Consider the following 57,260-nt stretch of genomic DNA (forward strand, 5'->3'; position numbering starts at 1 on the left):
TCTTGTCGTTCGCCTGAACGCACTAGGGATCAATATTGGGAAAGAAGTCAGCGTTATGCGGTTGGCTTGGTTGGGCGGCCCGATGTTGCTTCGGGTCAATCAGGTAACACAGGTTGCGATCCGACGTTCTGAAGCACGTTGCGTTGTTGTGGAGGAGATCAAAGGCGATGAACCCTCGACTTGAGGCAGGTGCCCAGAGTACCCCACGAATTGCACTTATCGGCCAGCCGAACACCGGCAAGTCCATGCTATTTAATCGCATCACCAATGCCCGTGCCTCCGTTGGCAACTGGCCGGGGATCACCGTTAATGTGATGCGCGCCCGTGTTCCATTGGCAGGGCGAAACGTGGAATATGTCGACCTGCCAGGCATTTACAATCTGGAAGGCGGATCGGAAGATGAAGCGGTTGTGAATCGGTTCTTGACGAAATTTCCGATTGATCTGGTTATCATCGTCATCAACGCAGCGCAGATTGAACGACAGATCCTGATGCCTTTGCAGGTGAAGGCACTAGGGCTACCCGCTGTTGTCATGCTCAACATGTGTGATGAAGCTCATAAACTCGGTATCACGTTTGATCTTGAGCAGTTGCAGGATTCTCTCAAGATGCCGGTGGCTTTGATCAGCGCCAAATACGGCACCGGCTTTGACAACGCCATGAAACAAGTCTCGGACAGTTTGAGTTCAGACTTTGCCAGTAAGCCGGTTCTGGCGGACTATGACTCGCTGTTCAAAACACTGATGACCGAGGAAACGCTCGATGATGCTCTGAAAGGCTGCGTAACCCTTCCAAAAATCTGGCCAAAAACACTGACAGAAAAGCTGGATCAGCTGTTCTTGCATCCACTGCTGGGCCTGCCCATGTTCTTCCTCAGCATGCTGGTTATCTTCTCCGTGATCTGGGAGATCGGTCTTCCCTCTCAGGATCTTGTGAGCCGAGGTGCTGATTGGATACAAACCGTACTACTGGAGCCGGGATTGGCCTGGGCGCCCGTCTGGCTCAATAGCTTCCTGATCAATGGCATAGGCTTGGCCTTTCAACAGTCGCATCATTTGTGCCGCTTCTTGTGCTCTTCTTCTTTTGCATGGCCGCGGTTGAAGACAGTGGTTATCTGGCGCGTGCTGCCTTTTTGATGGATGCTCTGATGCGCCGCGTCGGGCTGGATGGGCGTGCCTTCGTGATGCAAATGATGGGGTTCGGTTGCAATGTACCCGCATTAATGGGCACACGGGTCATGCGTACCCGCTCCTTGCGCCTTCTGGCTATGCTTGTTATTCCATTTTCGCTCTGCTCTGCGCGCCTTGCTGTGTTTGTGTTTATCATCAGCGCCACCTTTCCCAGTTCCAAGGGAGCGCTGGTGTTATTCTCCTTTTATGTGATCAGCTTCCTCGCCGCTTTTTCAACGGCTGCCATCTTCAGCTTTTCCAAGCAGTTCAAGAGTCAGGAACCTTTCTTGTTGGAGATACCCCCTTATCGGATCCCAACAGTCAAACAGGTCTTACTCAGAGGCTGGGGGGAGGTGCGCGAGTTCATCAGAAGAGCTTCGCGCTTCATTATCATCGGTTGCATTCTGGTTTGGTTGTTGACGAACCTGCCAGTTGGCGCGGAGGGATTGAGCACCTATGGCGGTCAACTGGGTGTTTTGCTTCAGCCGATCATGGAGCCAATCGGCATCAATCCGTATCTCACACTGGCACTGATCTTCGGTTTCATCGCCAAAGAGATCGTCATCGGGTCATTGTCCACGATCTACGCTTTATCTGCCAGCGGTGTTTCTCAAGCTATTTCGATGAGTGTCACACCGCTGGAAGCTTACAGTTTCTGCCTGTTTTGCCTGCTTTACACACCGTGTCTAACAACCATTGCGACAGTGCACTCCGAAGGCAAGTCCTGGCAGTTCACCAGTTTCTCGCTGATCTTGTCACTAAGCTATGCTTGGCTGGTGTCATTCCTGTTTTATCAAGGCGCAAAACTCTTTGGATTTTAGGAAGACTTATTCCTCTTCCCAAAACCCCGCGATATAGCAGTTGTCGGCTTTGAAGCCGACTTCATTGCGGAAATGTTTGCGCGCTTTCTTCGCAGTTTTCTTTTCAGCAGCAAACCAGAGAAAGGCCTCCTGAACCTCAGGGATTTCTACCTGCTTTGCGGCTTCAAGCAATCCGTCATGACCATCAGCATCCCGATAGATCCATTCAAGGTTCATTGTCTCAGGCAAAGGGATTGGCGCTTCCATACCCTTTTTTGAAACACTGATGATCACCGCGCCTTTTGCGTCTGCGGGAGAGCTTTCCAGAATGCGTGAAATGGCTGGAATGGCTGTTTCATCGCCAGCGAGCAACAAATAGTCAGCTTCAGGAAGCCATCCGCCACCAGGACCAAGCAAACCAACTTTGTCCCCTTCGTTGACACGAGCAGCCCACTCCGCTGTCGGTCCGCCCTCATGCAGGAAGACGTCAAAGTCGATGCTCTGTGCTGACCTGTCGAATTGACGGACTGTATAGACAGGACGCATCAGTTCATGATCGCCCTCAGGCCAGACTGTGCGACCTTTATCATCCCAATAAGGCCAGCGGGCCTCAAAACCCAGGTTTTTCGAGAACAACAGACGGAAGTGCAACCCACCTTCAAAGAAGCGCTCAATGCCCTTCGCTACAACGGTTACCCGTATGAAGTTGAAGCTGAAAGCCGCTGTTCTGACAACCTGAACTTCAAGAAAATTGGGTGGGTGAACGCCTGCTGTAAAATCCCCGCTCCAAACCATCTGAGGTGGAATGTTTATATCAATGTGACCGATCAGATGCTCAATACTCTCTTTCACCAAATGCAGTGCATCTTGGGATGATGCAGAGATCACGAGCTTTGCCTGCCTATCCACTTTCAGAAACTCAACCAGCCCGACAGGAGAACTTACACGGTAGTGCTCGCTGGTGACCTCCTCTAGTGTCAGATTATGAAGCTTTGCTTCAGCTCCAAACAGTTCAATAGCCTTGGCAAACTCGATACCCGGAATGAGGCTTTCAATCTTATGATGTTCTGTTGCTGTGGTTGTCATCAAAGTGCTCTTCTAAATTATTGAAGTCGTTAGTGGCATCAAGCTGGAACAACCAGCGGGGTTCCCTTCACCGGATCAGGCATCACATAGCACTCCAGACCAAAGGTTGATTTCATGATGTCTTGTGTAATGACCTTGTCAGCACTGCCCTGCGCTTCGATTTGCCCGTTCTTCATCACCACAAGATGATGAGCATAGCGTGCTGCGAGGTTGATATCGTGCAACACAGCGACGATCGTCATTTGCTGTTCTTCATTGCATCGCTTCAACAACTCAAGCAGTTCAATCTGGTGTGCAAGGTCAAGAAAAGTCGTTGGTTCATCCAGCAGCAACAGATCAGTCTCCTGTGCCAGTGCCATTGCAATCCAGACACGTTGCCGCTGACCGCCAGACAGCGAACTGAAAGCTTTGTCACGCAGCTCAGTAATTTTTGTCATGTCCATCGCATTTTGAATGGCCACTTCATCCTGCCGCGACCATTGCCGCCAGACGGACTGGTGAGGCGTACGACCGCGGCTTACAAGATCACCAACCGTGATACCTTCGGGTGCAACAGGCATCTGGGGCAAAATACCGAGGCGCTTGGCCACCCCGCGTGTAGGCTGCTTGTGGATGGATTTACCATCCAGCAACACAGTACCCGCACTCGGCTTTTCTAATCGAGCCAATGACCGCAGGAGTGTCGATTTTCCGCAGGCATTTGGGCCAATCACAACCGAAATCTGCCCTTTCGGGATTGCCAGATTAAAGTCCTTAAGGACAACATGCGATCCAAACGAAAGCCCTAGATCCTTGACTTCCAGCGGCGTGTTTTCTTGAGGCTCAAGCATTAGATGAGGTTCCGTTTTGCCTGCCGGGCAAGCAACCAAATAAGATAGGGAGCACCGATAAGAGCTGTAAAAACACCCGTCGGCATTTGAAAAGCTGCAACCAATGTGCGTGCAGCGGTGTCAGATAACAACGTGACGATAATACCAATCCCAGCTGCAAGGATAAGCGCTGACGATGGAGTTCTGGAAAGCTGGCGAGCTATGGGGCCAGAGACAAAGGCCACAAAAGGGATTGGGCCAGCAACCGCAACAGCTGTTGCTGTCATGACCACAGCAACAGCAACCAGAAACAACCGCAGGCCATTCACTTTGAGGCCCAAGCCCGCTGCTAGGTCCTCATCGAAGGCGAGCCTGTCCAAAAAGTACTGCAGCACAACACCCAGTGCGCCCAGAACAACAAATGCGATGGCAACCGGTGCTATGTCTTCGCGTTGCACCTGCCCAAGACTACCGACGAGCCATTTTGCCATATCAGAAGCGCGCTGAATATCAAGCTGAGACATGAGAAAATCAGCACAGGCCAGCAGAGTGAACCCAATACCAATGCCAACCATGATCAACCGGAACAGATCCAGCCCGCGGTGCCAGGACAGTGCGACCACAAGAAGCGCCGTCAACACTCCACCAGCCACCGCCCCCCAAAACACATAGGCAGCAGATCCAAACAGGAAGATCGTCAACAATGCACCAAACGCAGCGCCTGCGTTGAACCCAAGCACATCCGGCGATGCCAGCGGATTACGCATAAGTGCCTGAAAGATTGCGCCGGACATGCCCATAAGACCGCCCACAAACACTCCAACGAGAATACGCGGCATCCGCACATCCAGAAGGATGAGCTGGTCCACACCGCCTTCTCCGCTGAAGAACAGCGGAACGATACGGTTTACTGAGATTGGATAAGCTCCAAGCCAATGCGCAGCAAACAGTGCAATTAAGCTGAGTACCAGCAAGACTGCACCCACCACAGCACTGCGCTTACGCATGAGCAATGCACCGCCGGGTAACGGGACGACGAGATGATGACCGAGTAACTTCATGGAGACATCATCCTTGTTTTTCTGAGGAGATAGACGAAGAACGGACCACCTACTAATGCCACTGTGACGCCAATTTGCAGCTCACGACCTTCAAGCACTATTCGGCCAAGAATGTCTCCGGACAGCACAAACAACGCACCCAGCAGAGCTGAGAACAGCAACAACCAAGCGCTGTCCGCTCCACTGAAGCGTCGCGCCACATGCGGCACAACAAGCCCCACAAATGCAACAGGTCCTGCCAAAGCGACAGATCCACCTGAGAGACAGACCACAGCAAACAAACTCAACGCCTTCACAAGACCCATTTTAGTGCCAAGTGATTTCGCTAAATCCTCCCCAAGCGAAAGTGCATTCAACCAGCGCCCGAGGAGAACGCAGGCGAGAAAGCCAGCTGCAAAGAACGGCCAAAGTTGGAACAAGATCTCCGGCTTGACGCCTTGTAATGAGCCAACCACCCAGAAGCGATAGGTTTCCAGCGTTTGCTGACTGACCAGCAGTACACCACGCACCAATGCCAAAAGGAATGAGCTGACAGCCGCACCCGCCAAAGCCATGCGCAAGGGGCTGGCACCGCCCTGCCCCAGATTGGCAAGCCCATACACCGTAATGCTCACCACAAACGCACCCACCATTGCTGGCCAGATGAACATCCCGGCAGCAGAAATACCTGCTCCCCAAATGGAAAGCACAACGGCCATAGAGGCACCCGCATTCACTCCAAACAATCCCGGATCAGCCAACGGATTGCGCGTCACGATCTGCATGATGGCACCAGCCATTGCCAGAGACGCGCCGATCAACAGCGCCCCAATGAGCCGCGGCACACGCATTTCCATAATCACGATATGATCCGGATTGCTTAGATCGGTTGCCAATAAAGCATCACTGATTGCTGAGAGCGGAACTGCACGCACACCTGCACCAAGCGAAGCGACAGATAACACAGCCAGGATCAGCAAAAACAGGAGCGACCAACCACCACGAGATCTACCGGAAACAACAGAACCATCAGCAGTTCCAACACGTTGAGCAGCTTCAACAAACATCACCGCCCCTCCATTTGCTGTGCACGGGTGATGCCTGCCTCAACCGACGTCGCAACAGGTGTTGCCGGGTCACCATCAATCGCCGCCGCGATCAACGGTTCCAGCTGATCCAACGCAAAGTTCAGGCTCAGCGGTGAAGAATGCGAGAGCGCAGCAGCAATCATCGGCGTCGCCACCACCTCGCGCCCTTCTTTGTAAGCCCTCATGGTTGGGCGTAAGCGCAAGGTGTTGATTTGAGTGGCTCCTGAGCCAAAGTCGAGCCAGATCAGCACATCCGTATCAATCGGATCCAAATCCTCTGGCGAGACACGAACATAAAAAAGATCGCTGCGAACAAGCGCCTCAACTTTTTCGGAGACAACAAACCCAAGATCGCTCAGGAAACGTCCACGCAAATCTGACGAAGGATAGGCCCCAATATCACCGGGCCACACAACCACAGCAGACTTGTCGAGCCATGCCGGATTGCGTTTCTTAATGGCCGCAAAACGCGCTTCCAGATCCAGCACCACCTGCTCACCTTTTTCAGGCTGTCCAACAGCTTTCGCGATTGTACGCGTCATCTGCTGCCACGGCGTGCCGTAATGCCCGAAACGTTCTTCAGGCACGAGAACGGGCGCAATCTGCGAAAGTATCTTGTACTGAGAACGGGTCATTCCAGACCACAAACCCAAGATCAGATCAGGTTTCAGAGCAGCGATCTGCTCCACATTGATCTCACCCCACATGACTGTCGGCTTAGCATCCCCCAGAGCGGGCTGCGCCCAAGGCCAAACACCGCTCGGATAATTGCCATACCAACGCCGAAGCGCTACCGGCTTCACTCCCAACGCCAAAAGGAAGTCATGCCCAATGAAACTGACAGAAACGATCCGCTTGGGCTCTGCTGTGACTGTCGTTGTCCCATACTGATGCTCAAAAACCACCGGAAACTCAGCAGCTCTCGTCTGCTGAACGCCCAGCAGGCTTACAGCAAGACACAGTAAACCGCTGTACAACAACAGCTCTATCTTCTTGATGCATGCGTGGATGGTTTGCATGTCACTCTCACAAAACCAGCCACGGACCGTAAAGCCCGTGGCATTAACGTATTTACTGATTGAGAAACTCTAGAAAGTACTGGTCAACTGCAACCGCAGCTCACGTCCCTTGCCATAAGTGCAGTTATGGGAGTCCACATCTATACCTGCAGGCAACGGAAAACTGGAAAGTACAGCCTTACCGCAGTGGCTAATGTAAGATTTGTCCGCCAGGTTTTTGCCTGTCAAAGATACTTTGAAATTCTTGTATTGATAATTTACGGACGCATCAAACAAGCTCACAGGATCCAACTCAATCGAATTTCTTACATCACCGTAACGCTCACCTAGGTAGCGCATTCCTGCTGCAATACTGAGACCATCAAGCCTACTGCTTTCATTGAAATCATACTTCAACCAAAATGAACCGGAGTGCTCAGGAATACGTTCAAGCTGATTTCCAACCAAATTTGACTTATCAGATTTGGTAATCTCAGAATTCAAGTAGGAGTAACTCGCCAAAGCGGAGAAGCCATCGAACAGCTCAACAGACGCTTCTGCTTCCAATCCCTTGACCACAACTTCGCCCACTTGAGTATTACCAAGCAAGTATTCTGGATCTGCGATCACAGCATTGTCTTTTGTAATTTGGAATGCAGCTAATGTGAACAAGCCATTGAAATCGCTTGGCGAGTATTTCAAGCCTACTTCAACTTGCCTCGCTGTTTCAGGCTCAAACACCGTCTTGGTTACGTTATCAACCCCAGACGGCGGCGCATCAAACGACGTTCCGTAGCTTGCATAAGGAGTGAGGCCAAAATCACTCACGTATGATAGACCAACACGCCCAGTAAATGCTCTGTCATAAGTCTTTTCATGAGTTCGAACAGCCCCAGGCTGAGCTTGAAGGCTCTGGGTGTCCATTTCGAGCCAGTCATGACGCAAATTCACATCGAGCCGGAAGTTATCATAGATTTTTGAGTTGGCGGCAGCGTAGAGGCCTGTTTGTGTAACCGACTGGTTCTGGTATCCGGTGTAATGACCAACAAGATAGGCGCTTGAAGGAGGTAAAAGGCTAGGCAAAAGATTTGTCTTCTTGCCAGTAAAGAGATTTTTCTCGCCTGTGTACCCGCTTCCTAAATCCGCATCAGAATTGCCCTTGTAAAAATCAAGACCAAAGAGGAATTGAGTGTCCACCGCGCCAAAGTTGGCATCATAGAGAACCGATGTATCGACGGAACCCTGCCAACCTTCTTCTTCCACCTCATTAGCAATTAACACAACGGTGTCTACGCCCGGCGTACCATCAAGATTCAAAGCCCCACCATTATAGGCTCCGTCATAACTGATCTTGTTGTAGGCTAAACGTGCTTTTTGAAGAACCTTCAAATTATCAGCAAAAGCATGCTCAAACTCATAACCAACATAATGCTGGTCACGGTTCAGCCCTTTGCGATCCGGATCACCCGCAAATGTGTCGTAGTCGAAACTACCCTGACTGTTTGAGAGCAGAGTTCCATGTTGCGGTAGAATCTGCCAGCTCTCACCCTGAAAATCTTTCTGGTATTGAGCCAGCAATGTAAGTTTTGTGTTGTCGCCAAGCTTCGCAGTTATAGATGGAGCAAAATAGAGCCGGTCATCATTCACATGATCCACTTGGGTATCTGACAAACGGCCAACTCCAACCAACCGATAGCTAATTGGAGAATCTTCTGAGAGGGAACCTGTTACGTCTGCAGCAAGTTGTTTCCGGTTGTTGTTTCCGTAGGTCGCTTGCAAAATCGCAGAAAAATCTTCTTGCGGCCGTTTTGTGACAGTGTTGATCAAGCCACCAGGCTGGTTCGCACCAAACAAATCGGAGGAAGGGCCACGTAACACTTCAACGCGCTCAACTCCAAATGGCTCAATGTTCCAGCCACCCCAAGCAAAAATTCGCAAAGGCAGCCCATCACGGTAGTTAAGCCCGCCAACAGCACTTTCGAACCCACGAATTGCGTAGTTATCGTAGCGCAGATCAAATCCGTAAATTGCAGGTACAACACCCGCGCTATAGGAGATCGCATCCACAATAGATTCTGCGCCCTGATCTTCCATCTGCTGAGAGGAAACCACCGAAACAGAACGTGGCGTTTCCTCGATCGGCAAACCAATACGGCCTGCACTCGCTGTCTCAGTTGGGACATAACCCAGGGTCGGTGCCAACGCGTCTTCGGCAACGGAAGAGCCGTATACAACAACCTCATCCAGATCCTGATTGGGAGGTCCCGCCTCTTGCGCATTCGCAATTCCAGCCAACAGCAGCAAGCTAATGGAGGAGCCAGACAGAAGCGCAGACTTGTAGTGGATGCCCATGTTTCAAACACCTATCCCACTGATAATCGCTCCAAAGATGTCTGGCTTCTGGCTTGACGGTTAATTTGGATGGAGCGCAATCATTTGATTTTTCAAAATTTTTAGAAATTGCGACAGCTTCCAGCCTAACGATCAAAAAGTTGAGCAATAACTCGATTTTCAATCTAGTAGATAACATGACTATATAAGTCAAGATATTTAGTGAGTATATCTGCTAATTCTTTTTTAAAGGGCTTGCCTCCGGAAATCTTGTTGGGCAGAACACAGGGAAGCGAGATTTACAAAGGACAGCCAGACCATGCCATCCATGAACGCGCAATCACTCGCTTTGCGAAAGAAAGCCAAACAACAGCGCTCACGTGAAAAGATCGAACTGATCCTGCAGACAACATTGGATATGCTGAGCGAAGGCCAGATTGATCGGATCAACACCAATGAGATTGCCCGCCGCGCTGGTGTCAGTGTGGGCTCGCTCTACAATTTCTTCCCCAACAAGCAATCCATTCTTTATGAGTTGTTTCGCCGTTGGCTGGAAAACGCTCTCACCGGGCTTGATGAACTGGATACCCGCTACTATGGCAGCGAGCCGATCCGGGATTACATCGACGACATGTTCGAGCAAATGGCAATCAATGCCCAAGCCAACACTGCAGGGCATTGGCAGCTGCGCCGCTCCATGAACTCATCCAAAGAGCTGTCAGAGCTTGAAGAAGCGCACATGGACCAAATTCTGGCCCGCTTCATCCGTATTCAGGAAAAGTTTGGCCGCCAGCTACCAACCAATCCTCAGCGTCTCGCCTATCTCCAAAACCTCATCAGCGTCTCCTGCCTCAACATCGTCGCCCTCACAGCAGACGAACAAGAACGCAAAACCGTAATGCACTGGTGCAAAAACCTGCTCTATCTTGTGTTTGATGTTGAGAGGTTGGAGCAATGATAGTCTCTATCATGCTGAAGGCTGGCGACTTTTTTGCACATAAGGCACCATGCATCTCCTATTAAGGAGAGATAATTAGCCCCTGCAAATAAGCATCACCAAACAATGGATATATCCTACCTACCTCAGTTCTCACCATCCAGATCTATCGGATCGCTGTCAAACGATAGGCCTGGGACAAGCGCTACAGAACCGTCCTTTTCTTCCTTTCCTGCCAGTGACAGATACAGGGTTCCCATCGAACCCACTTCCATGATCGCGAAGAGATAGGGATCGTCCAAGGTTCCCGTTCCGGTTGGGTGGTCCAGGTGACCAGTTACGAGGCCAACCAGTGCGGCTCCCCATGCTTTTAGAGTTTTGCGGTCTCCGGCAACTTTTTGAACCCAGTTTTCAATGGTTTCAGGCACGTCTCCACCATTCGTGATCAGCGAGAGCCAGTCAATGGCAGGCACTTCACCCAGATCGCCGACATGGCCTCCAAAACCGATAGCTGGAAAAAGAAACGGGTTCCATTTGCTGAATTTCTCAGCGACGTTTTCGGCCTTGTCAGTACCACCTGTCTTCAAGGCATTGAGCGCATCTTTCAGGCATCCATTGAGATCTTTGCTGACAGTCTTTAGCTGCTTACGCAATTGAGCAACTGGGTCTTTCAGCCAGTCTTTATTGAGTTTGTATTTTACAGGATCTTTTCCCTCAGGAAGAAGCAACCCAACCAGAAGTCCAAATTCCAGAGTTGCAGCATCCAGCTCATCCGCTCCTATTGTTTTTTTCATACCAAACTCCTCACGATAACTGCATTAAAACACTTGTGAGGAATGACGAGAGCCTGACGACCACGTGAATATCTGGACCTTTAAAACTCAGCAGATGGTTAAAGAATGAGAAACCCATCCACATGAAGGTGCCCTTCATCAGCAAGTTCAACACTGATGAAGCTATTAAAGTTCTCATAGAAGTGTCTGGCGAGGCTTAGGGAGCGGCTTACCTCAATCCCAATGGGCAACGCATACCACCTCTTTTTGTGGCTAGATCATAATTACATATCGCCATAGGCACGATCGCATGCTCCCCCAGAACGAGGAGACCTGTAATGAGCTTGGAAAACCCAAACGCTGGTGAAGATGTAAATGCTCTTGAAGGGATTATGAGCACCTATCACTCAGAAATCGCAGACAACACCATTTTGCTGGCAGAACTGGCCAAACTTAAAGATTTTCTGGAACACAGCGGCCAGCACTCCTTAAAAGAGCGCTTACAGGTCTTCGATCATATTATCGAAGAACTTCAAGAAAACTCAGGTGATCATCTTCGCATGACGGAAGAAAGCCCTCAACTGGATCACAACGAGATGGAAGCCAACCGTCATTTGGATGAGCAGGAAACCTTAAGGGACGCGCTGAACAGGTTCGGTTCCCGCTACCTGAACTGACTTCGAGCGCAAAACACTCAAAAGCATCACCAACTATGAAGTGCTGCGTACGCCCCAGCACGTAGCACAGCAGTTTTAATTTGACCGTCCCTTCCCTTCGTATCATGCCTGAAAGCAGGACGGAGGCTGTCATGCATGTGCTGCGAAATCTGATTTTAGAAAATGAAAACACACTGATAGACCGCATATTCTTTTATGCCAAAAGTCAGGGTTACACGCAGTACACAGCCACACTGCGGGAGGCATGGCGAATATCAGTTGAAGGCCTCTCGAAATCCATCGTCAAAGCGATGGAGTGTTATGACACACCGCCTGAAATTGGTGTCAGCTCCGATTTCTCCAATCATCCCTTTGCTGCATTTGGCGTAAAGCAAGCCAAGAGCCACCGATCCAGAGGTGTAACACTGGGCTATTTCCTCGGTCTGACAAAGTACTACCGCAGCGCTTATCTGGACCTGCTGGAAACACAAGGGTTTTCAGAGACAGATAGTGCCAGATATCGCGCCTACTTACTGCGCTATTTCGATTTCATGGAACTTGGGTTTTCAACGGAATGGAGTGGTGTTGCAGAAGATAAAAAACTGCATGAGGCTTATGAAGAAAACCGACGTATCACCAATGAGAAGAACAAGTACCTCACCATCCTGGAGAGCTTGAGCGACCCAATCGTGTTGATGGACGAGGACGGCAAGGTCAATGATCTCAATTATGCAGCACAAGCTGTTTTCTGCGGGTTGCAGAACACCAACATCAAATACGTCAACGCCGCGACACGAGAACTGCTGACAAACCAGCTACAGGCGTACTTGCCGCAAAAGCTGGAAAGCTGCTTTACAGACATCACGCTGGACACCGCAATTGGTTCGCGCGTTTTTGATATTCGCGCCCAACATATTGTCGACTTTAGCCGCAAGTTTCCAGGCATGATCCTTATTCTCAATGATGTCACCGATCATAAAAAAGCCAAGGAAGAAGCCGAAGCGGCCAACAGCGCCAAGTCCACGTTCCTCGCTTCCATGAGTCACGAAATCAGAACGCCGCTGAACGGTGTGCTTGGATTAGCAGATCTCCTTAAAGATACAGACCTGAAACCAGAGCAGCACCGTTATCTGGACGGCATCATCTCTTCCAGCGAAATGCTGCGCTCGATCCTCAACGATGTGCTGGATTACTCTAAGGTGGAAGCAGGTTCACTGGAACTGGAGACCGTCGATTTTAAAATCCGACAAGTCATCAAGCAAGTCATCGATTTGACACAACAAGACGCGGAGACCAAAGGCCTACGGCTTCACATAGATGTACATCCGCAGGTTCCAGAGATACTGCGAGCTGATCCCACCAAGATCAGGCAGATCCTTTTGAATTTCGTTAGCAATGCCATCAAGTTTACCAATACAGGGTCCATCACCATCAGTGTACATATTCCTGAAAGCAAGATCCGTCAGGCAAGATGTCTTCAGATCATGGTGACGGATACTGGAGTGGGTCTGCCCACCGGAGATCACGGCTATCTGTTTGAACCATTTGTACAGCAAAACGCCGCGATCAGTCGCTTATTCGGAGGAACTGGTCTCGGTCTTGCAATCTCAAAACGGCTGGTCAACGCGATGGGCGGCGAAATCGGTTGCCGCTCTAACCAAACTCAGGGCGCAAGCTTCCACTTCACCATTCCGTTCTACGAAACGGATCAAACTGTCAGCGTCATTGAAGATAAGCAGGAGACCTGGAAGCCGAAAAAACTGAAAATCTTGTTGGTTGAAGACAATAAGGTCAATCAGTTAGTGACTGAAGGCTTTCTCGAAAAGGCAGGCCATAGATGTTGCACAGTTGGCAGCGGGGAAGATGCATTGGCCCAGTTGAACAAGCACCACTTCGATCTGGTGCTCATGGACAATCGTATGCCCGGCCTAAGTGGCACAGATACCATCGCCCGCATCCGAGCTTCTCACTATCATCACATCTCAAGCATTCCTGTTATTGTACAAAGCGCCTGCATCTTCCTGGCTGATATCGAGAAGAGCTTCACTGCTGGTGCCGATGGGTTCCTTGGCAAGCCGTATTCCCAAGAGGACCTTGAGGATGCCATCGCCTCCGGCCTCTCTGACAGAGCCATGTTTGCACGTAAATCCCGACAGACATTGCAGGAACAACCCACAGAACTCATTGATACAACAGTGTTACGTGGTCATTTCGAGATGTTGGGAGAAGTCCGCGTTAAACGCATTGTCGATGCATATATAAAAACGTCGCGTTTCATCATTCCAGAGCTGCGAAACCACATCGCAACCCAAAACTTTTCCAAGATCAGAGACAAGGCGCACAGTATGAAAGGCGCTTCACATAATGTGGGCCTCATTCATACCGCTGATCTCGCAGAGCAGTTGGAACACGCAGCTCAAAACGAGGAGAAACACAAAACTATGGAGATCTTCAGCGCTCTGGAGGTGACCTATACAGCCTCAAAGCACAAGTTGAACGAAACCTGGCTCAGTTGCCTGACGAAAACGTCGACAAGCCCATAAGCGCCTTCAGTACGCGCCAGTAAACACGTAGCCCACACCATGCACGGTCATGATCAAAGATGGATCTTTGGGGTTAAGCTCGATCTTACGACGCAACCGGCCAATCAGCACGTCAACAGTACGATCACTTGGATCCCATTCCCGATGGTTCAGGTGATCCAGCAGATTATCACGAGTGAGCACACGGCCCTTGTTCTCAACCAGCGCAGAGAGCAACTCAAATTCGCCGCGTGTCAGTCGAACATCTTCTCCTTTAGGAGACTGAAGCCCGCGCTTGTCCAAGTCCAGAACCCAGCCTGAGAAACTCAACACGCGCTCATCAACAGCGGCAGGCACCCGCCCTGCCCTCACCCGGCGCAGCAAATTTTTGGAACGAGCCAACAACTCACGCGGGTTGAACGGCTTAATCACATAATCGTCCGCTTCCATTTCAAGCGCAACAATCCGGTCCACATCATCCGTTCGGCCTGTTACCATGATGATTCCGACGTCCGACTTCTTTCGCACATCCTTCAAAAGCGTCAGGCCATCATCATCTGGCAGACGAATATCAAGCATAATCAGGTCTACATCTCCGCCAGCAAATACCGAACGCATTTGCGCACCGTCTTCTGCTTCAGAAACACGGTATCCTTCAGTTTCAAAGTATCCAGAAAGTGCCACGCGGCTGGTCAGGTCATCATCAACGACCAGTATATGTGCCTTGTTTGTCATATGCTTGTTGTCGGCTTGTGTGTTTACATCATGTTTACACCATTCTACACCCCGTTCATATTTCCTCCAAACGCTATTTACAACCTTAGTCTAATTCTCTGAGCATTGAACGGACCGACTTGTCCGAGAGTGCAAAAGAGATAGAAGATGAATATCTGGCGACTCCTGCGGACGAAAACCGCAATATTTCCAATAAGCTTATTACTGTTCGGCACATTTGCAGGTGGCGTCGTGTTCTGGGGCGGTTTCCATACCGCAATGGACTACACAAACACTCTGGAGTTCTGCATCTCGTGTCATGAAATGCGCAGCACCGTCTACGAGGAGTACAAGAAATCTCCGCACTTCTCGAATGCATCCGGTGTTCAGGCAGTCTGTTCAGATTGCCACGTGCCCAAAGAAACTTACCCAAAGATCATTCGCAAGATCGAAGCTGCCAAAGAGGTCTACTCCAAACTCACTGGTAAGATCGATACCAAGGAGAAGTTTGAAGCCCATCGCCTGACCATGGCTAAAAGTGTCTGGGCAGAGATGGAAGCCAACGACTCCCAGCAATGCCGCAACTGTCACAAGCAAAGCTCCATGGACTTTGCAAAGCAGCACCCCAAAGCCTCTGAAACCATGCAGAAGGGCTTCAAGGACGGCGAAACCTGCATCTCCTGCCACAAAGGCATCGCTCACAAACTACCAGACATGTCTCAGGGCTACAAAGCTATGTATGACGAGCTCAAGGCCCTGTCAGTAAGCGAAGGCGCAACAGCAGAGCATCTTTACGCCATCACAAGCAAACCCTTCTTCGTTGATCAATCCAAGGCGAAAAGCAACGGCAAAAGCGACGGTCGCATTCTGGGCGGAACCGACGTCACCATTCTGGAGCGCCGAGGCGAATTGCTCAAAGTCCGCATTGCCGGTTGGCAGCAAGATCAGGTGGACCGGGTGATCTATGCCCTCAGAGGTCAGCGTATTTTCTCCGCCACAGTTGGCAAGAAGGTAACTGACAAAATCGAACGCTTGAAAACCGAAGTTGATCCGGACACTGAGCTCACATGGCATCAAGTACAAATCGATACATGGGTCTCAAAGGAAAACCTGATTTCAGATGGAGAACAGCTCTGGAGCTACACCAAAGAAATGTATGGCGCGGCCTGCTCAACATGCCATGGCCTGCGCGATCCTGAGCACTTCCTCGCCAACCAATGGATCGGCTCTCTGAAAGCCATGAAGCGCTTCATTTCGCTGGACAAAGAGCAATACCGCATCTTGCAGAAATACCTGCAGCTCAACGCAAAAGACACAGGTGGGAGTAAAGCTCATGGGTAAACACGACACCATCATCCTGTCCAACAACGATAGGTCTCTGGTCTACCGTTGGCTGGCAAGCTTCTTCACCAGCGAAGTGAAAATAGAAACTCTGGAGAGCTACAGCTCTCCAGAAGGCCGAGCCCTTTTGGATGTCTTCTCACTGGCACCAGCTCTAGCACCATTTACGGGCGAGCTCACCAAACTGACAGAACTGCCCCGCGAGAGCTATCAGGCCAAGGTACTCGATCTGGCAACCGCGTACTCCCGTCTGTTTTTAGGCGTTGGCGGACAACATTCTGCACCTCCTTACGAGTCAGCCTATTACAACGAAAAAGGCACACTCTTCCAAAAGCCGACAGCAGACATAAACAAGATCCTTCAGGACCTGGGCATCTCCATCGAAAACTCGCTGAAAGAACCAGCTGATCACCTCGGTGTCCAACTCAACGTATTGGCGGAATACATCGACCGCGAAGCACTGGCCGAAGCCAACGGTAATCATGAGACCGCGTACACCTCACATCAGAACCAGATCCGGTTCCTCTCGAACCATCTTCTGAACTGGGTGCCCTCTTTTTGCGAGAGCTGCAATCGCTTTGACAAGTCAGATTTTTACAAAGAACTGGCCAATGCCCTCAGCGCCTGGCTTGCCATGGATCTTGCTCGCTTGAATGAGGCAAAGACCACCACCTGACCAACTCCATTTACAACCTGTTTACTCGATTTCACATCCCGTTCAATCAACGCGCGAACCACGTTTACACGCAGTGACTACGGTGAAACTCAAGAGAAAACAGGCTGTTTTCATCGAGCAACTTGCTCAACTCATCGATTGTCTGCCAAAATAAAAGGACAGCAGAGATGTCGAAAATCATTGCAAACTATACGTCTCGCCGTAGTTTCCTGAAAGGCGCATCCGCACTGGGCGCTCTGGGTGTATTGGCTCCATCCATCTTCTCACCGCGCTTTGCACAAGCAGCCGTCAACGGAGAAGTTCTCTCCGGTTGTCACTGGGGTGCATTCCGTGCAGTGGTTAAAGATGGACGCTGGACCGAAGTTAAACCTTGGGAGCAGGATCCACATCCTAGCCATCAGTTGGCTGGCGTCATGGACTCCGTCTACTCACCATCGCGCATCAAGTACCCTATGGTCCGCCGTGCCTACCTTGAAAAAGGCCGTGGTGCAGACGTTGAAGACCGTGGCAGCAACGATTTTGTGCGCGTCAGCTGGGACAAAGCGCTCGACCTTGTTGCTCAGGAACTCAAATACGCCAAGGCTACACATGGTCCACGCAGCGTCTTCACCGGCACTTATGGCTGGAAGAGCGCTGGCAAAATCCATAACAGCCGCAGCCTGTTGCGCCGCCTGATCAACCGCGGCCTGCAAATGCCAAACGTGACTCACACAGGCGACTACTCAACCGGCGCCTCTCAGGTGATCATGCCGCACGTCATGGGCACACTGGAAGTCTACGAGCAGCAGACAGTCTGGCCCGTTGTTGTCGACAACACAGAAGTACTGGTCGTTTGGGGTGCAGACCCAATCAAGACCAACCAGATCGACTGGCTGATCGCAGATCACGACAGTTACACCTATCTTGAAGAATTCAAGAAAACCGGCAAGAAAGTCATCTGTATTGATCCTTTGAAATCCAAAACCGCAGAGTTCATGGATGCAGAATGGGTACAGGTCAAACCACAAACTGACGTAGCACTAATGCTCGGCATGGCGCACACACTCTTTGTTGAAGAGCTGTATGACGCCGACTTCATGGATGAGTACACTGCAGGCTTTGAAAAATTCCTGCCATATCTGACTGGTGAGACAGATCAGACGCCAAAATCAGCTGCATGGGCTTCCGAAATTTGCGGCGTCCCAACTGATAAGATCAAGGAACTGGCACGCCTGTTCATGGGCAACCGCACCATGCTTACCAGCGGCTGGTCCCTGCAACGTCAGCATCACGGCGAACAACCACATTGGATGCTGGTGACGCTGGCTTCCATGCTAGGTCAGATCGGTCTGCCAGGTGGCGGCTTCGGCCTCTCCTATCATTACTCAAACGGCGGCACACCAACCTCCGACGGCCCTGCTCTGTCTGGCATGAACGATGGCGGCGCAATGGAAGGCTCTGTCTCCATTCCAGTGGCACGTGTTGTTGAGATGCTGGAACGTCCGGGTGAAGAATACGACTTCAACGGCACCTGCTATACCTTCCCCGATATCAAGATTGCCTACTGGGCTGGCGGCAACCCGTTCCACCATCATCAAGACCGCAACCGCATGATCAAAGCCTGGCAGAAACTGGAAACAGTGATTGTTCAGGACTACCAGTGGACCGCAACAGCACGCTTCGCAGATATCGTTCTTCCGGCAGCTTCAGCTTATGAACGTAATGATATTGAAGCGATGGGCTCCTACTCCAACAAAGCAACTGTCGCGATGAAGAAGATCGTTGATCCTGTCTTCGAAGCCCGCAGTGAATACGACATCTTTGTTGATCTGGCAGACCGCCTTGGCAACAAAGAAGCATACACTGACGGTCGCGACGAGATGGATTGGGTCCGTCACTACTACGAGCAAGCTCAAAAACAGGCAGCAAGCAAAAATCTTGAAATGCCTGCATTCGAGAAGTTCTGGGAAGACGGCATTGTCGTTCATCCGGTCTCACAGGCTGCTAAGGAATACGTCCGCTATGCAGACTACCGAGAAGATCCCCTTCTGGAACCGCTTGGCACACCGACCGGTAAGATCGAGATCTACTCCAAGAACATCGAGAAAATGGGCTACGATGACTGTCCTCCGCATCCAATGTGGATGGAACCGCTCGAACGCCTCGATGGTCCGGATGCCAAATTCCCGGTTCACGTCAATACGGGTCATCCAAATGATCGCCTGCATTCCCAGCTCTGCGGCACAGTCCTTCGCGAAGGATATGCAGTCGCAGACCGCGAACCATGCATGATCAACCCGAAAGATGCAGAAGCACGCGGCATCAAGTCCGGTGACGTCATCCGCATCTTCAATGATCGTGGCCAGACACTAGCTGGTGCAATCGTCAGCGAAGACATAATGCCAAGCGTCATTCGCCTTTATGAAGGTGCTTGGTACGATCCTGTCGAAGGTGGCAAAGTCGGCAGTCTCTGCGCCTATGGTGACGTTAATACCCTTACACCAGACCTTGGCACCTCCAAGTTGGCACAGGGCAACTGCGGTCATACAGTCATCGCAGACTTTGAGAAGTTCGAAGGCGAACTGCCAGAGGTTAAAGTCTTTACAGCTCCAAAGAACGGATAAATCAGGAACCAAATCGACACCAGAAAGGGCTGCCACGCGCAGCCCTTTTTTTGCACAATCCCAGCATTTTAGTCGATGTTTAGAGCCGTCAATCAGCCTTCAATAACTGCCATCACATAGCATTCAAGTTAGAAAACACGAGTATGCTAGAACCATTGATGAAATAGTCTTGCGGGGAAATGATGACAGAAAAACAGCAAAACACATCAGCCCACACCAAGGAAAAAATGGCGCGTCGCTATGACGACGATCATGAGCATAAACATAACAAAGATCGTCAGGAGTACGAGCGCGGCCAAAAAAGCCATCCCGAGACCCAACATGGAGGCGATCCGGAGGGCCACAAACACCCGCACAAGCACCGCCCTGGCAAAAGTCACTCGGACGATAGCCACCACCACACCAAAATGCATGACCATAAAGAACACACCAGAGAGCATCACAAAAAAGACGAGCATTGATCTCTAACTGGAAGTTCCTACGAAAACACCCCGACCATTTCTGATCGGGGTGTTTTTATTTCTCAGATTGTCAGCTGTATCAGCTACCCAGTAAACCGCTCAACATCACCCAGACAACAGCCAATGGAGCCACGATCCGCATGATCCATGTGAAGGCGCCCATCCACTTGAAGGTCAAAGATCCGTCGTTGCTCAACTCTTTGCCCATCTTCTCAAGCACAACCCAACCAGCAAACAGCGAGGTCAAAATACCGCCGATTGGCAGGGTGTAGTTGTCAACCGCATAGACCATCAGGTCAAAGAAGTTCATGCCGAACAGCTTGTACTCGCCCCAGACACCCAGAGCCAGTGAACATGGCACGCCGATCAGGAAGATCACAATGCCCACCACAATAGCAGACCATTTGCGCTCAATGCCGTATTCCTCTGCGAAGTAAGCCACCGGAATAGCCAACAAAGAGATGGAAGAGGTCAGAGCTGCAATCAAAAGCATGGCAAAGAAGATAATTTGGAATAGATAGCCACCAATCATCTCACCAAACACAGCTGGCAGAGTGATGAAGGTGAGGCCCGGACCAGCACCTGGATCCATGCCGAAGGCAAACACAGCTGGCAGAACCAGCAGGCCACCCAGCACACCAACCAGCGCCGCTAAGAATACCACCCAGCAAGACGCATTTGGAATGTCTGCATCCTTATCCAGATAAGAACCGTAGGTGATCATCGCGCCCATACCCAGCGACAGGCTGAAGAACGCCTGACCAAGAGCTGCGCGCAGCATCTCGCCATTCACCTGCGACCAGTCAGGGACGAGGAAGAACTCAATACCTTCCCAGGCACCCGGCAGGGTCACACTGCGCACCACCAGAACCATCAGCAGAATAAACAGCAATGGCATCAGGACTTTAACGGAACGCTCGATACCTTGAGCAACACCTGCAATCACGATCCCCATGGTCAACACCATGAACACACCGTGATAGAAGATCGGCTCCCATACAGCAGAGACCAAACCGCCAAACTGGGCTTCCAGAAGCTCAGGCTGTGCAGATTCAATGGTCCCAGCGATGCTCTTCACCAGATACGCGATCGTCCAGCCGCCAACAACGGAGTAGAAGGATAGGATCAGGAACCCCGTGATCACCCCAATCACACCTGTAACTGACCACAAGCGGCCACCCAGCGCGCGGAACGCACCAACAGGGTTCATCTTCGCTGAACGACCAATAGCAATCTCTGCCATGATCAGCGCTGCGCCGATAGTCGCCATGATGACAAGATAGACCACCAGAAAGGCGCCACCGCCCTGTGTGCCTGCCAGGTATGGGAATTTCCAGATGTTACCAAGACCGACCGCAGACCCTGCAGCAGCCATAATGAAGCCGAAGCGGCTTCCCCATTGCTCACGTTTCATTTTTTGTTATTGCCAATCAACATGTGATGGTTTGTTTCAATCAAGCGCAAAAGCTTGAAATGAATTCGTTGTTCCAGCTCTTTTGATGAAATCTTTAGCCTTGTTGACCTGACAGATTGTCGCAGGTAATTTCACTTACCTCAAAAAATATAGGTTTTTTACAGCTGCACTTAATGGGCGAATTCAAAATATAGTCACATACACCCATATTCTACCAACAAACAACGAAACCAACCATTAAATACATAAATATTGGCTGATCATACCACTTATTACGTTAACCACGCGACAGCAACGCAACTTCCTGCCACCACATGCAGCCCACAAGTTTTTTCGTCGCAGGCTCGGCTCACGCACCGCACCAACACAGGTCAGACACAAAAAAGCACCGCTCAAACGGTGCTTCTTTCTCTCGTTGGGACGGTGATAAGGCCTTATTCCTGAGGCCAACGTCCCCTTACACTGCGATACCTGGCCTGTTTTTCCTCGTCCAGACATACCATCTCACGCGGCAATCTGGCATTCATGGAATGCACCCAATAGCGCTTCAGCTGCCTCAACATAACCCTGTTCCTTATCAAGACCATCTCGGGTGAAGGGACTATGCCCAACAGGTACATTCTCCTCCCTCTTCCGGCCCAGATTAAGTCAAACTACGGATGACCATAAAACAGCATTAAAAAAGGCCACCAAAACTGGCGGCCTTTTCATTGTTTTTGAGTGAAGCTTTATGCTCCGAAGATGGAATGGACCATCACCCAGATGATCGCAAGCGGTGCAACCACACGGCACATCCACTTCCATGCTGTCAGATAGGCAAACGGACGCTCACCGTTATTGGTCACTTCCGCAGCAAACTTGTCATAGCTCACCCAACCAGCAACCAGACAGGTCGCAATCGCGCCAAGTGGCAGGAAGTAGTTGTCAGTGAGGTAGCCAAGGAAGTCGAAAATGTTCAGCTCGAAGAACGTGATATCGCCCCACACGCCCAGCGCCAAAGAACTTGGAACACCAAACAGGAAGATCACAATACCAACCCAGATGGTGGCCGCCTTACGGCCAACATTGAACTCTTCGCAGATGAACGCAACCACGACCTGCAGCAAGGAGATTGCCGAGGTGATCGCAGCCACAAACAGCAGTACGAAGAAGCAAAGCTGAATGAACATACCGAACGGCAGCTCAGCAAAGATCGCTGGCAGTGTGATGAAGGTCAGTCCTGGGCCTGCAGCCGGATCCATGTTGAACGCAAACACCGCTGGCAGAATAAGGAAGCCAGCCAGAACAGCGACCAGAAGATCAAGACCAACAACCCAAAGGGCTGCGTTTGGAATGCTCTCTTTATTACCCAGATAAGAACCATAGGTGATCAAAGCACCCATACCCAGAGACAACGTAAAGAACGCCTGCCCCAGAGCTGCGGCAACCATGTCCGCATTCAAATGAGACCAGTCAGGAACGAGGAAGTACTCAACACCTGCCATTGCCCCATCAAGGGTCAGAGACCGGATAACCAGCAAAGCCAGCAGAACAAACAAAAGAGGCATCATGATCTTAGATGCCTTTTCAATGCCGCCGGAAATACCGTTGATCACGATCAGCACGCCAATCGCCATAAAGGCAGCGTGATAAATGATCGGCTCAACTGCGTCTGTCACCAGCGCACCAAAGTGTCCCTCAAACTCCGCGCCTGAATAGCCAGAGAAGCCACCGGTGATTGTCTTAACCACGTAGGCGATGGTCCAGCCACCAACAACGGAATAAAACGAGAGAATAAGAAACGCGGTGAGAACCGCCATGAGACCAAAAATTGACCAACCTGCGCCGCCAACACGTTTAAACGCACTGAATGGATTGGCCTGAGCATGACGGCCCAGCGCAATCTCCGCGATCATCACGCACACGCCGATCGCGATCAAAAACGCAACATAGACAACGAGGAACGCCCCGCCGCCTTCCGCGCCAACCAAATATGGAAATTTCCAAATATTACCTAACCCAACCGCTGAACCTGCAGCAGCCAGAATGAAGCCGATACGACTTCCCCAATGCTCTCGTTGCATGTGACCTAAGCCATTCTTGTTGATTTTGCTTAAGTGTATTTTTGAAATCAACTTTCACAAGTTGCCCGATTCTAGCAATATAACGCTAGAGATACACCCATTTCATGCAACAGAGTTTCTCATATATGACCATCAGGTGTCACGATACCTATAAAAGTGTAATACTGATTACTACGCGGCATTTGGTGAGATTAACTCAACAAGATAAGTAGTATTGATTACTTTAGGCATGCAGCAACCAATACTACCAGTGATATATCTTATACTCAATTACACTTGGCGCAAGAGTTCGGCCATAGTGTCGTATTGCAAAGGGACTGGATGTTACTGACGATTGCATCCGCACCAACAGCTTTCGCACTCTGACAAGCACCGTTTGCATTACCCACGGACAACTTGCCATTCGAGACAACGGACAGCGGAAAACTCAGGTTGGTGCGTTGATAAACCAGCGAGTTTTGACCGCATTTGATCATCGGCATAGGTCCGTCTGCACTGCTTCCATCCGCATACAGCACATCACCACGGTTACAATACTGTGTCATGGGTGGAGTGACCTGGTTGGAACTCCCCTGAGCATAGCCTTCAGAGGCAACCATGAAAGGAACGGCCAGTAGAAGGCCGAGACACCAAAAGATACGCATTTTTCTTCCTTCTTGTTTGGTCCCGCCTCTACAAAAACATGGCAGGACATTGATAAGGACGAAACATCCGCACAGATGTGAAAGAAAAGGCTGCTGAGCCAAACCCAGCAGCCTTGTATTATGTATCAATATCGAGCTGGCTTGCCGGTATCACGCAAACCACCACGCAAGACCAGCTTACTCAGTCGGCTCCAGTACAGAGGCTTGTTCCGTCACCGCTTTGCGAGCGGCATCATACTCTGATGACAACCGTGCAACCAGATCGCCAGTGCTGCCGATGGTTCTCACCGCACCAATACCCTGGCCGCAGCCCCAGATCTCTTTCCAGCTCTTCGGCTTTCCCTTGTCAGCACTGTGAAAATCCATAGTCTTCAGATCGCCTTCCGGCAGATTGCTCGGGTCCATTCCTGCCTGCTCAATGGATGGCTTCAGATAGTTGCCATGCACGCCGGTAAACAGGTTGGAATAAACAATATCCTCTGCACCGCTATCAACGATCATCTGCTTATAGGCCTGCTGAGCATTCGCTTCCTCAGTCGCAATAAATGCAGACCCGATGTAAGCCAGATCAGCACCCATCACCTGTGATGCAAGAATAGATTTGCCAGTACTGATGCTGCCTGAAAGCAGAAGCGGCCCATCATACCATTCACGGATTTCCTGAATTAACGCAAACGGCGATGTTGTGCCTGCATGACCACCGGCACCTGCTGCCACTGCGATCAAACCGTCCGCACCTTTCTCAACCGCCTTATGTGCATGAGTGTTGGTGATGATGTCGTGCAACACGATGCCACCATAGGAATGAACCGCATCAAACACCTCTGGGCGTGCCCCAAGAGAGGTAATCACGATTGGCACCTTGTACTTCACACAAAGCTCAACATCATGCTGCAGGCGATCGTTGGAGCGATGCACAATTTGGTTTACAGCAAACGGAGCTGAAGGTTTGTCAGGATTAGCCGCATCATAAGCTGCCAGCTCTTCCGTAATCTGGATCAGCCACTCTTCCAGCTTTTCCTGCGGGCGGGCATTCAGTGCCGGGAACGAACCAACAATCCCCGCCTTACACTGGGCAATCACAAGATCAGGATTGCTGATGATAAACAGAGGACTGCCAACAACTGGCAGGCGCAACTTATTCTTTAAAATATCTGGCAGAGCCATTTCAAACACACTCCCTTACAATTCAATCCGCTGCTTGTTTGATCTCAAAATCAGGCAGCATCACCTCTCCGACGCTTCAATCTTTCCTGAATGTCCTGCATCATCTCACCACTCTGGTCATCAACCAGAGCCAGAACATCCCGGGCACTCAATTCTCTGTAGTCTTGCGAAAGCACACGCACATCACGCACTGGCTCTCCACTTTGCTTGTCCAGCAATTCCAGTCTCGGTCCGCCTTCACGAGCTTCCCAGCGCTCACTCCATTGGTGCAGCGCAATCATAACTGGATAAAAGTCCATACCCTTCTCAGTGAGCAGATAGACCGTTCCGCGCTTATCCTGCTGATCCTGTTCCTTCCGCAGCAACCCGGCCTGAACCAGACGCCTTAGTCGATCTGTCAGCACACTGGTGGAGATCTGCAAATGCCCCTGAAAGTCATCAAAGCGCTTGATGCCCTGAAACTGACATCTCAGGATAAGCAAGATCCATGGATCACCCATTTGCTCGATCGCTTGAGCAACCGCACAGTCAACACCTGCAAAGCTTCGTCGCGCTCCACTCATTCCCGGCTCCGGCACTTTCAATTTAACTTCGTTTAAAGAAGCTATTTCTAGTTGACCTAATGGGCAACCTATCTCTTTGGCCTAGTCTTCAATCGAGCTTCTGAGTCCTTTTAAAAGGAACCTCTCACTCCGAAAACGCACAGTTTCACCGCATACAGCCCGCTCACACCAAGTTGTCCCCAACTCCGCCAAACTTTTTTTTGGCTAAGTTTCGCTCACCGAAACCACCCGAAACCCTCTCTCGAAAAAACTTTGTGTTTCGGTTTACAAAACCGATTTCGGAGTTAGCAAAACCGATTTTGTTGACTTCCAAAATCGGTTTTGTAAGCATCATCAATGAAATCAGATCATGAATGGGAGCGATCTGATGACAACGTATTGGGTGGGAATTCTGTGAGCATCACTGACCAGAATGTGCAGCAGAGAAAATCTGTAACCATTGGAGACGTGGCACGCCATGTAGGTGTTGCAAAGGGCACCGTGTCCCGCGTCCTGAACAATTACACGGACATTTCCAAAGCGACCCGCGAGCGCGTTCTCAAAGCCGTAGAAGAGCTGGGTTATCGCCCCTCCTCCACCGCACGCAACTTGAAGCGCGGTCGTGTCGATACTTTCGGCATCGTATTATCGCTCTTGCCCGGCAAAGGCGCGGATCCGTTTCTCGCTGAGTTTCTGGATGGCATGACCCGCGCACTCAACGCAGTCGATAAAGACCTGCTGGTGACAACAGCAAGTTCTATGGATGATGCTGTTCTGGCAATCCGCCGCCTCATCTCCTCGCAAAAGGTCGATGGCTTCGTTCTCACCAAAACAGCCACCAACGATCCACGCGTGGATTATTTGCTGGACCGGGGTTTTCCGTTTGTCAGCCATGGCCGTACCGCTCGCGAAAGCGAGCACCCATGGTTCGACATCGACAACCACGCCGCATTCTATGCCGCCGCTAAAAAAGTCATTGCGCAAGGCCACACCCGCATCGCGCTGGTGATGTCCAACCCGCAAATGAACTTCAGCCGGTTGCGGATCGAAGGCTTTCAGCAGGGACTAGAAGATGCTGGCCTCGCCTTTGAAGACCAGCTGATCGCCGAGGCAACTCTGGACGAGCCGGGCGGAGAGCAGGCAGCTCTTCAATTACTGCGTCAGGACCGCCCGCCCACAGCCATCATCTGCATGACAGACGCTATCGCAATCGGCGTCACCAAAATCATCCGGCGCCATGGTCTGGTGATTGGAGAAGACGTGACAGTTATCGGCTATGACGGCCTGCCTGTGTGCGAACATTTTGACCCACCGCTCACCAGCTTCGCTCAGGAGCCCGTCCTTGCAGGTGGCACTCTGGCCGAACTTCTCACGAAAGCAATCAGCGGTCAGCCTGCCCGGGAACTGCAGATACTGGCCGAAGCAAGACTTATTCAGCGTGGCTCTGATGGACCGCCACGCAAAACACCTGAGGAGCTGAAAGCTCACCTCAGCGCATACTTCGCAACCGCATAATGGAGGAAATTATGTTCGGGAGGAACATTCTAAGGACAACTGCCCTTGTTGGCACACTTGCATTTGCAATGAGTGCTGCACAGGCAGAAGCACTGCGCTTCTGGACCACAGAAGAGCAACCAGCACGTCTTGCCAAGCAGGAGGCAATGGCAAAGGCGTTTACTGAAGAAACTGGCATTGAAGTCAATGTTATTCCGGTAACTGAAAAAGACATGGGCACCCGTGCAACTGCAGCTTATGCAGCTGGTGATCTGCCTGATGTCATCTACCATCCGTTGATCCACGTTCTGCCATGGGCGGAGGCCGGTATCATCGACACCGATGCAGCAACCGAAGTCATCGAGGATCTGGAAGAGAGAACCTTCGCATCCGGTGCTCTGAACATGGCAGCTTTGCCAGATGGCTACGCAGCTGTTCCGGTTGATGGCTGGACTCAGATGATCGTCTACCGCAAAGACCTGTTTGATGCGGCTGGCCTTGAAGCACCAAACACATACGCCTCCATCCTTGCAGCCCTTGAAAAACTGCACAACCCGCCAGAGCAGTTCGGTTTTGTTGCCGCAACAAAGATCGACGAAAGCTTCATGAGCCAGCTTCTGGAACATGTGCTTCTGGCTAACGGTGCAACCCCGGTTGACGAGAACGGCTTCAAAGCCTTTGACGAGAAGAAGCTGGCTGAAGCTCTGACTTTCTACAAGGTACTGGCAAAAGCATCCCCTCCAGGCGATCTGTACTGGAAGCAGTCCCGCGAACTCTATTTCGCTGGTAAGGCAGCCATGATCATCTGGTCCCCGTTCATTCTGGACGAGTTGGCAGGCCTGCGCGACAGCGCCCCACCTACCATCAACGGCGACCCAACCTCCAAAGAACTGGCAGGCAAAACTGGCGTTGTGACCACTCTGTCCGGTCCATCCAACAAAGCTGGCGCAGCGTGGGGCGACATTCGCTACTTCTCCATCACCAATGATGCAGATACGCAAGCCGCACAGCAGTTCGTGGAATACTCCATGAACGACGGCTACCTTGCGACACTATCCATCGCGCCAGAAGGCAAGTTCCCTGTCCGGCGTGGCAATGCGGAAGACAAAGAAGCCTTCATCAAAGGCTGGGCAACCCTGCCAGTTGGCGTGGATCGCAAAGCACCGCTCACAGAGCTCTACCCGGCTGAGACAATCACCCAGATTGTAGAGGGTCTGGACACGGCGAGCCGTTGGGGGGTGAAGGAAGGCCAGCTTAGTCTTGCATCCAAGATCCTGAACTCCATGGCCATCAACCGTTACACCCGCGAGTTTATTGATGACGAACTCTCTGCGCAAGAAGCGGTCACTAAGATCAATCAGGAACTTGCCAAGATCAAGTAAGGCCTGATGCCACGATCTCAGCCCGCAGGCCTCATGTCTACGGGCTCTCAACCCACCAAAACCACCGTGATATCAGGAGCACAGCGCAATGAGCGCCATAGCCGATCAGGCCGGAAAATCTGTTAGCACAACAGGTGAAAGCGTGAGCCAGCCGCCCAAAGGCGCAGGCCCCATGCAAAAGCGGGAAGCACGCCTTGCCTACACCATGCTGGCACCCACGTTTCTGATCATCCTCGCAATTGTTCTGGGACCTCTGGTCGCCAACTTCTGGATCAGCTTCAAGCCCGTGGAGCTGGGCGATCTGCGCGCTCCGAAAGTCCTCATCAACGAACGCGTCAAAGGCAAGCCGAAGCAGGCAAGCGATCCGGCAACGCTGGAGTACCGCGTCAGAAATTCCTCCCAGAAAAACTCCATCGCAGACGCAGGCTTTACCGATATCCTCCCACCCGGCTTCACCGCGCTAAAGCTGCCGGATGCCTGCTCTCTCAATGGGATCAACATACAGTGCGACCTTGGCACGCTTGAGGGCAAAGCCCGCAAAAAACTGGTCATTTCAGGCACAGTCTCTGACGAATACCTTGCCTTGAGAAAGCCGGAGAAAGCCAGCAAACCAGTCTCCTATGGCGACGCAGACAGTGTGCTCACCAACGGCACCTTTACACTCGAAAACTTCCGCCGTGTATTCGACAGTGACGAGTTCTGGAGCGTTTTGCGTGTAACGTTCTATTACACCATTTTCGGCACAGCGGGTGCGCTGGTCCTCGGTCTGTTTGCAGCACAGCTCCTCAACACCTCCTTCAAGGGCAGAGGTATTCTACGCGGGCTCTTCCTGTTCCCCTACGTGTCTCCGGTGATCGCCGTCGCCTTCACCTGGGTCGTGCTGCTGGATCCGTTCTCCGGAACCCTGAACGCTCTGCTCACCAAAATGGGTATTCTCGCAGAACCGGTAAACTTCTTCGGCCAGCGCGCAGTGGACCTGCACCTGTTCGGAACCTCCTTCGAGTTCCCTCTGGCGCTCTCAACTGTAATCGCGTTTGAAGCGTGGCGTTATTTCCCGCTGTCTTTCCTCTTCATTCTGGCGCGTATGCAATCCGTTTCAACCGACATCTATGAAGCGGCCGAAATGGACGGCGCTACTCCAATGCAGCAGTTCTGGTACATCTCCCTGCCGCAACTCATGGGCATTTTGTCAGTCCTCTTCCTGCTGCGCTTCATCTGGACCTTCAACAAGTTCGACGACATCTTCCTGCTCACGGGCGGCAATGCCGGAACACGCACCCTGACAGTGGATGTGTATGAGCAAGGCTTCGCCCTCTCCAATCTAGGTGCAGGCGCTGCTGTTGCTGTGGTCGTCTTTGTTGTTCTTGTCACCTTCGCCACCTTGTTCATTCGCTTCTCCACCAAGGAGGAAGGGCTATGAGATTGCTAAACAGCTACGTTCTTTCCGCCTTAAGCGGCGCCGTCTGGGGCTTTCTGGCCATGATCGTGATTGGTGTCACCCTGACACTCATCACTGGAGAGCTCGCCATCCCGCGAGTGGGTGCCGCCGTCCTCGCCTCCGCGCTGGGCGCACTCTTCACCCATCTCTGGGATGGAAAAACTCAAAGCGCCGGGCAAAAACATGCCCCTGCCGCAATCATCCTGCTGGCTCTGTTGGCAGCAACCTTCGGCGCTCCATTTGCTTTACCGCTTTCTGTCGAACCTCTCTGGCAGCTCCTCGCACTGGTCTCCTTCGTAGCCATAACCTTCTGGTCCAATCACCAGACAATGGCAGACACACCGAAAGGCATTCTCACGCGATACGAGAAGGAAGTCGTCTTCCTGCGTGTGGCCAAGGGTGTCGGCTTTGTCATCTTCACCGTTATGGTCGCCCTGCCGTTCTATGTCATGGTCATGACCAGCCTGAAGAGCCAGCAACAACTGCTCGGCAACCCACTGGATTTATCCATCGACCTCTCTGGCGGCCTGTCAGGCATGTTCCGTTCTTACGTGGAGCTGTTCGCCCAGTTCAACTTTGGCACCTATCTGACAGTCTCCGCCATTGTCTCAGTGGCCACCGTCATCCTGACGCTGCTGTTCTCAGTCCCGGGCGCCTATGCCGTCTCCCGCCTGAACTTCCCGGGTCGGTCCTGGATGTCCCGCTCCGTGCTGCTCATCTACATGGTGCCTGCAATCGTACTGGTGATCCCGCTTTACGCCGTTTTCTCTCAGTTGGGCCTGCGCAACTCATTGACTGGCCTGCTCATCGTCTATCCGGCAACCACCATTCCTGTTGCCCTGTACATGCTGCAAGGCTACTTCAAAGGCCTGCCTGCAGAGCTGGAAGAAGCCGGTCTGATGGATGGCCTCAGCCGTCTGGGCGTGATCCTCAAGATCACTCTGCCGCTGTCCTTACCAGCGCTGGCCTCTGTATCCCTTTATGTCTTCATGATCGCGTGGAACGAGTTCCTCTTCGCCTTCATGTTCCTGGATGATCCAGACATCTTCACCCTCTCCCGCGGTGTCGTGTCTCTCAATTCCTCTGAAGTCCCACGTCAACACCTGATGGCCGGTGCGGTCATCGCAACAGTCCCTGTTCTTGGCATCTTCCTGTGGTTCGAACGTTTTCTCGTTCAGGGCCTCACAGCAGGCAGCGTCAAAGGCTAAGCGGCACTGTCAAAAAGAAAAAACATCGGAGTATCTACTATGTCCGCACAACTCGACAATCAGGCCATTTCCATCCTTAAGGAAAATGATCTGGGCGGCTACACCATCCCAACCAAAGGCCTCTACCCTTACCAATGGAATTGGGACAGCGCCTTCGTCGCCCTCGGCTTTGCCACATTCAACATGGAACGGGCCTGGGAAGAGATCGAACTGCTCTTCGAAGGTCAGTGGGATAACGGCATGGTCCCACACATCATCTTCCGCAAAGATGACCCAAGTTACTTCCCAGGTCCCTCCGTCTGGGGAACCACAAACCCGAAGATCCCAACCTCCGGCCACTCCCAGCCACCAGTAGCAGCAACCGTTGTTCGCCGCTTGTTTGAGCAAGACAACACGGAAGCAGGCATAGAGAAAATCAAAACCCTCTTCCCTAAACTGCTGGCTTGGCACCGCTGGTACCACACCTACCGCGATCCGGAAGGTCACGGCGTGATTGCCATCATGCACCCATGGGAATCTGGTCGCGATAATCTGCCAGACTGGGACAACGCAGCAAGTCACGTCGATATCTCCGAAATCGGCGACTACACCCGCAAGGACACCTCACACGTCAATCCGGAGATGCGTCCGAAGAAAATCGACTACGACCGCTATCTGGCAATTGTGAAGTTTGGCCGCGACAATAATTGGGATCCAAAAATTGTAGCAGACCAGTGTCCATTCTTCGTCGCAGACCCAGGCAACACCTTCATTCTGCTACGCGCAGATCGTGACCTACTGGCCATGGCAGAAGCGCTGGGCGAGACAGACGCAGCAGAAGAACTGAAGGGATGGATTGCCCTAACAGAAAAAGGCATCGCAAAACTCTGGAACGAAGAGAAGCAAGCCTTCTGCACATACGACTTGCGCAACGATGTTTTGGGAGATGGCATCTCCAGCGCCTCATTCCTCGCACCATATGCAGGCATTCGCGAAGAGAAGTACATCAACCCAACACGCAAGCATTTCGATCGTATCGCAGCAAAGGTCAACTACACCATGCCAAGCTACGATCCGGATCATCCACTGTTTGAAAGCATGCGCTACTGGCGTGGTCCGGTCTGGGGCATCATCAACTACCTCATCGCAACTGGGTTTGCAGATATGGGCGATACAGCCCGGGCTGAGCGCCTGCGCACAGACACCGTTGCACTGATCGAAAAGAGTGATTTTGCGGAATACTTTGATCCAATCACGGGTGAAGGTGCTGGCGGCAACTCCTTCTCATGGACATCCGCTATCTGGCTCACATGGGCCACACCAAGCCTGATCGCTAAAGCAGCCTGAGGAGGAACGGAAGAATGGGAGCTATTCGCCTTGAGGGTGTCGAAAAATGGTTTGGTGATCTTCAGGTCATCAAAGGGATTGATCTTGAGATCAATCCCGGTGAGTTCGTCATCTTTGTTGGTCCCTCTGGCTGCGGCAAGTCCACCCTCTTGCGGGTGATCTCCGGTCTGGAAGAAGCCAGCCGCGGCAGCGTACACATTGACGGCAAGGACGTCACTGCTCTGCCACCGTCAGGGCGCGGGCTCTCCATGGTATTCCAAAGCTATGCACTCTACCCACACATGAGCGTGCGGGAAAACATGGGCTTTGCACTGAAAACCGCTGGCGCGCCGAAGTCCGAGATAGAAGCCAAGGTCAACAAAGCAGCCGCGGTCCTTCAGCTGGAGGAGTATCTCGATCGCCGCCCAAAAGCCTTGTCTGGTGGTCAGCGACAACGCGTTGCCATTGGCCGGTCCATCGTTCGCGATCCAGCTGCTTTCTTGTTTGACGAGCCACTCTCCAACCTTGATGCAGCACTGCGCGTTGAGATGCGTTTCGAGATTGCAAAACTACACCGCAATCTGGATGCCACCATGATCTACGTAACCCACGATCAGGTGGAAGCCATGACATTGGCAGACAAGATCGTGGTTCTGCAGTCTGGCCGCATCGAGCAAGTCGGCTCGCCTCGCGACCTCTATGAACGCCCAAACAACCTATTCGTGGCTCAGTTCATCGGCTCACCAAAGATGAACATCCTGCCCGTTGAGTTTGGCAAAGACACGTTCTCGTTGGCCGGACACTCTGAACAACCGTCCCCCTTCACACAAAACGAAGGCACTCCCATAAAGTTGGGCATCCGCCCAGAACATATCAGCGTGGTGTCATCTGCTGACGCTGCGATGACCGGAACGGTGGAACACGTCGAATACCTTGGCGCGGACCTGTTCATCTATGTCGCCGCTGAGAACTTGGGAACCGTCCTTGTAAGACTGTCAGGTCTGGAACATTACAAAGCGGGCGACACAGTCGGCCTCGCCTTTGACCCTGCCCTCACCCACTTCTTCGATGCAGAAGGGCAGGCGGTGCGGGTGAACACCGAAAAGGCGCTGGAAACCGCCTAAGAGCTTGGCATCACGCAAAACAAAAGGCTTGGGTGCTCACACATCCAAGCCTTACTTTTTAAGCAGCTATGAAGCCTTAGAAGCGATAGGTAACACCAGCACCAATCAGCCAAGGGTTAAGTTCAGCGGTACCCGAAACTTTTGCGTCGTTATTCAACGTTGCATCGTAGTCTGCTTCAAGGAACAATTTTTTAACGTCAAAGTTCACGCCCCAATGGTCGTCAACCATGTAGTCGAAACCAACCTGTAGAGCTGCACCAAACGTGTTTTCTATATCAAGTTTCTTGGAGTCTTTTCCATCGTCTTGATTATAGAAAATCGTGTAGTTAATACCTGCACCAATATAAGGCTTGAAAGCGCCAAAATTGGTGAAGTGGTATTGCAAAGTAAGCGTTGGTGGGAGGATCCAAGTCTCTCCAACGTCACTTACACCTATGCCTGGAAGGCTACCATCACCATCAACATCTGACCAAGTAGTCCCCAAAACCAACTCAGCTGCAATATTGTCAGTGAAGTAATAGGTGATGTCCAACTCTGGAACCACTGTACTCGAGTATGACAGATCAGACCCTGAGACACCGTTGACATGTCCCTCATCCATCGGAACCACACCCAAAGCGCGCACACGGATCTGCCAAGGGCTCTTTTCAGATGCAGCCGCAGCCATGATATCTTCCTGTGGCACAGGCATATCCGCTGCCAAAACCTGCCCGGCAGGCACCACCATCGCAGCAGTGACCATCAGGCCCATCACCCTTTTCAAACTCATCTCCACCTCCAGTTGAATAAGAGAATTTTACACTTATTCCAATTATTGAGAGTGGGGCATGTGAGCATTGAGGTGCATCAAACCAGCATTGATAATATAAGTACTATTTATAATAGTAATTTTGCCGGATAAAGAATGTGGAATGTTGATTTCAAATAGACATTTTCTGCATAAAAACTAACATACTCGTTGGAGCACAACAAGCCAAGTACGTTTTCATCATCTCAATTCATCACGTAATTTGATATGTAGAACGCACGGCGATATCTCCGATGAGCACAATCTCCAGCTAAAAACACACAACCCTCCATAGTTCCAGCGTTTGTCACCACGACCAGAAACAGCTATGAAGTTAAGACTTCGCGCAGGCCGGTCCACAAGGCACACACCCTTCCTTGCAGCATCAGGTTCCAACCGAAGTCTCTTCAGGTTTAAGTCTACCGGGTTTTGTGAGTGGGGGAATAAATGGCGGCACAGTGGTGCATCGGTCTGATGACCGGAACGGTAATGGACGGCAACGTCGACATCGCCATGCTGAAAACCGATGGACAAACCATCGAAGAGTTCGGCCCTTACACACTGGCAAGTTATCCCCCTGAAACCAATCAGCTGATCGCCGAAGCCATGGCCGCCGCTCAGGACTGGAATTTCGCATCCAAGGAACCTGAAATTTTCTCACGAGCGGAGAAAGCACTCAGCGAGGGACAAGCCCACGCAATTTCACATTTCCTTTCAAAAAACTCCATTTCAACGCAAAATATTGCGTTAATCGGTTTTCACGGCCAAACCGTCCTGCACCGCGCACCCAAAGGCAGCCAAAAAGGCGCAACCCGACAGCTCGGTGACGGCCAGATCATCGCTGATATCCTCGATATTCCAGTGATTTACGACTTCAGAACGCAAGATATCGAAGCAGGTGGACAAGGCGCACCCCTCGCAGCCATCTACCATCAGGCCCTCTTAAGAAGCGCCGGTCTATCCGACAATCCAACGGACACAGCAATTCTGAATCTCGGCGGCGTCGCCAACATCTCGTGGTGGGACGGGCATAACACCCTGATTGCCTTCGACACAGGCCCGGCCAACGCGCCCATAAACGACTGGATCAGCTCCCATAATCGCGGCGACATGGACCGCGATGGCCTCATCGCCGCCAGCGGACAAATGGACGAAGACCGCCTCAAAACGCTTCTCGAACACCCCTATCTCACCGAAGCCTTCCCCAAATCTCTCGACCGCAATAGCTTCACAAAAGACATGGCAACCGACCTTTCTCTGCAAGACGGCGCAGCAACGCTCACTGCATTTTCAGCAAGCGCAGTCGGCAAAGGGCTGGACATGCTACCAAAGCACCCGGCTCGCTTGGTAGCCTGCGGTGGCGGACGAAAAAACCCGCAACTTCTGAAAGAGATCGAAGCGCGGGCAAACGTAAAAATCATTCAGGCAGAAGAACTTGGCTGGCGCGGTGATGCAGTGGAGGCCGAATGCTTCGCCTTCCTCGCCGCCAGATGCGATCGCAATTTGCCAATCAGTTTCCCGGGAACCACAGGTGTTCCAGTGGCGATGTCAGGTGGTACAAAAGCAGTTCCGCACCAACACACCAGCTAGACAGACCTACCAAATGTAAAAAGGTGGGAGCTCTTGCCGCCGCGCAAAAGCTCCCACCGACCTCTTGTTTAAAGCTCAAAAGGTCTCACCGACAAATATCTATAAGAAAAGGTAAGCAGTATATTCTGGTCGCAACATTGTAGATAATTGATATCTTGAAATAATTTCAACCATCTGCAACACACTCAACATACTCGAAAGTTATTTTAACAAAAACCCCTCCAAACAACCAAAGCAACAACTGTTGCAATTCAGTACCTTGATGTTTATTCGAACACAAACAAGTAATATTGCACAAATAAACAACACAATACTTATAGTATCTATGTATATTTAACAGCCCAAACCGGCGGAACAAGCTCTAATCCATTGGCAATCCGACGAGAAGCGACATAAAGGCAGTTTGAATTTTCCCAAAGTCATGCTACCTCCTTTTTGAGGGAGGAGCCGTCTTTGAAGAGAAGAACTATCAACCGCATCGCCTTTGTTTCCAGCGATACGCCAGAAGCACTTGCTGCACGCCAAGCTCTTGAAAAGATGTACGGATCTGCTTCGCAAGACGACGCGGACGTCATTGTCGCGCTCGGCGGCGACGGAGTTATGCTCTCTTATCTACATAAGTTTATGAACAAAGGCATGCCGATCTACGGCATGAATCGCGGTTCAGTCGGCTTTCTCATGAACGAGTACAAGACTGAAGGCCTGATTGAACGCCTTGAAAAAGCAGAGATAACACCTCTCCATCCACTCAACATTGAAGCTGTCGACAAAGACGGAAACGAGTTCACCGCTCGTGCAATCAATGAAGTCTCTTTCCTGCGCAAATCCCATCAAGCTGCGAAACTGCGCATCTCCGTAGATGGCCGCGTCCGCATGGAAGAGCTGGCCTGCGATGGTATCATTATTTCTACTCCCCAGGGCAGCACAGCTTATAACCTGTCAGCCCATGGCCCGATCCTGCCGATTGACTCTCCCCTGATGGCACTTACACCCATCAGTGCCTTCCGTCCAAGACGCTGGCGCGGAGCTCTGCTCTCGACACAGAACACCGTTAAGATTGAAGTACTTGAAGCAGACAAGCGCCCGGTCAACGCAGCCGCTGATCACCGTGAGTTCCGAAATGTTATCAGCACGACCATCTATCAGGACGCGACAGCTCAAAGCTGCATCATGTTCGATAATGAACACAGCTGGGACGAACGTATCCTCTCTGAGATGTTTAAGTACTAAGACACAACCAGTTGATGCTGTGATCACAACCAAATATGCTAGAAGAAACAACTTCGGGTTGGAATTGCTCGTAAAATAGTTAGATATTATTTCGAATTCGAAATATAATCACACCTACAGCAATGCAGGCTCAGGAATTACGCAGGACAATGGCTTCTTTAACTGGTTCAGATAAATCTTCTCAGGAACACATCCGCGTTCCAAACGACCTTTCCAAAAAAGTCCGGAAGATGTCGACCATTGAAGCTGCCAAGTTCGACCCGGTCAAAGCTGCTGAAGAAGCCATCGAGAAACTCTCTGACAAGTTCGAAAGCTGGATGGGCTCGGAAGTCGATTGCCTGAAAGAGACCAATCAGGCAGCACAGAATGCTGATTTTACAGAGGAAACCTACGACGCACTGTTCCGCTGCGCCCACGACATCAAAGGCCAGGCGGAAACTCTGGGCTTCCCACTGGTTGGCCGCGTTGCAAACAACCTGACACTCTTGCTGGTCGCCGCCAAGACACAAGAGAGCTTCCCGAAAGAGCTCATCGCTCAACACGTAAGCGCAATCAATGCAATGATTTCTGAAGATGCCCGCGATGAAACCAATCGGCTTGGTGTCGCGCTTGTGACAAGGCTGGAAGAAGCAAGCGCACCGCTCACGGAGCTCGTCGACAGCTAATCAGGCAATAAGCTGAATACCTTAAGCAACGTCACTCAGCATTTCAGCAACACGAGTACGTGCACTTTCGCGCGCAGCCTCATTGGAGAGGCGATGCAACAAGTCTTGCAGATCTCCCAGATCTTCAATACCAAGCTCATCTTCCAGCGCAATCAGATCACCAGCCACAATACGTGACTTGGACCAATGGTCGATCTGCATATTTTCGACCCTCTGCCAGCTGGCAATGCACTCCTGGAAAAGCGCATGCGTGCGATCAGGCAAGCCAGCAGCTGCCAAGACACGGCGCAGCGAAGCACCAAATGGCGTCGCCAATGCGTCAAACACCTGATCCTCATCATAATCAGATAAGCGAGCTAGCGAGCTTGTAAGCAAGTTAAAGCAACCGGTTACTGCTGAACGAAGCAAAAGAACGCTTGTCATCTGAGCGGAAACAACCAGATGTTCAACAAGCCCGTGCAATTCTTTGTCAGAGGCACTCCAGGCCAGTGAAATCGTGGAACGATCCTGTGCATCAGCGACCAATTGCTCGGGAGCACGCATATTTCTTGCACCAAGCACCTGCGGATGATCCCCAAGACCTTCAGTGTAACGCCGCAGCATCATATGTCTGATTTGCAAGGGAACATCATCACGAGACATCAGAGCATCTTTCACGTCCCGGCTTTCGCCAAAGCGTGCAACCACACGTTCCATACTGTTGGGTGTGATCTCTGCCTTTTCATTTGCGAGCAAAGCAACACAGGCCTCTTCACAGGCAACTTCGCAGATAGCAGCAGACAACCCAACGGTAATTTCGGGCCGGCTGGCAACAGCGACACAACGCTGAGTGGAGCCTGTCGCAACAAGATCTACCAGCTCACCTTCTGGAATAGTCGTTGCACCAGAAAGCAAAGGCAGCGCAACTTCATCTTCATCCACGAGCAAAGCAGAAATGATATGAGAGGGAACAATCTTTGCAGCGCCAAAGGCTTCTGCAAGGGCGATCCGAACCGCAACATCACGATCATCAAGCAGGAAGGTCAATGCTGCCTCTGCTTCGCTGTACTCAGAGCTTTCAAGTTCAGAGTACAAGAAAGCACGCACCAAAGCACCAGCCGCCTGTGCGCGACTTCCACTTGGCGCATACTGCACCCAATTCAGAAAACTCTTGATAATCATGGCACTCAGAAACCTGTATCCACCAACTATGGGTAGAAATAATTAATCATAATTCTTAAGGCTTCGTTCACCGCACCCGCAGTTTCTCGTAAAACTTGTTTTTTGAAAGATTAGAGCAGCAAGAAACGCCTGTAAGTCACAGGTTCTAGACCTTCTTACTTAAGGACTTTCCACTTGCTTGGGACGGTGCAAGAAATTTGGTCAGGTCCAAAGGCGCACCAGATGGTCGCGCAACTGGTTTTGGCGCAACAAACTGTTGGCTGATTGATTCCTGAACCTCAACACCAGATCGCTTCGTCTCACTCACAGCTTTGGACGCAGTTAATGCTGCCGCTTCATCAGTCCGAAACAGGGACTGAAAAGGAGCCTCATCTTTATCAACCGTCGTCGCACGCCATGCTGTCAGAATGCGACTTTCAACGCGGTGGCTGTCAATCGGCTTAGTGATAGGCCCCCTACGCACACCAACTGCCGGACGATCTGAACCAGCAATCGTATCATTAAAGCGACCAACCAGACGGTCATGCACATCGCTGACGGTCCGCGCCTGCCCGTCCTTGTTGTAAAACACAGCCTTGTTGGACCGCGCTTGTAGCGGAAACAGGTCCGCAGCCGGGTGCTCTGGTCGGTCCTGAGCAGCATTCAAAAGCCGTAGACTACCATTCACCCCAAGAAAATGCGCAAGATAGAGTTCACCAGCGGACGGATCCCGCCCCAGATTTGAAGAGAGTCCGGAGGCGTTGTCTTTCGCCAAAGCACCAGCAACAAGCGAAGAGATATCAGGGTCATAACGCAGATCCAGAAGCTGCTGCTTCAGGTGCTTGTTGTCGACGCGGTACTTACCATTTGCATCAACACGAATGTGCTGCGCATAGTCTTGCAAGCCCAATTCTTCGCCATTTTTCTTGAGCGTCTCAAGCCAGGTGGACTCGATAAATTGAAAAAGCCCTGAGGCAGAGGAGGTTTTAGCTTTGGCGTTTGGGTCAAAGGAAGATTCACGGGCAGCCGCTTGCAGCAGAAAGTCAAAAGACGTACCTGTTTTGGAACTGGCCTTTTGAAAAGCCGATTCAATACGCCCTGCAATGGAAGGATCGCCTGCAACCTTCACGAGAATCTGCCCCCTATAATACCATTAGTTAATATCTCTTAATATTAGTTAACAAATAGTTAAATTTTAATTTTGCCCTACTGAAATCACTGAGTTATTTGAGTTAAAACAGATTTTTCGCCTATCCTGTTCTCTACGAATTATGCATTACAATTCAATTTCTGATTGGATTCGGAGAAAAACAATGAACTGCCTGCTGAGCGTGATGGCCTCAACATTCGATAACACAGAAGAGCTAAAAGCTCTGAGGAATGTATCACTCGCCATTTTGCCAGAAAAGCCCGTCAGCGAGTTCGAGCCTTATGGCTCGCCAAACACTCTGGCAGAGCTGGGCAAACACCACGATCTTTATCTCACACTAAACGAACCATCAGAGAGCACGATCCTTTCAACACTCAAACCCTATGTTCATGTGAGGCCAAGAGGCGTCGTTCCAACCTTCATCAAATCGCGCGCTGATATTGAACGTTTGCACGCGATACTTTCTGTCCTTGAAGCCAAACACGCATTGCAAGACTGCACAGTGAAGATCATTCCTGAACTTGGCAAATATCCTGCAGCCTTTCACAACCTCATGAACCTCTCCAACACCAGCCCGCGCCTAACCGCACTGGCATGGAATGAAGAAGTGCTGAAAGAGGCACTGGATGCGAAACAGTCCAGAGATGAGAACGGAGGTTTGCTGCCGCCATTTCAATACGCACAAACACAATGCCTGTTTGCTGCAAAATCGGCTCACCTGATTGCTCTGGATACAGCACCAACGGCAGTACCTGAGGATCTGGAAAAATCAGTAGCACTCGGTTTTACTGGCATGAACCCAAACACGCCTGAAGACGCGCATCAGATACAACAGGTATTTTCGAGATAAGAAAAGGGGCGCCTAAGCGCCCGCCATCATGCTTTTTCTGGAAGAACTGGCCGGTCCATCTGAAATACAGAATCAACCACCGAGTAATCCATGTAACCCAACCGGGCCAAAGGCTTCATTTTCGCCACATTGAGCAAGCCGTTTTCAAGCACACTCTCGTCGATATGCACACCAACAACCTGACCCAGTATAAGCCAGCTGTTGGTCTCATTTCCGTCAATATCGATCAGACGCTGCACATTAACCAGCTTACATTCCAACGCAGTTTTTGCCTCTAAAACGCGTGGAGCCTTGATCAATTTGGATGGCTCTGCCGTTAATCCGGAAAGCTCGAACTCATCAACATCAGTACCAACCATTGCAGAGGACAGATTCATCGCATCTGCAAGATCCAATGTGGCTTGGTTGCAGACAAACTCGCCAGTTTCTTCGATGTTGCGGACAGAGTCTTTGTAACCGCTGGAACCAATCACAACCATCGGCGGTGTATCACACACTGCATTGAAAAAACTGTAAGGAGCCAAATTGCGCACACCATCTTTAGAGACGGTAGAAACCCAACCAATCGGACGAGGTGCAACAACAGCCTTGAATGGATTGTGGGGCAATCCATGCGGCTTATTCGCTTCATAAAACATATACTTACCTCAACTCCTACGCATCAACACCGGAAAGAGAACTTTCAAAATATTCAGTCAATCGGGCAACATCAGGCCGAGGACGCTCACTGGGAACAATGCTAGCGCTTCCGATATGAATGAAGCCTGCAAACCGTTCCCCATCACGAGCACCAAGATAGGCAGCTGCCTCATCATCAAAAGCATACCACTCAGAGAGCCACTGGCCTGCAAAACCCATTGAAAAGCAGGCATTAAGGAGCGAGACACAAACCGCTCCAACAGCAAGCTCCTGTTCCCAGACCGGAACTTTATGTTCCCGGTTTGGAGAAGACAAAACGCCAATAACCAACGGCGCACGCTTGAAACGCTCCAGCTCCATTGCCTTGGTGTTCTCACCAAGCGAGCCCTGACGTTTTTCTGCAATTTCAGCAAGCTTTAGACCGATAGGGTCAGCCTGTGAATTGTCATAGATAATAAACCGCCAAGGAGAAATTTTTCCGTGATCTGGAACACGGCAAGCCATTTCAAGAAGCTCTGAAATTTGTGCTTGATTGGGACCAGGATGCACGAGCGTTGCAGCGAGATGGGAGCGACGAGTTTTGAGAAAACTCTTCAGTTCTGGAAGGTCTTTAGTTTCCACGGTCTCGATTCTTTTCAGGATTTCAACGATTAAAGCTACGCAATAGTCCTATACAGAATATCAACTGTGTCAATTAAAGGATGGTCTTGCCCCATTCTTGCCACATTGACTACCAATCCCCAACCCACTGAGTAAAAATTTATAAAACACTTCCAAATCACAGTTTGTCACTGTAATCTGATTTCACTCGATCGGGTGTCGGTTTTGTATTTACTGTCGCACACGGGTAACACTTTCTGAAGTAGTAGCGAGAGCACACGTGAAGTTAGAGCGGATATCGACGTTCAGCAAAGCGCTACAACGCGCAGCAACCGCCACAGCATTTTGTGCTGTATTGGCTGTGCTTGGAAACACCGCTCAGGCTGCAGGTCCTATTCCTGTTTCCAAACCCGCTTTGCCATTCTCAAAGGAAGTACTGGACTTGGGCGCACAGCCAGACAAGACCATCGCTCCTCCTATCAGCTATGATCCGCTCAGCGGCTACCAGGGACAATCTCTTGCACCAACAATGGGTACGAGCTTCTTACCATATGCTCCCCCATCCGTAGGCGCAGAACAGGCACCTGTCGGCGCTCAACCTGTCCTTTATCTGGTAGCAAAGCTGGCTGAGGGAACACCAAACCTCACACGCGGCCTGAAATGGCGTGTCTACTCTTCAAAAGAAAATGATGACGGGTCCTTGACCATGGTCGCGTCCTCTCAAGATCAGGACGCAGAATTCCGCCTCGATCCGGGTACGTACCTCGTACACACGTCTTTTGGCAAAGTCACAGCAACCACGCGCTATGAGCTTAAAAGCGGTGTGAAAACAGGGACGATCATCCTGAACGCAGGTGGCATTCGTCTGGACGCTGCTTTAGGCAACGATCAGCAGATGCCACGCAAAGATGTGCGCTTTAACATCTACGATATGACATACGACACCACAGGTAACCGCGGTCTCATTGCATCTGGCATCAAGCCGGGCGAGTTGGTTCCAGTGAGCGCAGGCACCTACCATGTTGAAAGCCGCTACGGCGATATCAACGCTGTCGTACGCGCCGACATTCACGTTCAGGCAGGCAAGCTGACCGAAGCAACCCTTTACCATCAGGCAGGCAACATCACGCTGAAACTGGTAAGCGCCAAGAACAAAACATCTTTGGCCAACACGTCTTGGACGATCCTCTCTCCCGGCGGCGACACTGTTGCAAGCGGCAATGGCGCGTTCCTTGATCTCACCCTAGCAGCCGGAACCTATACGGTTATGGCGCGCAACAACGGTGAGATGTATCGCGAAGAGTTCACGGTCAATCCAAGCGTAAACAACGTGGAAGTGGAAGTGCTTGCAGAAAACCCTCTGTAAGGCTTGCACGACATCAAGAATGACCAAGGCGCCTCACTCGGCGCCTTTTTTGGCTCACGCCGGCTCTAAGGAGGAGGCCCTACGGGAGAAAAAAGGTTTCCCCCTTTGGCGCCTCAACGCCATCCCGCAAGTTCATAACAGTTGCCTGAAGCTCATCCATCATTTCTCTCTGGCTTTCGCATCCCTCTAAAACCTCATAGGAAATAGGAGAGCCAATCCGCGCAAGAATGGTTTGTCCCAAAATGCTCTTGAACTCGCCTATGAGAAGCGACAGTCGTAAACTCAGGGAAAAGCGACTGACCATATGGAACAACGCCGAGTTCTGCCCCTCAAAATAAACCGGCAACACCGTTGCTCGCGCACTTCGAATGAGCTTGGCACTGAACGTCTTCCAAGGCAGCTCTTCTGCCCTGCCAAATGGCTTAGCAGCTGTCGCAACACCACCACCGGGAAAGATTACGATCGTCACCCCTTCCCGCAGTAATCTCAACGCTTCCTGCCGTGTTTTCAAATTGGTGCGCAAAGCCTCTTCGGTCTCTTCAAAGTCCACTGGCAAAGCGAAAGGCCGGATTTCAGGCACCTTCAGCAGTTCATTATTGATCAGCACGCGGTAAGGACGATTGAGCTGTTCAACAAGCGAAAGGATCGCGATCCCATCTGCAATGCCATAGGGATGGTTCGCAATCAGCACCAGCGGCTTCCCATCCAGATCAGCGGGCGGCCAGTCGTTTCCGGTACATTCCACACGCAAGTCAATCTGTTCCAGCAGATCACGCCAGAGCGCCTGATCAGAAACTGAAAAACCAGCTCGCCACTCCTCATAAAGGTCCAACAGCGCTCTCTTGCCAGAGAGCCCTTCGATGCTGCGAATAAGCCATCGCTTCAATATGGGATGAGTACTATTGGCGTAGCTTAAATCCGCGTGGTTCACGACATCCTCACTTCACATAACTCATTTCATCTGAGCCGGTTTTGTAAGCTTTCGCAAACTTACGTGAAGTTTAGGCGACAGTGAGGCCGAAAAGAAAAAGGCTGGCAACAGAAACCTGCAGCCAGCCTTCAAAATTTCACTCAGTCTATAAAGATCAGGAAGCCTGCTCTTTCAGATCTGGTGCTGTTGCTTCATCAGTAAGGCTTGCCACCGCTTCATCCAATGTCATTGATGTTTGGTTGCGCGAACCAAGACGACGGATACTCACTGTCTTCTCTTCTGCTTCACGCTTACCAACCGCAATGATCACTGGGATCTTGGCATGAGAATGCTCGCGAACCTTGTAGTTGATCTTCTCGTTACGAAGATCCAGCTCACCGCGCAAACCAGCTTTTTTCAGCGCTGCATGCACTTCTTTCGCATAATCATCTGCATCAGAGGTGATTGCTGCCACAACGAAGTGCTGAGGTGTCAGCCACAACGGGAAATGACCAGCAAAGTTCTCGATGAGGATGCCGAGGAAGCGTTCCAGAGAACCACAGATCGCGCGGTGGATCATCACCGGTTGCTTCTTCTCACCATCGCTGTCGACATAGAACGCACCAAAGCGCTCTGGCAACGTGAAGTCTACCTGAGTGGTACCGCACTGCCATTCACGACCAATCGCATCCCGCAGAGTGTACTCAAACTTAGGACCGTAGAACGCACCTTCGCCTTCAAGAATGCCAGTCTTGATCTTGCCGCCAGAGTTCGCTTCGATCTCCTTCAGCACTTCTCCCATCACTGCTTCAGCGTGATCCCAAACTTCATCAGAACCAACACGCTTTTCAGGACGGGTTGAGAGCTTCACAACAATCTCTTCAAACCCGAAGTCCTTGTAGACAGACATAATCAGGTCGTTGATCTTGTGGCATTCCGCAGCCATCTGCTCTTCAGTACAGAACACATGCGCATCATCCTGCGTAAACGCGCGAACGCGCATCAGACCATGCAACGCACCGGATGGCTCATAGCGGGAAACAGCACCGAACTCAGCCATACGCAGAGGCAAATCACGATAGGACTTCAGGCCGTGCTTGAAGATCTGGACGTGACCAGGACAGTTCATCGGCTTAATCGCAAAGACGCGGTGGTCTTCGGTCTCAGTCGCAAACATGTTCTCGCGGTACCACTCCCAGTGGCCGGAGGTTTCCCAAAGCGACTTATCCAGAATTTGCGGTGCATTTACTTCCTGATAGTCATCAGCAAGACGGCGACGCATGTAGTTGGTCAGGTTCTGGAACAGCTGCCAGCCTTTGTGGTGCCAGAAAACAACACCCGGACCTTCCTCCTGGAAGTGGTAGAGATCCATTTCGCGGCCAAGCTTACGGTGGTCGCGCTTCTCAGCTTCCTCAAGCATATGGAGGTAAGCTTTCAGATCTTTCTCATTGGACCATGCAGTACCATAGATACGGGTCAGCATCTCATTGTTGGAATCGCCGCGCCAGTAAGCACCGGCAACAGTCATCAACTTGAATGCCTGACCAACCTGGCCAGTGGATGCCATATGCGGACCACGGCAAAGATCCAACCAGTCACCCTGCTTATAGATCTTAACAGTTTGATCTTCAGGAATCGCATCAACAAGCTCAACCTTGTAATCTTCACCCTTGGAAGCAAAGTATTCTTTCGCTTCGTCGCGGCTCCAGATTTCCTTGGTGAACTTCGCATTGCGCTGAATGATCTGCTGCATCTTCTTTTCGATTTTTGGCAGATCTTCAGGTGTGAATGGCGTTTCACGCTTAAAGTCGTAATAAAAACCGTTCTCGATAACAGGGCCGATTGTAACCTGTGTATCAGGCCACAGCTCCTGCACAGCTTCTGCCATCACGTGCGCCGCATCGTGGCGGATCAATTCCAGCGCACGAGGGTCATCGCGAGTAACAAATTCAATCGCAGCACTTGCTGGAATAGGATCAGAAAGATCACGCAGCTCACCATCAATCGCGACGGCAACAGCTTTCTTCAAGAGAGATTTAGAAATGCTCCCTGCAACGTCAGCACCGGTGGAACCAGCGCCGTATTCGCGAACGGAATTGTCAGGGAAGGTCAATTGCAGCATATCAAGTCTCCAGCTCACTCCTGCAAACAAGGCAGGTAAGCGGTTTGGTGTTAATCATGGATTGCCTGAATAACCAATTCTTGAAGACGCGTCCAGATTATTTTAAGCGCGCCCAACTCTGTTTTCCTCGGGAGAGATCACCTAATCGACAGGTTACACACCTTGAATTACCACTGGTTAGCAAGGGTTTAGCTAGCCTTCCCTCTCCCCACTCCGCATACTGCTTGCAACAACAGGATTCGCAAACTCCATCACAAGGAATGCATGACGCACACTCTACCAGCTGTCAGGAGCTGAGCATGACGACGCCAAAGCCAAAGCTCTACTTTGATTTGACCACCTTGAGGCAGAACCGCTCTACCTCATTGCAGGCAAATGGCGTCACCAGAACTCTCTATGAAACAGCCAAGCGCTTTTATGAGGATGACCTTGAAGTCACCTTCATTTGCCATGACGCCCGAACAAACGAATATGTGAGTGTGCAAGCCGATCCATTGTTTAAGGATGATGACCTTAACCCCGAACACCTGCCCGACTTGTTGGGCGCTCCAGTAAAAGCATTCCATCTGGAAAAATATAGAAACCGCAAGATCAAGGGACTGTTTCACAGGTTGCGACATACATTGCGCTCACACGCGGATGAAACCATCGGCGCGTATGATGGTGAAGCGCTGGGAGAACCACTCTCCGATATCGATGCCCCCTTCCTTTCATTGGGAAACCTGGAAGAAGCCCGGCGTCTAACGGAATATGTGAAGAGCCGCGCACCATATGTACCAGTCTACGTCATGATCCATGATATCTCTCCTTTACGCCTCAACGATCCTGAAGAGGACTTAGGCGCCAAACTTTGGCTGGAGCATTTACGGCGAACCGTCACTACAAGACCGCACGTTCTAGCAAACTCTGAGTACACGAGAAGCGATCTACTCAAATTTCTGGCAGAGCAGAAACTCCCCTCACCTCAAAGCACAAGCGTTGTCCATTTGGCGCATGAATTTCAGGAAGCAGAGCCAATCTACCCCCTCAGACAGCGCCCTGAAAATGGGTTCTTTTTGCTGCTAGGGGACATAAGGTATCGGAAAAATGCAAAACTGGTTTTTGATGCTTACTTGCACATTTTAGAGCACGACGAAGACGCACCTCTACCACAGCTCATATGCGCAGGTGCAATTCCAAATGGCGCCTTCGCAAGCCTCAACAAAAATCAGAAATATACAGCTATTGGCAAGTACGTGACGATTGTCCAATCGCCCACGCAAGCTGAACTCACTGCCCTTTACAAAGAAGCAATTGCACTGGTCTATCCAAGCTTGTTTGAAGGATACGGCCTACCCGTCGGTGAAGCTCTTTGGATGGGAACACCTGTGCTTGCCTCCAATGCAACCTCAATTCCAGAAGTTGGCGGCGACCATTGCCGATATTTTGACCCACACAACTCTGAGGAACTGGCTGCCCTGATCCAATCAACATTGCAAACTAAGAACGCCTTGCGCGCAGAGCTACCTTTGAGGGCTGAGCTTCGGCAATGGCAGGATGTTAAAGAGGATATCTGGCAGGCTATTCAAAGCCACAGCACATCACCGGACAAACGATCATCCGGATCAAAAAACATCTCACAAAAACTGGAAGAGACTTAATTCGGCTTAGCTTGATCGCGCTTGAAGATCTTCACCAACTGAAAGTACTCACAAACCAGCTTCATATCTTGAGCAAAGACACCGTTCCGCTCAAAATATTCACGATGCGCATCCTGCCAAAATTCAAGACTAAGATCGCCTTCACCTTCCAGCACAGCCCAAATCTCATCAATCTCGTTGAACTGACGCACATCAACCGTGACCATCTCAATGACGCAAGCGGCTTGCCCCTTACCATCAAGAATAACGAACTGATCGCCCGGCTGAGGAAGCGGTTCCCCTTCTTTCTCATAGGAAAGCAGATCGCCACAGGTAGCTGTCTTTGTTCCATTCAGAACGAGCTCAAGCAAGCTGTCAGCTAGCTCAGGACTGTCGCCAAAAGCATAACTCGGGAGGTCTTCAAAACCTTCAATAGACATGCGTCTCTACCGTAACAAACTGATTTTATGAAAGAAAAATGGTGGAGGAGGTTGGATTCGAACCAACGTAGGCATAGCCAGCGGATTTACAGTCCGCCCCCTTTAGCCACTCGGGCACTCCTCCGTCGCATTGGCCAAGTTGGCCGCGCCGTGTGAGGACGGGTTATCTTCATTTGAGCCCCTCTTGTCAACGCTCCTTTGAAATTTGGATTGGGAAAACATAGGAAAAAACGTTTTTGACCTCCAATCTGTGAACAACACGCCTCTACGCAGCCCTCACATAGGCAAAAGCACGTATTACGCGCGCAAAAATTTCATGAATTTCAACATCAGCAGATAGCTTTTCATTAAGCCAAGAACTGGGAACCACTGCTAGTTGCTGGACGCAACTCTACATTAAGCCATTATCTTCAAATGAAATTATGAGTTTCTGTATTGGAGTGCGTACCACACTGATCATCCAAAGGTATTCAAATGAGCAGGCATTGGCTTTTCACATATATTGTCGTCACAGGGTTTGCGCTCACGTCCAGTGCGCTTCCTGCTCACACTCAAATATCTGTTGAACCCTCTCTTGGAACCTCTGGGACTGTTGAAGCAGAACCAGACAACGCAGAAGAGGACCCATCCATGATGAGTGGCATGCCAGAATACCAAATGAGCACCCCCCAAGACATGCCGGTACCATCCGAACCGACGAATGATCCAACCGCTACTGACAGTGAGCAAAACCAGGAAGAAAAAGGAAGTTTTTGGCCACAGTTCCTTCAGTAGCCTTTGAACCCAATTAAACAGCGGCAAGAATGAAAACAGGATAACCCAATGAAACTTTTAGCAATCCTGAGCGCCAGCGCAATCTTGTTCATGCATTCATCTGGTCTGGTAGCAGTTGCACAGGTTACAGGAGATGGCCCTCCCGTCCCGACCAGCAAAAGCCTCCAAAGCGACATCCACACACTCGCAGAAACTGGAAGTGACGCCTCCGCTGTTAAGGCCACCGAGCAATGGCTAGGTAAATCATTGAATTTTGCCTGGACGATTACAAAGGAAGGCGCAGAGGCGATTGAAGAGAAATTCACGACTTTCATTTGCAACAGTGAAGCACTTGCCTGGAACACCACCTCAAAACTTGGCAAGAGCAAAGGATCTGCAACCTACACCGTACAGCAGATTACGCCGGAAATTACTCAAATTTCCTGGAAGGACAATCCGCAGGAATCCAATCTCGGGTGGGTTTGGACATTAGATGCTAACAGCGGAAAAGCCTACGGAGTTGTTATCAACTCTCAGCCCTACGAAAACCTCTCCATTGAGGGAGAATTCGCAGTTTTGCCAGTCCTAACAGAAGAAGAAAAAAACGAGTTCACCTGTCCTTAAGAACAAGAACGGTTTCTAGTCTGGCAAGTCAAAACGCGTCTTGGGGTCAATATGGCGTCCAGTCCAATGTCCATAGCGCCAAGGCAGATACCATCTGGAATGCTGAGGTAGACTAGCGGGAACAGGATCATAACCGCTCGCCCCATATGGATTACAACGAATGATCCGCGACAACCCAATCCAGCCACCACGCCAGAAGCCAAAACGCACCATCGCCTCAGCTGTATAATGTGAGCAGGAGGGCTGATAACGGCACGCACGCCCAAGTATCAGCGACAAACTGTGCTGATAAATCCAAATAAACCCGATCCCGACCCGCGCCATCAGGCTGGCAGGCCTCTCTTTAGGGAGTAGTTCGGGCTTACACATCTCAGTTTGCCTTAAGCAACAGTAGCTTCAACATCATCAAGCGCTTTCACCAAGGCTTCAAACGCGAGCATGGTGGACGCATGACGCGCTTTATAATCGCGCACCGGTTCAAGGAACGACAGATCGGCAAAGCGACCGGTCGGTGGAAGTCCATTTTCCTTCAACATCGCATGGAGCTGCGCATAAGCCTGCCGGATTTCAGAGGGTGAGGCCCCAATAACATGCTGGCCTAAAATAGAGGCTGACGCTTGCCCAAGCGCGCACGCTTTCACGTCCTGCGCAAATGAGGTTATTAGACCATCGGCTACACAAACCTCAACGCTCACCGTCGAACCACAAAGCCGCGAATGTGCTTTTGCCTGAGCTTGCGGGGCATCAAGATGTCCCAACAAAGGGATATTCCCTGCAAACTCAAGGATCTTTGTATTGTAAATGTCGTCCAACATGCAAAACTCTGGCTACTATTCTGACACTCGCTTTATAACTTAAAGCGACCTTGGATCACTCAGTAGTAAGGGAAGACCCTTTCCTAACCAAGACATCTATCTTATATAGGTGGTGCTGCCGAGACCTTGCTAGAGGTCAAAAGCGGAATATCGCAATCTAGCACACATTACCTAGAAGAAACCATAGGTGCCATTTTATTGGCTGTCTAAACGGGTTGTCGTAGTTTATACCCTGCGCCATACTCGCATCTCCTTAGGTAAGCTATAGATTTGCGTATGACAATGGGAAGAGCCTGAACTGAAAACAGGCCGACAAAAATAGTTGTTGCGCAGGAACCTATGGCGGGTTCAGTGTTTTTTTAAGAGAAGTATGTCTTAATTCACACTCATCGCCTGCGTATTGTTGGAGACATAATATGGACGCTGTTTTGAGACCGGTTACAGAAACCGATCCCACGGCTACAGAAGACAACAAGCTCCCCAACCGCCCTAGCCGGGCTGAAGCTGAGGCTGCTGCGCGCGTACTTCTTCAATGGATCGGTGACGATACCGAACGTGAAGGACTGCTGGATACGCCAAAACGCGTAGTAAAAGCCTACGAAGATCTTTTTTCTGGATACAAAGAAGATCCTCGCGAGCACTTGGAACGAACCTTCGAAGAAGTCGGCGGATACAATGATATTGTGCTGCTGAAAGATATCTCTTTCACTTCTTTCTGTGAGCATCATGTGCTGCCGTTCACCGGAAAAGCGCATATCGCATATTATCCGGATCATGCTGTGGTCGGCCTGTCCAAGATCGCACGTGTTGTAGAAATTTACGCACGTCGACTTCAGACACAGGAACATCTGACCGTTCAGATCGCAACGGCATTGGAAGAGTATCTGGCTCCCCGTGGCGTCGCTGTCATGATTGAGGCAGAACACCAGTGCATGTCTATGCGTGGCATTCAAAAACAGGGTGTATCAACCCTCACCAACCGGTTCTCCGGTGTTTTTGAAGATAACGCATCTGAACAGGTACGCTTTATGACAATGGTCCGTTCGTAAGCTCGGGCCATTCATCACAAAATTCGAGCATTTCATGTCGACGAATATTAAAGCCGACGGCTTCGCGCCGCGTGCTGACAAGAAAACAATTGAGCTGGGCGATGAGCTCTGCCCAAAATTTGATGATAACGGCCTGATCGCAGCTGCAGTCACGGATTTCGAGAGCGGTGAGCTACTCATGGTGGGCTATATGAACACCGAGAGCTTGCGTCGCACCATTGAAACTGGCGAGGCTTGGTACTGGAGCCGCTCCAGGCAGGAATACTGGAAAAAGGGCGGCACCTCTGGCCAGGTGCAGGAAGTCATTGAAATCCGGACTGATTGCGATCAGGACGCCATATGGCTGCGTGTCAAAGTTCATGGAAATGGAGCAACATGCCACGTTGGCTATCGTTCCTGTTTCTTCCGCAAAGTGAACTCAAATGACACAGGTGATGTTTGGCTGGAGAAGACGGAAGTCGCTCCGGTATATGACCCCCAAGAAGTTTACGGGAAAAAACAATAGGTTTCGCTGTGCCCCGATTCAGTCTTTTTATAGGTTTAAATAGCATAGTTACCCTAAGGTAATTTCGATTATTCAACCGTTGAGAGACAGTCGGGGAGATGGCAGTGCTGCAAAATCTACCTCTGTGGCCAAACAGCAAACAGCCTGTAGAAGAAGAACCAGAGACACCGCCCACCACACCTGAGCCGGAGATCACTCCAGGTATCGGGTTGGCTTTGGGTGGCGGTGCGGCCCGTGGTTGGGCACATATCGGCGTACTCAAAGCCCTCTCAGAAGCAGGCATACAGCCGGACTTTATCGCTGGCACGTCCATTGGCGCTGTTGTCGGCGGCTGTTATCTCTGCGGTAAGCTGGATCAACTCGAAGAGTGGGTCGTTTCACTCTCTCGCCGCAGGGTCTTCAGCATGGTCGACCTTTCCTTCGGCGGTTCCGGCCTCATCTCAGGCAAAAAAGTCCTCTCATTGTTCGAAGACCACTTCGGCGGTATCATGATCGAGGATCTCGATCGACCATTTGCAGCCGTTGCGACGGAGCTGGGCACGGGACACGAAATCTGGTTGAAGAAGGGTCCACTCACACAGGCTATGCGGTGTTCCACCTCCCTCCCCGGCGTGTTCGAGCCGGTCGCCTATGGCGGTCGTTGGCTGGTGGATGGCGCGTTGGTCAATCCAATCCCGGTTTCCGTCTGCCGCGCGATGGGCGCACGAGCTGTGATCGCAGTCAACCTCAACTCCGACACGTTCGGTCGAGGCTCTACGGTTGTCCATGAACTGCCCCCAATCCCGAAAGACATGATCCCGGAGATCGATAGCAAGCTCCAGAAGGATCCGGGCGGCGCAATCAAGCGTGTGCTTCGACGTCAAATATTCGGTGGGAAGCCAAAAGGATTGCCGGGTATCTCCGGCGTGATGATGGACAGCTACAACATCATTCAGGACAGGATCGGGCGCTCACGACTTGCAGGTGACCCACCAGACAACATCCTGACACTACGTCTCTCACATCTGGGTTTGTTCGACTTCCATCGCGGTGAAGAAGCAATTCGCGTCGGGTATGAAACCACTTGTCGAGCGCTTCCGGAACTCCATCAACTAGCAGAAGTGCAGCCTTAACTCGGCGTTCTGCACGCCAAAGTCATCAACAATGAATGGGTGAGTACTAGGCTGGATTGGAACTGCTGTGCCTTAAAAGCACAGCAGCTTAGTACAAATCACACGGCCTGAATGTAACTCCGCAGGTCCTCAGCTTCGCGCTCAACTTGAGCGATGCGGAACTTCACGATATCGCCGATTGAGACCAAGCCGATGAGCTTTCCGTCTTCCACAACTGGCATATGGCGGAAGCGCCCTTCTGTCATACGCGCCATGACACCGTTCACGGAGTCTGTCTCGTTGCAGACGGCAACCTCTTTTGTCATGTAATCGCTGACAGGCTGCGCAAGCGCGTCAGTTCCTTCCATTGAAATGGCCTGAACCACATCACGTTCTGACACGATCCCAACAATCACACCCGGCTCGTTACACAACACAATCGCACCTATGCGGCGGCCACCTAGGCTTGCGCATATCTCGCTTAAACTACGTGTACTCGGCTCCGTAAAAACGTCCCGCCCTTTGCCGTTTAATATGGCAGCAACTGTCATGGCGACCTCCTCGTTTGTTTGTGTCATCCTTCTTTCTCAGAGAAAAAAGAGGAAGAGAACAAATCTAACCCTACGGCATCATGACACAAAAAAACAATGCTTGCCTAGCCACCAACTTAGGTGCTGTTAACATATGTAGTTAGCTAACTATTAAACGTCTCACTTCAACGCGGTTTAATCGGATCTAATAGCGGGAACAGGATCAATCCTGCGATAAATCCACCTACGTGAGCTTGCCACGCAATACTGACGCCCTCCCCTGCAATTGGCGCAGACCACATGCCAAATAGGAAGTTCAAGCCAAACCAAACCAGAATAAAGGTAAGAACACGGCGGTCGCTCAGCGCCTCCATCAAAGGTCGAGCAGGCACAGAATAAGCAGCATTATCATGCCGTCGGAACGAGCTCATTGGCCCTCCAGCTTCAAAGATAAAGCGCAAAGAAGCTGCCATCTGCCCTGAGACCGCCGCCGATGCACCGATCACCGGGATACTCTGCCCCCAGTTTGTAGCAAGGTGAGCCCCCGCGCCAGCAACGGCGCATACAGCCGACAGCAGCAGAAAACGGGTCGCCCCAAAACGTCGTGCAACTGCACTGCCGAACACTGCCATCCAAAGCACATTGAAACCAACGTGCTCCGCACTACCATGCAAAAACCCATAGGTCAGAAAACTCGAGACCGCGGAAACAGTCTCTCCCGGCCAAGAGTATTCAGCCATAAAACCACTAAGATATCGGACAGGCCAGAATGCAAACAAAAGCAGCGTCTGCAAATCTGCATTGGGCGTCAACACATAGGCACGAACCAGATGTATCCCAATAAAGATCAGAGACAGTCCAACAACCACGGTTGGCAGATTAAACATCGGCTCCCGTGCTGGTCTCTGAAGGTTGGGGCCGTGAGGTGCCAGGTGGTCTTCATTGGATTGGTTCATTTTATTACAGATCCAAAATTATTGTCCCATTTTGAACTAAGACAACTTGGCACGCTTCGCAAGGCTTGCCGCAAAATGTAAGGATCAAATGAAAACAATAAACCGCCAGCACTCCCCCAAGCGCTGACGGTTTATTGGAGCTTCTCCCCGTTAGGCGTTTGTCTTCCCGACTTTTTATCAGCACACGAAGTGCCAAATACCTAGGTTTACCGCCAACAATAGCTCAATTCTTAGGGCCTCAAGGGTTCAGGTGAGGCAACTGCAACCAAGATTATACAAGCCATCAATCAGCACAACTTAAACCCTTTGTTAAGGTTAATATTTTATTAAATTTTTATGATATTTCTAACTTGGCATGCTCCATGCTTATTCCCCACCATAGACCAGCGGATAGTTAAAGTTGTCCATAAAAAGGACACTGACCCCAATGGGAATACCCAATAAGCGGACTGGGGAAGGCGGGAATATGAAACACGGCGCATCACGGATACTCTTTGAATACTGGGACGAAATTCGGGCTGAACGCCCAGCTCCCGAACGTGGCGATATTCAGCCCTCCGCAATCAAAAGTGTTCTGGGCGATACATTTATTTTGGAACTGGCCCAGCAGAACAATTTTAGATTCCGCCTTGCGGGGACAAGATTGTGTTCTCTGTTCTGTCGTGAACTGAAGGGCCGCAGTTTCCTTGATGGTTGGGATGAGAAAGACCAGCAAGCTGTTACCGCCATGCTCTCTGCAATAACACAGGATGGCGCTGCGGCCGTGATCAGCTTCACGGGCACAACTGAAATGGGCCAGTCAGTAGATCTGGAGCTCTTGCTTCTGCCAATCCGCGTTCAGGGTGAAGGTTGCACGCGCATTCTTGGCTGCATGGCTCCACTCAAACGCCCCTTCTGGCTCGGTGTTCAGGCAATCTCCAAGCAAAAAGTCAACAGTCTGAGGTTGATCTGGCCAGATGAAGATGCACCTCTCTTCAGTGACGAGAATGACTGCGTTCCACATTTTGGAACCCCAAGTCATCGTGCTGTTAGTTCAATGGAACCAAGAGTTAGCCGTGGAACTAACTTGGCACGTTCAGCAACACCAAAAGCTGTCGAAATTCCAAACAGCCGACAGGTAGGACACCTTAGAGTTGTTGATGGTGGCAAAATATAAACCTGTACTCCGCACCACAGTTACCATTCTGTTAACCTTGTTTTCCTAGGGTGTGACCCAAGTTTCTACTAGTCAATAATCGCGTATTCGGGATTCCTAGGAAAATGGCAGGGCGCACAGCGACCAACAGAATTGCTGCACTAGCAGCAAAAGCACCTGACAGACGCCGTTTTTCTCGCGTTGAAATCAACGTGCTGGGCCGTTTCATGCTGGAAAACCGACGTGAGTACCCTTGCCAGGTCGTCAACATGTCACCTGGGGGCGCCGCCTTTATCTCTCCGGTAATGGGCGAAGTTGGCGAGCGCGTTGTCGCTTATCTTGATCACATTGGTCGTGTTGAAGGAAAGATCGTCCGCGAGATCGATGGCGGCTTCGCGATGACGCTCAATGCCAGCGCACGCAAGCGCGACAAGCTGGCTTCTGTCCTGACTTGGCTGGCCAACAAAGACGAGCTTAATCTGCCAGAAGATCGCAGATTTGACCGCTTCACTCCAAAGAATCCGATTACGAAGATCATTTTGCCAGACGGCAGAGAATACGCCTGCCGCATTGTGGATGTCTCCCTCTCTGGCGCAGCACTCAAGACGGATGTACGTCCGGCACTTGGAACACCAATCACGCTTGGTAAGATGCGTGCGCGGATCGTTCGCCACTTTGAAGAAGGCGTCGCAGTCGAATTCGCCACCGTCCAGAATAAGGAACTGCTGGAGCACCATATCTCCAACGCTGAAAAGCGCTAAGCCAGCCAGACCGATTCCTGTCTTATCAACGGTTAAGCCTCAGCTTTTCGATAAATTTATAAAAAAATATTTGCAGTGAGAATTACATGCAACTGACACAGCTTCACATGCCAACTCTCTAATTAACTGTAACTAAACCATAAAACTC

General features: G+C 51.0%; 54 protein-coding genes and 1 tRNA gene (1 of these 55 cut by a window edge). 29 read left to right on the forward strand and 26 right to left on the reverse strand.

All coding sequences use genetic code 11. The features are described 5' to 3' along the window. The 3 genes in view from PsAD26_RS21600 to PsAD26_RS30065 are tightly spaced (each overlapping or abutting the next) and all read left to right on the forward strand, a layout consistent with a single transcriptional unit that may run on beyond the window. Positions 1-184 carry the 3' portion of a FeoA family protein gene (locus PsAD26_RS21600; protein WP_063312090.1) on the forward strand. It extends 146 nt beyond the left edge of the window, so 184 of the gene's 330 nt are visible here — the last part of the coding sequence; the start codon falls outside the window, past its left edge; its stop codon occupies positions 182-184. Beyond that, complete coding sequence (locus tag PsAD26_RS30060; RefSeq protein WP_208985798.1) at positions 168-1,136, forward strand: FeoB small GTPase domain-containing protein; 969 nt, start codon at positions 168-170, stop codon at positions 1,134-1,136. Before PsAD26_RS21600 ends, PsAD26_RS30060 begins: the two co-directional genes overlap by 17 nt. Then, positions 1,088-1,990: a ferrous iron transporter B gene (locus PsAD26_RS30065; RefSeq protein WP_244278296.1), complete on the forward strand. Its 903-nt coding sequence runs from the start codon at positions 1,088-1,090 to the stop codon at positions 1,988-1,990. The genes PsAD26_RS30060 and PsAD26_RS30065 overlap by 49 nt, the downstream gene beginning before the upstream one ends. Before the next feature lie 6 nt (positions 1,991-1,996). Here the strand turns inward: PsAD26_RS30065 and PsAD26_RS21610 are convergent, their stop codons facing one another. The 6 genes from PsAD26_RS21610 to PsAD26_RS21635 all read right to left on the reverse strand — a co-directional run bounded on the left by PsAD26_RS21610 (position 1,997) and on the right by PsAD26_RS21635 (position 9,342). Continuing rightward, positions 1,997-3,055 carry a siderophore-interacting protein gene (locus PsAD26_RS21610; RefSeq protein ID WP_063312091.1) on the reverse strand — a complete coding sequence of 353 codons (1,059 nt, stop codon included), beginning with the start codon at positions 3,053-3,055 and terminating at the stop codon, positions 1,997-1,999. A 38-nt stretch (positions 3,056-3,093) separates the two neighbouring features. Then, entirely contained in the window at positions 3,094-3,885 is a 792-nt protein-coding gene (locus tag PsAD26_RS21615) for an ABC transporter ATP-binding protein (protein ID WP_063312092.1), read from the reverse strand. Further along, positions 3,885-4,925, reverse strand: coding sequence for an iron chelate uptake ABC transporter family permease subunit (locus PsAD26_RS21620; protein WP_063312093.1), 1,041 nt, complete (start codon positions 4,923-4,925; stop codon positions 3,885-3,887). The genes PsAD26_RS21615 and PsAD26_RS21620 overlap by 1 nt, the downstream gene beginning before the upstream one ends. Continuing rightward, positions 4,922-5,971, reverse strand: coding sequence for an iron ABC transporter permease (locus tag PsAD26_RS21625; protein WP_063312094.1), 1,050 nt, complete (start codon positions 5,969-5,971; stop codon positions 4,922-4,924). The genes PsAD26_RS21620 and PsAD26_RS21625 overlap by 4 nt, the downstream gene beginning before the upstream one ends. After that, positions 5,971-7,011, reverse strand: a complete 1,041-nt coding sequence (locus PsAD26_RS21630; RefSeq protein WP_063312095.1) for an iron-siderophore ABC transporter substrate-binding protein — start codon at positions 7,009-7,011, stop codon at positions 5,971-5,973. The genes PsAD26_RS21625 and PsAD26_RS21630 overlap by 1 nt, the downstream gene beginning before the upstream one ends. Positions 7,012-7,080: 69 nt before the next feature. Then, a complete protein-coding gene (locus PsAD26_RS21635; RefSeq protein ID WP_063312096.1) occupies positions 7,081-9,342 on the reverse strand; it encodes a TonB-dependent siderophore receptor in 2,262 nt (753 codons plus the stop codon). A gap of 298 nt (positions 9,343-9,640) precedes the next feature. Here PsAD26_RS21635 and PsAD26_RS21640 point away from each other — a divergent pair, with 298 nt between their 5' ends. Further along, on the forward strand, positions 9,641-10,279 hold the full coding sequence (locus PsAD26_RS21640; RefSeq protein WP_063312097.1) for a TetR/AcrR family transcriptional regulator: 639 nt from the start codon (positions 9,641-9,643) through the stop codon (positions 10,277-10,279). Positions 10,280-10,404: 125 nt separating this feature from the next. Here PsAD26_RS21640 and PsAD26_RS21645 read toward each other — a convergent pair whose 3' ends face one another. Next, the gene (locus PsAD26_RS21645; protein ID WP_063312098.1) at positions 10,405-11,052 is read right to left on the reverse strand and encodes a hypothetical protein; all 648 of its coding nucleotides are present in this window, start codon (positions 11,050-11,052) and stop codon (positions 10,405-10,407) included. A gap of 317 nt (positions 11,053-11,369) precedes the next feature. On the opposite strand from PsAD26_RS21645, the gene PsAD26_RS21650 reads away from it, so the two are divergent. Continuing rightward, positions 11,370-11,708, forward strand: a complete 339-nt coding sequence (locus tag PsAD26_RS21650; protein ID WP_063312099.1) for a hypothetical protein — start codon at positions 11,370-11,372, stop codon at positions 11,706-11,708. A gap of 131 nt (positions 11,709-11,839) precedes the next feature. After that, positions 11,840-14,230, forward strand: a complete 2,391-nt coding sequence (locus PsAD26_RS21655; protein WP_063312100.1) for an ATP-binding protein — start codon at positions 11,840-11,842, stop codon at positions 14,228-14,230. A 6-nt stretch (positions 14,231-14,236) separates the two neighbouring features. Here the strand turns inward: PsAD26_RS21655 and PsAD26_RS21660 are convergent, their stop codons facing one another. Beyond that, complete coding sequence (locus tag PsAD26_RS21660) at positions 14,237-14,944, reverse strand: response regulator (RefSeq protein ID WP_063312101.1); 708 nt, start codon at positions 14,942-14,944, stop codon at positions 14,237-14,239. Positions 14,945-15,091: 147 nt separating this feature from the next. Here PsAD26_RS21660 and PsAD26_RS21665 point away from each other — a divergent pair, with 147 nt between their 5' ends. The 4 genes from PsAD26_RS21665 to PsAD26_RS29000 all read left to right on the forward strand — a co-directional run bounded on the left by PsAD26_RS21665 (position 15,092) and on the right by PsAD26_RS29000 (position 20,004). Further along, entirely contained in the window at positions 15,092-16,264 is a 1,173-nt protein-coding gene (locus tag PsAD26_RS21665) for a NapC/NirT family cytochrome c (protein WP_063312102.1), read from the forward strand. Then, positions 16,257-16,940 carry a molecular chaperone TorD gene (torD, locus tag PsAD26_RS21670; RefSeq protein WP_063312103.1) on the forward strand — a complete coding sequence of 228 codons (684 nt, stop codon included), beginning with the start codon at positions 16,257-16,259 and terminating at the stop codon, positions 16,938-16,940. The genes PsAD26_RS21665 and torD overlap by 8 nt, the downstream gene beginning before the upstream one ends. Before the next feature lie 167 nt (positions 16,941-17,107). Next, positions 17,108-19,543: a trimethylamine-N-oxide reductase TorA gene (gene torA, locus PsAD26_RS21675; RefSeq protein WP_063312104.1), complete on the forward strand. Its 2,436-nt coding sequence runs from the start codon at positions 17,108-17,110 to the stop codon at positions 19,541-19,543. 179 nt (positions 19,544-19,722) lie between these two features. After that, entirely contained in the window at positions 19,723-20,004 is a 282-nt protein-coding gene (locus PsAD26_RS29000; protein WP_208985800.1) for a hypothetical protein, read from the forward strand. Between the two features lie 79 nt (positions 20,005-20,083). Here PsAD26_RS29000 and PsAD26_RS21685 read toward each other — a convergent pair whose 3' ends face one another. The 5 genes from PsAD26_RS21685 to PsAD26_RS21710 form a co-directional block, all read right to left on the reverse strand. Continuing rightward, positions 20,084-21,418, reverse strand: a complete 1,335-nt coding sequence (locus PsAD26_RS21685; protein ID WP_057462493.1) for a sodium-dependent transporter — start codon at positions 21,416-21,418, stop codon at positions 20,084-20,086. 728 nt (positions 21,419-22,146) lie between these two features. After that, the gene (locus PsAD26_RS21695; RefSeq protein ID WP_063300829.1) at positions 22,147-23,481 is read right to left on the reverse strand and encodes a sodium-dependent transporter; all 1,335 of its coding nucleotides are present in this window, start codon (positions 23,479-23,481) and stop codon (positions 22,147-22,149) included. Positions 23,482-23,747: 266 nt separating this feature from the next. Then, positions 23,748-24,125, reverse strand: a complete 378-nt coding sequence (locus PsAD26_RS21700) for a hypothetical protein (protein ID WP_063300830.1) — start codon at positions 24,123-24,125, stop codon at positions 23,748-23,750. Between the two features lie 177 nt (positions 24,126-24,302). Further along, a complete protein-coding gene (locus tag PsAD26_RS21705) occupies positions 24,303-25,292 on the reverse strand; it encodes a nitronate monooxygenase family protein (protein WP_063312106.1) in 990 nt (329 codons plus the stop codon). A gap of 50 nt (positions 25,293-25,342) precedes the next feature. Continuing rightward, entirely contained in the window at positions 25,343-25,855 is a 513-nt protein-coding gene (locus tag PsAD26_RS21710) for a helix-turn-helix domain-containing protein (protein ID WP_057462497.1), read from the reverse strand. A 336-nt stretch (positions 25,856-26,191) separates the two neighbouring features. Here PsAD26_RS21710 and PsAD26_RS21720 point away from each other — a divergent pair, with 336 nt between their 5' ends. From PsAD26_RS21720 to PsAD26_RS21745, 6 genes are all read left to right on the forward strand, one after another. Continuing rightward, on the forward strand, positions 26,192-27,349 hold the full coding sequence (locus tag PsAD26_RS21720; protein ID WP_208985801.1) for a substrate-binding domain-containing protein: 1,158 nt from the start codon (positions 26,192-26,194) through the stop codon (positions 27,347-27,349). Between the two features lie 11 nt (positions 27,350-27,360). After that, positions 27,361-28,710 (forward strand): extracellular solute-binding protein, encoded by a 1,350-nt coding sequence (locus PsAD26_RS21725; RefSeq protein ID WP_063312232.1) that lies wholly within the window; start codon positions 27,361-27,363, stop codon positions 28,708-28,710. Positions 28,711-28,798: 88 nt separating this feature from the next. Continuing rightward, positions 28,799-30,130, forward strand: coding sequence for a sugar ABC transporter permease (locus tag PsAD26_RS21730; protein WP_063312108.1), 1,332 nt, complete (start codon positions 28,799-28,801; stop codon positions 30,128-30,130). Further along, positions 30,127-31,356: a carbohydrate ABC transporter permease gene (locus tag PsAD26_RS21735; RefSeq protein WP_063312109.1), complete on the forward strand. Its 1,230-nt coding sequence runs from the start codon at positions 30,127-30,129 to the stop codon at positions 31,354-31,356. The genes PsAD26_RS21730 and PsAD26_RS21735 overlap by 4 nt, the downstream gene beginning before the upstream one ends. A gap of 39 nt (positions 31,357-31,395) precedes the next feature. Beyond that, positions 31,396-32,682, forward strand: a complete 1,287-nt coding sequence (locus tag PsAD26_RS21740; protein ID WP_063312110.1) for a trehalase family glycosidase — start codon at positions 31,396-31,398, stop codon at positions 32,680-32,682. 14 nt (positions 32,683-32,696) lie between these two features. Beyond that, positions 32,697-33,785 carry an ABC transporter ATP-binding protein gene (locus PsAD26_RS21745; protein ID WP_063292709.1) on the forward strand — a complete coding sequence of 363 codons (1,089 nt, stop codon included), beginning with the start codon at positions 32,697-32,699 and terminating at the stop codon, positions 33,783-33,785. 76 nt (positions 33,786-33,861) lie between these two features. On the opposite strand, the gene PsAD26_RS21750 is transcribed toward PsAD26_RS21745, so the two are convergent. Then, positions 33,862-34,554, reverse strand: coding sequence for an OmpW family protein (locus tag PsAD26_RS21750; protein WP_063292710.1), 693 nt, complete (start codon positions 34,552-34,554; stop codon positions 33,862-33,864). A gap of 465 nt (positions 34,555-35,019) precedes the next feature. On the opposite strand from PsAD26_RS21750, the gene PsAD26_RS21755 reads away from it, so the two are divergent. From PsAD26_RS21755 to PsAD26_RS21765, 3 genes are all read left to right on the forward strand, one after another. Beyond that, positions 35,020-36,162 (forward strand): anhydro-N-acetylmuramic acid kinase, encoded by a 1,143-nt coding sequence (locus tag PsAD26_RS21755; protein ID WP_063312111.1) that lies wholly within the window; start codon positions 35,020-35,022, stop codon positions 36,160-36,162. 453 nt (positions 36,163-36,615) lie between these two features. Continuing rightward, entirely contained in the window at positions 36,616-37,392 is a 777-nt protein-coding gene (locus PsAD26_RS21760) for an NAD kinase (RefSeq protein WP_063289517.1), read from the forward strand. Positions 37,393-37,541: 149 nt separating this feature from the next. After that, positions 37,542-38,057: an Hpt domain-containing protein gene (locus tag PsAD26_RS21765; protein ID WP_057462504.1), complete on the forward strand. Its 516-nt coding sequence runs from the start codon at positions 37,542-37,544 to the stop codon at positions 38,055-38,057. A 21-nt stretch (positions 38,058-38,078) separates the two neighbouring features. Here PsAD26_RS21765 and PsAD26_RS21770 read toward each other — a convergent pair whose 3' ends face one another. Both PsAD26_RS21770 and PsAD26_RS21775 read right to left on the reverse strand, forming a co-directional pair. Beyond that, positions 38,079-39,218: a DUF2336 domain-containing protein gene (locus PsAD26_RS21770; RefSeq protein WP_063312112.1), complete on the reverse strand. Its 1,140-nt coding sequence runs from the start codon at positions 39,216-39,218 to the stop codon at positions 38,079-38,081. Positions 39,219-39,363: 145 nt separating this feature from the next. Continuing rightward, a complete protein-coding gene (locus PsAD26_RS21775; protein WP_057462506.1) occupies positions 39,364-40,326 on the reverse strand; it encodes a transglycosylase SLT domain-containing protein in 963 nt (320 codons plus the stop codon). A gap of 184 nt (positions 40,327-40,510) precedes the next feature. Between PsAD26_RS21775 and PsAD26_RS21780 the strand changes: the two genes are divergently transcribed. Then, positions 40,511-41,197, forward strand: a complete 687-nt coding sequence (locus tag PsAD26_RS21780; RefSeq protein WP_063312113.1) for a hypothetical protein — start codon at positions 40,511-40,513, stop codon at positions 41,195-41,197. Positions 41,198-41,223: 26 nt separating this feature from the next. On the opposite strand, the gene PsAD26_RS21785 is transcribed toward PsAD26_RS21780, so the two are convergent. Both PsAD26_RS21785 and PsAD26_RS21790 read right to left on the reverse strand, forming a co-directional pair. After that, positions 41,224-41,835 carry a flavin reductase family protein gene (locus PsAD26_RS21785; protein WP_057462508.1) on the reverse strand — a complete coding sequence of 204 codons (612 nt, stop codon included), beginning with the start codon at positions 41,833-41,835 and terminating at the stop codon, positions 41,224-41,226. Positions 41,836-41,851: 16 nt separating this feature from the next. Beyond that, entirely contained in the window at positions 41,852-42,457 is a 606-nt protein-coding gene (locus PsAD26_RS21790) for a nitroreductase (RefSeq protein WP_063312114.1), read from the reverse strand. Between the two features lie 259 nt (positions 42,458-42,716). Here PsAD26_RS21790 and PsAD26_RS21795 point away from each other — a divergent pair, with 259 nt between their 5' ends. Further along, complete coding sequence (locus PsAD26_RS21795; RefSeq protein ID WP_063312115.1) at positions 42,717-43,802, forward strand: hypothetical protein; 1,086 nt, start codon at positions 42,717-42,719, stop codon at positions 43,800-43,802. 79 nt (positions 43,803-43,881) lie between these two features. Here PsAD26_RS21795 and PsAD26_RS21800 read toward each other — a convergent pair whose 3' ends face one another. Both PsAD26_RS21800 and thrS read right to left on the reverse strand, forming a co-directional pair. Then, positions 43,882-44,733, reverse strand: a complete 852-nt coding sequence (locus PsAD26_RS21800) for a 1-acyl-sn-glycerol-3-phosphate acyltransferase (RefSeq protein ID WP_063312116.1) — start codon at positions 44,731-44,733, stop codon at positions 43,882-43,884. Between the two features lie 154 nt (positions 44,734-44,887). Then, complete coding sequence (thrS, locus tag PsAD26_RS21805; RefSeq protein WP_063312117.1) at positions 44,888-46,834, reverse strand: threonine--tRNA ligase; 1,947 nt, start codon at positions 46,832-46,834, stop codon at positions 44,888-44,890. A gap of 299 nt (positions 46,835-47,133) precedes the next feature. On the opposite strand from thrS, the gene PsAD26_RS21810 reads away from it, so the two are divergent. Next, a complete protein-coding gene (locus PsAD26_RS21810) occupies positions 47,134-48,474 on the forward strand; it encodes a glycosyltransferase family 1 protein (RefSeq protein WP_208985802.1) in 1,341 nt (446 codons plus the stop codon). On the opposite strand, the gene PsAD26_RS21815 is transcribed toward PsAD26_RS21810, so the two are convergent. Both PsAD26_RS21815 and PsAD26_RS21820 read right to left on the reverse strand, forming a co-directional pair. Further along, on the reverse strand, positions 48,471-48,893 hold the full coding sequence (locus tag PsAD26_RS21815; RefSeq protein WP_063312119.1) for an ASCH domain-containing protein: 423 nt from the start codon (positions 48,891-48,893) through the stop codon (positions 48,471-48,473). The two genes, PsAD26_RS21810 and PsAD26_RS21815, sit on opposite strands and share 4 nt — an antisense overlap. A 39-nt stretch (positions 48,894-48,932) precedes the next feature. Further along, positions 48,933-49,017, reverse strand: a tRNA-Tyr gene (locus PsAD26_RS21820). Positions 49,018-49,367: 350 nt separating this feature from the next. Here PsAD26_RS21820 and PsAD26_RS21825 point away from each other — a divergent pair. Further along, entirely contained in the window at positions 49,368-49,667 is a 300-nt protein-coding gene (locus PsAD26_RS21825) for a hypothetical protein (RefSeq protein ID WP_063312120.1), read from the forward strand. 48 nt (positions 49,668-49,715) lie between these two features. Then, complete coding sequence (locus tag PsAD26_RS21830; protein ID WP_063312121.1) at positions 49,716-50,270, forward strand: hypothetical protein; 555 nt, start codon at positions 49,716-49,718, stop codon at positions 50,268-50,270. Positions 50,271-50,285: 15 nt separating this feature from the next. Here PsAD26_RS21830 and yidD read toward each other — a convergent pair whose 3' ends face one another. Both yidD and PsAD26_RS21835 read right to left on the reverse strand, forming a co-directional pair. Continuing rightward, the gene (gene yidD / locus PsAD26_RS29005) at positions 50,286-50,639 is read right to left on the reverse strand and encodes a membrane protein insertion efficiency factor YidD (protein ID WP_084403772.1); all 354 of its coding nucleotides are present in this window, start codon (positions 50,637-50,639) and stop codon (positions 50,286-50,288) included. Positions 50,640-50,650: 11 nt separating this feature from the next. Next, complete coding sequence (locus tag PsAD26_RS21835; RefSeq protein ID WP_063312122.1) at positions 50,651-51,085, reverse strand: iron-sulfur cluster assembly scaffold protein; 435 nt, start codon at positions 51,083-51,085, stop codon at positions 50,651-50,653. A 416-nt stretch (positions 51,086-51,501) separates the two neighbouring features. Between PsAD26_RS21835 and folE the strand changes: the two genes are divergently transcribed. From folE to PsAD26_RS21850, 3 genes are all read left to right on the forward strand, one after another. Then, positions 51,502-52,134 (forward strand): GTP cyclohydrolase I FolE, encoded by a 633-nt coding sequence (gene folE / locus PsAD26_RS21840; RefSeq protein WP_057462520.1) that lies wholly within the window; start codon positions 51,502-51,504, stop codon positions 52,132-52,134. 34 nt (positions 52,135-52,168) lie between these two features. Continuing rightward, positions 52,169-52,639, forward strand: coding sequence for a phosphoribosyl-AMP cyclohydrolase (hisI, locus tag PsAD26_RS21845; protein ID WP_063312123.1), 471 nt, complete (start codon positions 52,169-52,171; stop codon positions 52,637-52,639). A 98-nt stretch (positions 52,640-52,737) separates the two neighbouring features. Continuing rightward, the gene (locus PsAD26_RS21850; protein WP_063300840.1) at positions 52,738-53,751 is read left to right on the forward strand and encodes a patatin-like phospholipase family protein; all 1,014 of its coding nucleotides are present in this window, start codon (positions 52,738-52,740) and stop codon (positions 53,749-53,751) included. Between the two features lie 98 nt (positions 53,752-53,849). Here PsAD26_RS21850 and PsAD26_RS21855 read toward each other — a convergent pair whose 3' ends face one another. Both PsAD26_RS21855 and PsAD26_RS21860 read right to left on the reverse strand, forming a co-directional pair. Next, on the reverse strand, positions 53,850-54,281 hold the full coding sequence (locus PsAD26_RS21855) for a CBS domain-containing protein (RefSeq protein ID WP_063312233.1): 432 nt from the start codon (positions 54,279-54,281) through the stop codon (positions 53,850-53,852). A 164-nt stretch (positions 54,282-54,445) separates the two neighbouring features. After that, entirely contained in the window at positions 54,446-55,216 is a 771-nt protein-coding gene (locus tag PsAD26_RS21860; RefSeq protein ID WP_063312124.1) for a rhomboid family intramembrane serine protease, read from the reverse strand. Between the two features lie 466 nt (positions 55,217-55,682). Between PsAD26_RS21860 and PsAD26_RS21865 the strand changes: the two genes are divergently transcribed. Both PsAD26_RS21865 and PsAD26_RS21870 read left to right on the forward strand, forming a co-directional pair. Beyond that, complete coding sequence (locus PsAD26_RS21865; protein WP_063312125.1) at positions 55,683-56,372, forward strand: PAS domain-containing protein; 690 nt, start codon at positions 55,683-55,685, stop codon at positions 56,370-56,372. A gap of 104 nt (positions 56,373-56,476) precedes the next feature. Next, positions 56,477-57,112: a PilZ domain-containing protein gene (locus tag PsAD26_RS21870; protein WP_057462526.1), complete on the forward strand. Its 636-nt coding sequence runs from the start codon at positions 56,477-56,479 to the stop codon at positions 57,110-57,112. Positions 57,113-57,260: the final 148 nt, after the last annotated feature.

Source organism: Pseudovibrio sp. Ad26 (assembly GCF_001623285.1).
Taxonomy (GTDB): domain Bacteria; phylum Pseudomonadota; class Alphaproteobacteria; order Rhizobiales; family Stappiaceae; genus Pseudovibrio; species Pseudovibrio ascidiaceicola.

What these genes read in the sequence shown, in the direction of transcription:
- PsAD26_RS21645 (WP_063312098.1), bottom strand. Translation starts at nt 11,052, where the DNA reads ATGAAAAAAACAATAGGAGCGGATGAGCTGGATGCTGCAACTCTGGAA.
- PsAD26_RS21815 (WP_063312119.1), bottom strand. Translation starts at nt 48,893, where the DNA reads ATGTCTATTGAAGGTTTTGAAGACCTCCCGAGTTATGCTTTTGGCGAC.
- PsAD26_RS21655 (WP_063312100.1), top strand. Translation starts at nt 11,840, where the DNA reads ATGCATGTGCTGCGAAATCTGATTTTAGAAAATGAAAACACACTGATA.
- PsAD26_RS21860 (WP_063312124.1), bottom strand. Translation starts at nt 55,216, where the DNA reads ATGAACCAATCCAATGAAGACCACCTGGCACCTCACGGCCCCAACCTT.
- PsAD26_RS21835 (WP_063312122.1), bottom strand. Translation starts at nt 51,085, where the DNA reads ATGTTGGACGACATTTACAATACAAAGATCCTTGAGTTTGCAGGGAAT.
- PsAD26_RS21755 (WP_063312111.1), top strand. Translation starts at nt 35,020, where the DNA reads ATGGCGGCACAGTGGTGCATCGGTCTGATGACCGGAACGGTAATGGAC.
- PsAD26_RS21730 (WP_063312108.1), top strand. Translation starts at nt 28,799, where the DNA reads ATGAGCGCCATAGCCGATCAGGCCGGAAAATCTGTTAGCACAACAGGT.
- PsAD26_RS21825 (WP_063312120.1), top strand. Translation starts at nt 49,368, where the DNA reads ATGAGCAGGCATTGGCTTTTCACATATATTGTCGTCACAGGGTTTGCG.
- PsAD26_RS21745 (WP_063292709.1), top strand. Translation starts at nt 32,697, where the DNA reads ATGGGAGCTATTCGCCTTGAGGGTGTCGAAAAATGGTTTGGTGATCTT.
- PsAD26_RS21750 (WP_063292710.1), bottom strand. Translation starts at nt 34,554, where the DNA reads ATGAGTTTGAAAAGGGTGATGGGCCTGATGGTCACTGCTGCGATGGTG.
- thrS (WP_063312117.1), bottom strand. Translation starts at nt 46,834, where the DNA reads ATGCTGCAATTGACCTTCCCTGACAATTCCGTTCGCGAATACGGCGCT.
- torD (WP_063312103.1), top strand. Translation starts at nt 16,257, where the DNA reads ATGGGTAAACACGACACCATCATCCTGTCCAACAACGATAGGTCTCTG.
- PsAD26_RS30060 (WP_208985798.1), top strand. Translation starts at nt 168, where the DNA reads ATGAACCCTCGACTTGAGGCAGGTGCCCAGAGTACCCCACGAATTGCA.
- PsAD26_RS21735 (WP_063312109.1), top strand. Translation starts at nt 30,127, where the DNA reads ATGAGATTGCTAAACAGCTACGTTCTTTCCGCCTTAAGCGGCGCCGTC.
- PsAD26_RS21710 (WP_057462497.1), bottom strand. Translation starts at nt 25,855, where the DNA reads ATGAGTGGAGCGCGACGAAGCTTTGCAGGTGTTGACTGTGCGGTTGCT.
- PsAD26_RS21865 (WP_063312125.1), top strand. Translation starts at nt 55,683, where the DNA reads ATGAAACACGGCGCATCACGGATACTCTTTGAATACTGGGACGAAATT.
- PsAD26_RS21830 (WP_063312121.1), top strand. Translation starts at nt 49,716, where the DNA reads ATGAAACTTTTAGCAATCCTGAGCGCCAGCGCAATCTTGTTCATGCAT.
- folE (WP_057462520.1), top strand. Translation starts at nt 51,502, where the DNA reads ATGGACGCTGTTTTGAGACCGGTTACAGAAACCGATCCCACGGCTACA.
- PsAD26_RS21725 (WP_063312232.1), top strand. Translation starts at nt 27,361, where the DNA reads ATGTTCGGGAGGAACATTCTAAGGACAACTGCCCTTGTTGGCACACTT.
- PsAD26_RS29000 (WP_208985800.1), top strand. Translation starts at nt 19,723, where the DNA reads ATGATGACAGAAAAACAGCAAAACACATCAGCCCACACCAAGGAAAAA.
- PsAD26_RS21700 (WP_063300830.1), bottom strand. Translation starts at nt 24,125, where the DNA reads ATGCGTATCTTTTGGTGTCTCGGCCTTCTACTGGCCGTTCCTTTCATG.
- yidD (WP_084403772.1), bottom strand. Translation starts at nt 50,639, where the DNA reads ATGTGTAAGCCCGAACTACTCCCTAAAGAGAGGCCTGCCAGCCTGATG.
- PsAD26_RS21635 (WP_063312096.1), bottom strand. Translation starts at nt 9,342, where the DNA reads ATGGGCATCCACTACAAGTCTGCGCTTCTGTCTGGCTCCTCCATTAGC.
- PsAD26_RS21625 (WP_063312094.1), bottom strand. Translation starts at nt 5,971, where the DNA reads ATGTTTGTTGAAGCTGCTCAACGTGTTGGAACTGCTGATGGTTCTGTT.
- PsAD26_RS21720 (WP_208985801.1), top strand. Translation starts at nt 26,192, where the DNA reads ATGAAATCAGATCATGAATGGGAGCGATCTGATGACAACGTATTGGGT.
- PsAD26_RS21705 (WP_063312106.1), bottom strand. Translation starts at nt 25,292, where the DNA reads ATGGCTCTGCCAGATATTTTAAAGAATAAGTTGCGCCTGCCAGTTGTT.
- PsAD26_RS21850 (WP_063300840.1), top strand. Translation starts at nt 52,738, where the DNA reads ATGGCAGTGCTGCAAAATCTACCTCTGTGGCCAAACAGCAAACAGCCT.
- PsAD26_RS21785 (WP_057462508.1), bottom strand. Translation starts at nt 41,835, where the DNA reads ATGTTTTATGAAGCGAATAAGCCGCATGGATTGCCCCACAATCCATTC.
- PsAD26_RS21640 (WP_063312097.1), top strand. Translation starts at nt 9,641, where the DNA reads ATGCCATCCATGAACGCGCAATCACTCGCTTTGCGAAAGAAAGCCAAA.
- hisI (WP_063312123.1), top strand. Translation starts at nt 52,169, where the DNA reads ATGTCGACGAATATTAAAGCCGACGGCTTCGCGCCGCGTGCTGACAAG.
- PsAD26_RS21630 (WP_063312095.1), bottom strand. Translation starts at nt 7,011, where the DNA reads ATGCAAACCATCCACGCATGCATCAAGAAGATAGAGCTGTTGTTGTAC.
- PsAD26_RS21780 (WP_063312113.1), top strand. Translation starts at nt 40,511, where the DNA reads ATGAACTGCCTGCTGAGCGTGATGGCCTCAACATTCGATAACACAGAA.
- PsAD26_RS21855 (WP_063312233.1), bottom strand. Translation starts at nt 54,281, where the DNA reads ATGACAGTTGCTGCCATATTAAACGGCAAAGGGCGGGACGTTTTTACG.
- PsAD26_RS21660 (WP_063312101.1), bottom strand. Translation starts at nt 14,944, where the DNA reads ATGACAAACAAGGCACATATACTGGTCGTTGATGATGACCTGACCAGC.
- PsAD26_RS21615 (WP_063312092.1), bottom strand. Translation starts at nt 3,885, where the DNA reads ATGCTTGAGCCTCAAGAAAACACGCCGCTGGAAGTCAAGGATCTAGGG.
- PsAD26_RS21695 (WP_063300829.1), bottom strand. Translation starts at nt 23,481, where the DNA reads ATGCAACGAGAGCATTGGGGAAGTCGTATCGGCTTCATTCTGGCTGCT.
- PsAD26_RS30065 (WP_244278296.1), top strand. Translation starts at nt 1,088, where the DNA reads ATGGCCGCGGTTGAAGACAGTGGTTATCTGGCGCGTGCTGCCTTTTTG.
- torA (WP_063312104.1), top strand. Translation starts at nt 17,108, where the DNA reads ATGTCGAAAATCATTGCAAACTATACGTCTCGCCGTAGTTTCCTGAAA.
- PsAD26_RS21685 (WP_057462493.1), bottom strand. Translation starts at nt 21,418, where the DNA reads ATGAAACGTGAGCAATGGGGAAGCCGCTTCGGCTTCATTATGGCTGCT.
- PsAD26_RS21810 (WP_208985802.1), top strand. Translation starts at nt 47,134, where the DNA reads ATGACGACGCCAAAGCCAAAGCTCTACTTTGATTTGACCACCTTGAGG.
- PsAD26_RS21870 (WP_057462526.1), top strand. Translation starts at nt 56,477, where the DNA reads ATGGCAGGGCGCACAGCGACCAACAGAATTGCTGCACTAGCAGCAAAA.
- PsAD26_RS21650 (WP_063312099.1), top strand. Translation starts at nt 11,370, where the DNA reads ATGAGCTTGGAAAACCCAAACGCTGGTGAAGATGTAAATGCTCTTGAA.
- PsAD26_RS21665 (WP_063312102.1), top strand. Translation starts at nt 15,092, where the DNA reads ATGAATATCTGGCGACTCCTGCGGACGAAAACCGCAATATTTCCAATA.
- PsAD26_RS21610 (WP_063312091.1), bottom strand. Translation starts at nt 3,055, where the DNA reads ATGACAACCACAGCAACAGAACATCATAAGATTGAAAGCCTCATTCCG.
- PsAD26_RS21770 (WP_063312112.1), bottom strand. Translation starts at nt 39,218, where the DNA reads ATGATTATCAAGAGTTTTCTGAATTGGGTGCAGTATGCGCCAAGTGGA.
- PsAD26_RS21620 (WP_063312093.1), bottom strand. Translation starts at nt 4,925, where the DNA reads ATGAAGTTACTCGGTCATCATCTCGTCGTCCCGTTACCCGGCGGTGCA.
- PsAD26_RS21740 (WP_063312110.1), top strand. Translation starts at nt 31,396, where the DNA reads ATGTCCGCACAACTCGACAATCAGGCCATTTCCATCCTTAAGGAAAAT.
- PsAD26_RS21765 (WP_057462504.1), top strand. Translation starts at nt 37,542, where the DNA reads ATGGCTTCTTTAACTGGTTCAGATAAATCTTCTCAGGAACACATCCGC.